The sequence below is a fragment of the Flavobacterium sp. XS2P24 genome, assembly GCF_030010285.1.
Taxonomy (GTDB): domain Bacteria; phylum Bacteroidota; class Bacteroidia; order Flavobacteriales; family Flavobacteriaceae; genus Flavobacterium; species Flavobacterium algoritolerans.
Genome location: NZ_JASCRU010000027.1, coordinates 1 through 43619, shown reverse-complemented (window position 1 = coordinate 43619; position 43619 = coordinate 1). Strand labels below are relative to the sequence as shown.

Annotated in this window: 47 protein-coding genes; 22 read left to right on the top strand and 25 right to left on the bottom strand. The window is 33.9% G+C overall.

Translation table 11 applies throughout. The features are described from left to right. Nucleotides 1-153 precede the first annotated feature (153 nt). Nucleotides 154-1554, bottom strand: a complete 1401-nt coding sequence (locus tag QLS31_RS13765) for a trypsin-like peptidase domain-containing protein (protein ID WP_282744328.1) — start codon at nt 1552-1554, stop codon at nt 154-156. 137 nt (nt 1555-1691) lie between these two features. Between QLS31_RS13765 and dapF the strand changes: the two genes are divergently transcribed. The 5 genes from dapF (at nt 1692) to QLS31_RS13740 (ending at nt 5845) form a co-directional block, all read left to right on the top strand. Further along, complete coding sequence (dapF, locus tag QLS31_RS13760) at nt 1692-2495, top strand: diaminopimelate epimerase (protein WP_282744327.1); 804 nt, start codon at nt 1692-1694, stop codon at nt 2493-2495. 18 nt (nt 2496-2513) lie between these two features. Beyond that, the gene (locus tag QLS31_RS13755; protein ID WP_282710466.1) at nt 2514-3047 is read left to right on the top strand and encodes a GNAT family protein; all 534 of its coding nucleotides are present in this window, start codon (nt 2514-2516) and stop codon (nt 3045-3047) included. Nucleotides 3048-3136: 89 nt separating this feature from the next. Further along, nucleotides 3137-4177: an endolytic transglycosylase MltG gene (gene mltG / locus QLS31_RS13750; protein ID WP_282744326.1), complete on the top strand. Its 1041-nt coding sequence runs from the start codon at nt 3137-3139 to the stop codon at nt 4175-4177. A 44-nt stretch (nt 4178-4221) separates the two neighbouring features. Then, nucleotides 4222-5100 (top strand): DUF2279 domain-containing protein, encoded by an 879-nt coding sequence (locus QLS31_RS13745; protein WP_282744330.1) that lies wholly within the window; start codon nt 4222-4224, stop codon nt 5098-5100. Between the two features lie 97 nt (nt 5101-5197). Continuing rightward, nucleotides 5198-5845, top strand: coding sequence for a peptidoglycan-binding protein LysM (locus QLS31_RS13740; protein ID WP_282744325.1), 648 nt, complete (start codon nt 5198-5200; stop codon nt 5843-5845). 71 nt (nt 5846-5916) lie between these two features. Here QLS31_RS13740 and QLS31_RS13735 read toward each other — a convergent pair whose 3' ends face one another. The 5 genes from QLS31_RS13735 to udk all read right to left on the bottom strand — a co-directional run bounded on the left by QLS31_RS13735 (nt 5917) and on the right by udk (nt 11478). After that, nucleotides 5917-6435, bottom strand: coding sequence for a hypothetical protein (locus tag QLS31_RS13735; protein WP_099714578.1), 519 nt, complete (start codon nt 6433-6435; stop codon nt 5917-5919). 340 nt (nt 6436-6775) lie between these two features. Then, nucleotides 6776-8914, bottom strand: coding sequence for a methylmalonyl-CoA mutase (scpA, locus tag QLS31_RS13730; RefSeq protein ID WP_282744324.1), 2139 nt, complete (start codon nt 8912-8914; stop codon nt 6776-6778). A gap of 67 nt (nt 8915-8981) precedes the next feature. Further along, nucleotides 8982-10346, bottom strand: a complete 1365-nt coding sequence (locus QLS31_RS13725; protein ID WP_282744323.1) for a methylmalonyl-CoA mutase subunit beta — start codon at nt 10344-10346, stop codon at nt 8982-8984. A 62-nt stretch (nt 10347-10408) separates the two neighbouring features. Beyond that, on the bottom strand, nt 10409-10729 hold the full coding sequence (locus QLS31_RS13720; RefSeq protein WP_099714581.1) for a septum formation initiator family protein: 321 nt from the start codon (nt 10727-10729) through the stop codon (nt 10409-10411). A 140-nt stretch (nt 10730-10869) separates the two neighbouring features. Next, entirely contained in the window at nt 10870-11478 is a 609-nt protein-coding gene (gene udk / locus QLS31_RS13715) for a uridine kinase (protein ID WP_099714582.1), read from the bottom strand. A 151-nt stretch (nt 11479-11629) separates the two neighbouring features. Here udk and QLS31_RS13710 point away from each other — a divergent pair, with 151 nt between their 5' ends. The 4 genes from QLS31_RS13710 (at nt 11630) to QLS31_RS13695 (ending at nt 13889) form a co-directional block, all read left to right on the top strand. Further along, nucleotides 11630-12211, top strand: coding sequence for a Crp/Fnr family transcriptional regulator (locus QLS31_RS13710; protein WP_099714583.1), 582 nt, complete (start codon nt 11630-11632; stop codon nt 12209-12211). A 90-nt stretch (nt 12212-12301) separates the two neighbouring features. Next, nucleotides 12302-13054, top strand: coding sequence for a pirin family protein (locus tag QLS31_RS13705; protein WP_121342678.1), 753 nt, complete (start codon nt 12302-12304; stop codon nt 13052-13054). A gap of 48 nt (nt 13055-13102) precedes the next feature. Beyond that, the gene (locus tag QLS31_RS13700) at nt 13103-13633 is read left to right on the top strand and encodes a YceI family protein (RefSeq protein WP_282714620.1); all 531 of its coding nucleotides are present in this window, start codon (nt 13103-13105) and stop codon (nt 13631-13633) included. 73 nt (nt 13634-13706) lie between these two features. Further along, the gene (locus QLS31_RS13695; RefSeq protein WP_282744322.1) at nt 13707-13889 is read left to right on the top strand and encodes a hypothetical protein; all 183 of its coding nucleotides are present in this window, start codon (nt 13707-13709) and stop codon (nt 13887-13889) included. A gap of 283 nt (nt 13890-14172) precedes the next feature. On the opposite strand, the gene QLS31_RS13690 is transcribed toward QLS31_RS13695, so the two are convergent. The 6 genes from QLS31_RS13690 to dnaA all read right to left on the bottom strand — a co-directional run bounded on the left by QLS31_RS13690 (nt 14173) and on the right by dnaA (nt 20167). Then, complete coding sequence (locus QLS31_RS13690) at nt 14173-15054, bottom strand: SDR family oxidoreductase (RefSeq protein ID WP_167547431.1); 882 nt, start codon at nt 15052-15054, stop codon at nt 14173-14175. A gap of 76 nt (nt 15055-15130) precedes the next feature. Then, nucleotides 15131-16258 (bottom strand): methionine aminotransferase, encoded by a 1128-nt coding sequence (locus QLS31_RS13685; protein WP_282744320.1) that lies wholly within the window; start codon nt 16256-16258, stop codon nt 15131-15133. A 174-nt stretch (nt 16259-16432) separates the two neighbouring features. Then, the gene (locus QLS31_RS13680) at nt 16433-16966 is read right to left on the bottom strand and encodes a hypothetical protein (protein WP_099714588.1); all 534 of its coding nucleotides are present in this window, start codon (nt 16964-16966) and stop codon (nt 16433-16435) included. Between the two features lie 508 nt (nt 16967-17474). Beyond that, nucleotides 17475-18197: an SAM-dependent methyltransferase gene (locus QLS31_RS13675; RefSeq protein WP_282744319.1), complete on the bottom strand. Its 723-nt coding sequence runs from the start codon at nt 18195-18197 to the stop codon at nt 17475-17477. A gap of 67 nt (nt 18198-18264) precedes the next feature. Continuing rightward, complete coding sequence (locus tag QLS31_RS13670) at nt 18265-18732, bottom strand: low molecular weight protein-tyrosine-phosphatase (protein WP_099714590.1); 468 nt, start codon at nt 18730-18732, stop codon at nt 18265-18267. Nucleotides 18733-18739: 7 nt separating this feature from the next. Next, the gene (gene dnaA / locus QLS31_RS13665; protein WP_035674283.1) at nt 18740-20167 is read right to left on the bottom strand and encodes a chromosomal replication initiator protein DnaA; all 1428 of its coding nucleotides are present in this window, start codon (nt 20165-20167) and stop codon (nt 18740-18742) included. Between the two features lie 184 nt (nt 20168-20351). Here dnaA and QLS31_RS13660 point away from each other — a divergent pair, with 184 nt between their 5' ends. Next, on the top strand, nt 20352-20756 hold the full coding sequence (locus QLS31_RS13660; protein WP_099714591.1) for a thioesterase family protein: 405 nt from the start codon (nt 20352-20354) through the stop codon (nt 20754-20756). 29 nt (nt 20757-20785) lie between these two features. Here QLS31_RS13660 and QLS31_RS13655 read toward each other — a convergent pair whose 3' ends face one another. The 3 genes from QLS31_RS13655 to ribD are packed head-to-tail and all read right to left on the bottom strand — an operon-like array spanning nt 20786 to nt 23064. Further along, on the bottom strand, nt 20786-21415 hold the full coding sequence (locus tag QLS31_RS13655; protein ID WP_282744318.1) for a YigZ family protein: 630 nt from the start codon (nt 21413-21415) through the stop codon (nt 20786-20788). 10 nt (nt 21416-21425) lie between these two features. Then, nucleotides 21426-22028, bottom strand: a complete 603-nt coding sequence (locus tag QLS31_RS13650) for an HAD family phosphatase (RefSeq protein ID WP_282744317.1) — start codon at nt 22026-22028, stop codon at nt 21426-21428. Then, nucleotides 22021-23064: a bifunctional diaminohydroxyphosphoribosylaminopyrimidine deaminase/5-amino-6-(5-phosphoribosylamino)uracil reductase RibD gene (ribD, locus tag QLS31_RS13645; protein ID WP_282744316.1), complete on the bottom strand. Its 1044-nt coding sequence runs from the start codon at nt 23062-23064 to the stop codon at nt 22021-22023. Before ribD ends, QLS31_RS13650 begins: the two co-directional genes overlap by 8 nt. Before the next feature lie 138 nt (nt 23065-23202). Here ribD and QLS31_RS13640 point away from each other — a divergent pair, with 138 nt between their 5' ends. Next, nucleotides 23203-23688, top strand: coding sequence for a GNAT family N-acetyltransferase (locus QLS31_RS13640; RefSeq protein ID WP_282744315.1), 486 nt, complete (start codon nt 23203-23205; stop codon nt 23686-23688). 21 nt (nt 23689-23709) lie between these two features. Beyond that, nucleotides 23710-24600, top strand: coding sequence for a peptide chain release factor N(5)-glutamine methyltransferase (gene prmC / locus QLS31_RS13635; protein WP_282744314.1), 891 nt, complete (start codon nt 23710-23712; stop codon nt 24598-24600). Nucleotides 24601-24821: 221 nt separating this feature from the next. Here the strand turns inward: prmC and QLS31_RS13630 are convergent, their stop codons facing one another. Next, entirely contained in the window at nt 24822-26066 is a 1245-nt protein-coding gene (locus QLS31_RS13630; RefSeq protein WP_282744329.1) for an ABC transporter permease, read from the bottom strand. 343 nt (nt 26067-26409) lie between these two features. On the opposite strand from QLS31_RS13630, the gene hisS reads away from it, so the two are divergent. The 9 genes from hisS to QLS31_RS13585 all read left to right on the top strand — a co-directional run bounded on the left by hisS (nt 26410) and on the right by QLS31_RS13585 (nt 35569). Continuing rightward, nucleotides 26410-27780: a histidine--tRNA ligase gene (hisS, locus tag QLS31_RS13625; protein ID WP_282744313.1), complete on the top strand. Its 1371-nt coding sequence runs from the start codon at nt 26410-26412 to the stop codon at nt 27778-27780. Nucleotides 27781-28089: 309 nt separating this feature from the next. Then, nucleotides 28090-28668 carry a nucleotide exchange factor GrpE gene (locus QLS31_RS13620; protein ID WP_099714599.1) on the top strand — a complete coding sequence of 193 codons (579 nt, stop codon included), beginning with the start codon at nt 28090-28092 and terminating at the stop codon, nt 28666-28668. Between the two features lie 78 nt (nt 28669-28746). Beyond that, nucleotides 28747-29862, top strand: a complete 1116-nt coding sequence (dnaJ, locus tag QLS31_RS13615) for a molecular chaperone DnaJ (RefSeq protein ID WP_099714600.1) — start codon at nt 28747-28749, stop codon at nt 29860-29862. 281 nt (nt 29863-30143) lie between these two features. Continuing rightward, nucleotides 30144-31064, top strand: coding sequence for an ATP-binding cassette domain-containing protein (locus QLS31_RS13610; RefSeq protein ID WP_282727266.1), 921 nt, complete (start codon nt 30144-30146; stop codon nt 31062-31064). 86 nt (nt 31065-31150) lie between these two features. Next, nucleotides 31151-32467 carry an ABC transporter permease gene (locus QLS31_RS13605; RefSeq protein ID WP_282744312.1) on the top strand — a complete coding sequence of 439 codons (1317 nt, stop codon included), beginning with the start codon at nt 31151-31153 and terminating at the stop codon, nt 32465-32467. Nucleotides 32468-32540: 73 nt separating this feature from the next. Beyond that, nucleotides 32541-33704, top strand: a complete 1164-nt coding sequence (locus QLS31_RS13600; RefSeq protein WP_282744311.1) for a sigma-54 dependent transcriptional regulator — start codon at nt 32541-32543, stop codon at nt 33702-33704. 96 nt (nt 33705-33800) lie between these two features. After that, nucleotides 33801-34514 (top strand): DEAD/DEAH box helicase, encoded by a 714-nt coding sequence (locus tag QLS31_RS13595; protein ID WP_282744310.1) that lies wholly within the window; start codon nt 33801-33803, stop codon nt 34512-34514. Nucleotides 34515-34530: 16 nt separating this feature from the next. Then, nucleotides 34531-34749 carry a DUF2007 domain-containing protein gene (locus QLS31_RS13590; RefSeq protein WP_091164573.1) on the top strand — a complete coding sequence of 73 codons (219 nt, stop codon included), beginning with the start codon at nt 34531-34533 and terminating at the stop codon, nt 34747-34749. A 22-nt stretch (nt 34750-34771) separates the two neighbouring features. Continuing rightward, nucleotides 34772-35569 (top strand): Cof-type HAD-IIB family hydrolase, encoded by a 798-nt coding sequence (locus QLS31_RS13585; RefSeq protein WP_282744309.1) that lies wholly within the window; start codon nt 34772-34774, stop codon nt 35567-35569. Nucleotides 35570-36047: 478 nt separating this feature from the next. Here the strand turns inward: QLS31_RS13585 and QLS31_RS13580 are convergent, their stop codons facing one another. The 7 genes from QLS31_RS13580 to QLS31_RS13550 form a co-directional block, all read right to left on the bottom strand. Then, nucleotides 36048-36557, bottom strand: coding sequence for a hypothetical protein (locus tag QLS31_RS13580; protein ID WP_282744308.1), 510 nt, complete (start codon nt 36555-36557; stop codon nt 36048-36050). A 153-nt stretch (nt 36558-36710) separates the two neighbouring features. Next, nucleotides 36711-36935, bottom strand: coding sequence for a hypothetical protein (locus QLS31_RS13575; RefSeq protein ID WP_282744307.1), 225 nt, complete (start codon nt 36933-36935; stop codon nt 36711-36713). A 65-nt stretch (nt 36936-37000) separates the two neighbouring features. Beyond that, the gene (locus tag QLS31_RS13570; protein WP_282744306.1) at nt 37001-38188 is read right to left on the bottom strand and encodes a PD-(D/E)XK nuclease family protein; all 1188 of its coding nucleotides are present in this window, start codon (nt 38186-38188) and stop codon (nt 37001-37003) included. Nucleotides 38189-38216: 28 nt separating this feature from the next. Further along, nucleotides 38217-38699 carry a 3'-5' exonuclease gene (locus tag QLS31_RS13565; RefSeq protein WP_282744304.1) on the bottom strand — a complete coding sequence of 161 codons (483 nt, stop codon included), beginning with the start codon at nt 38697-38699 and terminating at the stop codon, nt 38217-38219. A 12-nt stretch (nt 38700-38711) separates the two neighbouring features. After that, the gene (locus tag QLS31_RS13560) at nt 38712-38912 is read right to left on the bottom strand and encodes a hypothetical protein (protein WP_282744303.1); all 201 of its coding nucleotides are present in this window, start codon (nt 38910-38912) and stop codon (nt 38712-38714) included. Between the two features lie 2 nt (nt 38913-38914). Then, nucleotides 38915-39814 (bottom strand): WYL domain-containing protein, encoded by a 900-nt coding sequence (locus tag QLS31_RS13555; protein WP_282744302.1) that lies wholly within the window; start codon nt 39812-39814, stop codon nt 38915-38917. A 70-nt stretch (nt 39815-39884) separates the two neighbouring features. After that, on the bottom strand, nt 39885-40823 hold the full coding sequence (locus tag QLS31_RS13550) for a DnaB-like helicase C-terminal domain-containing protein (protein WP_282744301.1): 939 nt from the start codon (nt 40821-40823) through the stop codon (nt 39885-39887). A 199-nt stretch (nt 40824-41022) separates the two neighbouring features. On the opposite strand from QLS31_RS13550, the gene mtaB reads away from it, so the two are divergent. Continuing rightward, the gene (gene mtaB / locus QLS31_RS13545; RefSeq protein WP_282744300.1) at nt 41023-42351 is read left to right on the top strand and encodes a tRNA (N(6)-L-threonylcarbamoyladenosine(37)-C(2))-methylthiotransferase MtaB; all 1329 of its coding nucleotides are present in this window, start codon (nt 41023-41025) and stop codon (nt 42349-42351) included. A 149-nt stretch (nt 42352-42500) separates the two neighbouring features. Here mtaB and QLS31_RS13540 read toward each other — a convergent pair whose 3' ends face one another. Both QLS31_RS13540 and QLS31_RS13535 read right to left on the bottom strand, forming a co-directional pair. Continuing rightward, nucleotides 42501-43217, bottom strand: a complete 717-nt coding sequence (locus QLS31_RS13540) for a 3-ketoacyl-ACP reductase (RefSeq protein WP_282744299.1) — start codon at nt 43215-43217, stop codon at nt 42501-42503. Between the two features lie 148 nt (nt 43218-43365). Next, nucleotides 43366-43512 carry a hypothetical protein gene (locus QLS31_RS13535; RefSeq protein WP_282744331.1) on the bottom strand — a complete coding sequence of 49 codons (147 nt, stop codon included), beginning with the start codon at nt 43510-43512 and terminating at the stop codon, nt 43366-43368. Nucleotides 43513-43619 lie beyond the last annotated feature (107 nt).

The window sequence follows — 43619 nt, the reverse complement described above, 5'->3', positions numbered from 1 at the left end:
TTACAATAACGATAGAATCAAGTCTAATTTAAACAAAATGAGCCCGATACAATATCGAGCTCATTATTATCAAAATTAATTATAAATTTGTCTAAACTTTTGGGTGCAGTCTATTTTTTCAAGATGGCTTTGTTTTTTCAAAACTCGGATGTGTTATAGAATCACACGCATTATTTCTCCGTTTTTATTAATCATTTCGATTCGTACGGTTTGGTTTTCCTCTTTTTTACTTAAAAGTTTGGATACCGTTTCCACATTGGTAGCTTTTACATTGTCAATACTCAAGATAATATTTCCTATCAACTCGTCTTCGTATTGTTTTAAGTTTTGACTGTTTATGGATTTGATTCGCACACCGTAATCAATTTTGAACTTCTTCTTGTCAGCAGCTTCAATGTTTTCTAATTCGATGCCTTTAAATTCAGCATTAAAAAACTCATTTTTACTTAAAACTACAGGAACCACTCTGGTTTTTCCATCTCTGATATAGGTAACTTGAACTTTGTCATTCGGTCTTTTAGTATTGATGTATCCGGAAAGATCAGCAAAAGTAGCCACATTTTGCTCGTCTAATTTGATGATGACATCACCTTTTCCAAGTCCTGATTTTTCTGCACCGGAATTTTTGGTTACTTTATTAATGTAAAATCCTTGTGTTTGTGTTATGCCTAATTCTTTAGAACTAATGCTGTTCAATTCACCTCCTTCAACTCCAAGAATTCCACGTTGTACATTTCCAAATTCCATAAGATCCTCAATAATTTTTCGGGCAATATTCGAAGGAACCGCAAAAGAATATCCTACGTATGAGCCTGTCATGGAGGAAATCATCGTGTTGATTCCTATCAGTTCACCACGTGTGTTGACTAAGGCTCCACCGCTGTTTCCAGGATTTACCGCAGCATCAGTTTGTATGAAAGACTGGATTCCGCTGGTGTCTAAATCTCTGGCTTTCGCCGAAACAATTCCGGCAGTTACCGTGGACGTTAAATTATACGGATTACCGACAGCCAAAACCCATTCGCCCACTTTCACCGAATCAGAATTGGCAAAAACAGTGTACGGTAATTTCTCATTCGCGTCAATTTTCAATAAGGCAATATCCATTTTAGAATCGGTTCCAATGAGTTTTGCCTGATACGATTTTTTGTTATTTAAGGTAATTTCAATTTCTGATGCTCCTTTAATCACATGATTATTAGTTACGATATAACCGTCCTCAGAAATGATTACGCCAGAACCCGTTCCCACTTGCTCCTGGGATTGTCCTCCTTTATACCCATAGAAATATTCTAAAATGGGATTCGTAATTGTTCTTCGGGAAACGTTTTTTACGTGTACCACCGTATGGATTGTTTTTTCTGCAGCTTCAGTAAAATCAAGTACTTCCGATGATAATCCTACTTTCTTTCCGTAAGAATCGGATGCCATTGTGACTCCTGAATTTTTATCATTAGAAAAATATCCATTGGTGTCAAATAATAATTTGTATGAACCTAGTGTTACTACTCCGCTCAACAGGGAAACCAAAAAAAGTGTTGAAAAATTTTTCATAATTAAATTCGTTTTTTAAGATATTTACTCGTAAAAATAAAACTAAATTAGCTTCGCAAAATACAGTTTAACGCTCTTTAACAATGATTAACATTTCATTAATAATTCGTAATTTTGTATAACTCAATTCAATTAAAATGCAACTAGAATTTTATAAATACCAAGGAACAGGAAATGATTTTGTCATGATTGATAATCGTTCGGAGTTTTTTCCAAAGGAGAATACACAACTCATCGCGCACTTGTGTGACAGACGTTTTGGAATAGGAGGCGATGGTCTTATTTTATTGGAAAATGATACGATTGCTTCGAATCTCGCAACGACCACTGATTTCAAAATGGTCTATTATAACTCTGACGGAAACCAAAGTTCTATGTGTGGTAACGGCGGCAGGTGTTTAGTGGCTTTCGCCAAAAAGCTGAACGTAATCCAAAACAATACTACTTTTATTGCTACAGATGGTTTGCACCACGCGACTATTGAAGATGACGGATTGGTTTCGCTACAAATGATAGATGTTGATGAGGTAAAAGTGAGTTCAGATCATGTGTTTCTAAATACCGGTTCGCCACACCATGTGCAACTGGTAGACGATTTAGAAAATTACAATATAAAGGAAAACGGAGCAGCCATTCGATACGGAGATTTATATGGAAAAGCAGGAAGTAATATCAATTTTGTAAAACAAATTGACGACACCACTTTTTCGTTACGAACGTATGAAAGAGGCGTAGAGGATGAAACACTTTCTTGTGGAACAGGCGCTACAGCAGTTGCAATTGCAATGAATGTTTTAGGAAAAACGGATGCCTCTTCTATTGATTTGAATGTTGAAGGCGGAAAATTAGTCGTTTCTTTTGATAAAAAAGAAGGACATTTTACAGACGTTTTCTTGAAAGGACCGGCAGAATTTGTATTTAAAGGAACGATTGAGATTTAAACAAATTCTAAATCAAAAATGAAAACATTAAAAGGGGACAATATCTATATTCGTGCATTAGAACCCAATGATTTGGAGTTTGTTTATGCCATAGAAAACGACCAGAGCATTTGGGAAGTCAGTAATACGCACACACCGTACAGCCGGTTTTTAGTCAAACAATATTTAGAAAATGCCCATCAGGATATTTATGAAGCCAAGCAATTGAGATTGGCTATTTGTCAAGATCAGGATTTTCCTGCCTTGGGTTTAATCGATTTATTTGATTTTGATCCAAAGAATAACAGGGCAGGAGTAGGTATCGTTATCCAAGACAACGAAAACCGAAGACAAAATATTGGTTCAGAAGCTTTAGGGTTATTAATTGAATATGCTTTTTGTAATCTTAATTTACACCAATTATATGCAAATATAGGAACCGAAAATGAAGCTAGTAAAGCTCTTTTTACTAAATTTGGATTCGAAATAATAGGCGTCAAGAAAGACTGGACCTTTGTGAACGGCGTTTATAAAGACGAAGCTATTTTTCAATTAATCAATACTAAATTTTAAATTTTTTAGTTTTGAATCAGTATCGTTTCAAAATCAAATAAATAGGAAGAATGACACGGTTCTGATTCCAAAAAATAACAATACCACCTATGAATATTAAGAAAATTATCACCATTGCTTCTGTTGTTTTAATATCAATATTAATGATTTATGGATTAATACTGTTGAAACAAATTTTTTCTGCCAATACAAAATTTACCGATAAAGAAGTCTATGTATATGTTCCGACAGATTCTAAATACGAAGATGTTAAGAAAATAATTGCGCCGTATGTTGAGAATATGGACCGTTTTGAAATGGTAGCAAATAAAAGAGGCTATTCTGATAATGTAATTCCTGGTCGTTTTCTATTCACAAAAGGAATGAACAGTTATGAATTGGTAAAAACCTTAAGACTTAATTCGCCCGTGAAATTAGCATTCAATAATCAGGAACGCGTGGAGAATTTAGCGGGACGCGTAGGCTCTCAAATAGAAGCCGACAGTTTGTCATTATTGACTTCGTTTAAAGATTCTATTTTTCTAAAAGAAAATGGGTTTAATGAAGAGAATGTTTTGGTGCTATTTATTCCGAATACGTATGAGATTTATTGGAATACCACTGCTGAAAAGTTCCGCGATAAAATGATCAAAGAATACCGTAATTTTTGGAATAAAGAAAGAGTTGCCAAAGCACAGAAACAAGGATTAACTCCAATTGAAGCTACTATTTTGGCTTCAATTGTACACAAAGAATCTGTTAAAAAAGACGAGAGACCTAGAATTGCAGGCGTGTATTTGAATCGTTTAAGAGCGCAAATGCCATTGCAAGCAGATCCAACCGTTATTTTTGCGATGAAAAAGAAATCGAATGATTTTGACCAAGTCATTAAAAGAGTTTTTTACAATGATTTGACAATGAGTCATCCGTACAATACGTATATGAATGTGGGACTTCCTCCGGGACCTATCGCGATGCCTGATATTACAGCATTAGAAGCTGTTTTAGATCCTGAGAAAAATAATTTCATTTACTTCTGCGCCAGTGTAGAGCGTTTTGGGTACCATGAGTTTGCCGCTACGTTAGAGGAACACAATAAAAACGCCAAAAAATATTCGGATTGGATCAACAGCCAAGGCGTAAAAAGATAGTTTTGGGGCGGAATAAAAAAGTTGTCTTTTTGTTGCTGTTTTGGATGATTTTCCAAACTGGTTTTGCTCAAAATACAGCGGATAGTTTCTTCAAACCATCCGATTCTTTAGATATCAAAAGACAAAATACAGTTATTATTTCCGAAGCAGTTTTGGCTACGGGAACTTTAATAGCTTTGAATCAAGCTTGGTACGCCGAGTATCCCAAGTCTGATTTTCATTTTATAAATGACAATGCTGAGTGGCTCCAAATGGATAAAGCCGGTCATGTATTTTCGTCGTATCATTTGGGACGATTTGGTGCTGAAATGTTACAATGGAGTGGTGCCAATAAAAAAAATCAAATGCTGTATGGAGCGGGTTTAGGCTTTGCATTTTTAACTGCAGTTGAGGTTTTAGATGGGTATTCCTCTGAATGGGGCGCTTCATTAGGCGATGTTGTGGCAAATGCTTCCGGGACAGCTTTATATGTTTCACAAGAATTAATATGGAAGGAACAGCGTATTACGCCTAAGTTTTCTTTTCATACTACAAAATATGCCGGCTACAGACCTGAAGTTTTAGGAAGTTCATTTACAGAACAGATTCTAAAAGATTATAATGGACAAACCTATTGGCTCTCTATCAATTTACATTCTTTCGCTAAAGGATCAAAAATACCAAAATGGCTCAACTTGGCCTTGGGTTATGGGGCTGATGGTATGATAACCGGAAATAAAGAAGATGCACCCCCTATTTTAACTTCTAATCCAAAAAGATTCAGACAATTTTACCTGAGTTTGGATGTAGATTTGACAAAAATTAAGACCAAATCCCATTTTTTGAAGACCGTTTTCTCCGTTCTTAATACCGTTAAGATTCCTGCACCTACAATTGAATTTGTGCACTTAAACGATATAAAATACCACTTAATCTATTTTTAGAAAAGTTTAACTGCTTGATTATCAGTATAATTATTTTTGTTGTATCTTTGCGCATAGAAATTTCTTAACGGGACAGCGTTTTGAAGAAAAACAATTTATGATAAAGAAGTGGTATTTTTACACTAGTCTGACTGTAATTACAGTTTTTTTAAGCTCAGGTTTTAAACCGTTTAACTTAGAAACCAGCCCTTGGTTTCTTATCAATGAAGAAGAAGGAACACACTACTTATTTCCTTCTGAAAAGCAAGAAGATTACATTAATTCGAATATCCCTTTTACTGGAAATTTTTTCGTTGGCTTTAAGGAAGCAATCGGATACAGAGAATCTGAAAGTAAATATAAAAAAATCAATTCTTTAGGATATTTAGGGAAATACCAATTTGGTATTGAGACTTTAAAGTCTGTTGGAGTTCGTAATAGTTCTACTTTTTTAAATAGTCCTGAATTACAGGAAAAAGCATTTATCGCACTTTTGGCTAAAAATAAATGGGAACTGAAAAAGGAGATTGAAAAATACGAAGGAACAATACTCAACGGAATACACGTTACTGAATCTGGAATTTTAGCTGCGGCTCATCTTGGCGGTGCAGGATCAGTAAAAAAGTATTTTAAAAATAAGGGTAAGCGCTATTTTAGAGATGCTTACGGAACTTCCATAAGAACGTATATGAAGCTATTTGGAGGTTATGATACTTCATTTATTGTTGCTGATGGCAATGCAAATGTAAAAAACATACACATTTAATAGTTTAAACAAAATATAAAAGGCTGTCTGAAATTACTTTAGACAGCCTTTTTTTTGATTCTAAATCAAATTTATTTCGCTTTAAGAATTTCCCCATTCGGACGCACCACTAATTTCATGGTTTCCTTATCTTTTTTGATTTTAATATTATATTGTTTTTTGATAATATCTCCTTCTGCCTGTGAATAAAGGAAACTGTCATTTACAATTGACCAACCGGGATATGCTCGGTAAATAGAATAGATAACCTCCCCGGGAAGTTTTACATTTTTGAATTCTTCCACAACGCGTATTAATTTTCCGTTTTCATTGTAAGTTGCGGTCAAAGAGCCATTTTTTACTTCCATTACTACAAGGTATTCTTCAAACCCTTCAGCATCTTTACCTAAATCAAAGGCAATAAATTTTTCTTCTACAGTTCGTACTCTTTGGTCAGGATTGTTGTCAGGAATATAAACAGAAAAATCGGAGCCAACTCTTTTAATAACTACGCCAGGTAATTCTTCGATTTTAATTTTTCCCTTTGGAGTTTCTTGTGAGTATGATGCTATAGTAACGCTTAAAAAAAGTATAATAATAAGTGCTTTCATAATATTTAAGTTTTAAATTAATTAATGATTTTTCGTAATTGTAATAAACTAATATAGTCTAAGGCTTGCTGTTTTACTTCCCCTTCTTTAGTTATTTAATTATCTATATATCAGTAATTTACAATTTTAAATTTTTAACAAAAATGAATATGCTTATGTAAATTTAGCTTTTTAATTCAGTTTTTTGCGTTAATTTATACCATAACTTATGTTAATAAAATCAGTTAAATAATTTCTTTTTTAATAGGAATAGTATGTTCTTCCTTTTTAATAAAAACAAAAAAAGCACCAATCTTTTGATTAGTGCTTTAGATAGAATTGAAAATTATAGTGTTCTTTTTTATTCGAAACTGCCTATTAAGATTTCTAATATTTTAATAGCAGCTTCACTAATTTTTGTTCCTGGCCCAAACACGGCAACAGCACCAGAATCAAATAAAAATTGATAATCTTGCGCAGGAATTACTCCGCCTACAACCACCATAATGTCTTCTCGACCGTATTTTTTTAGCTCTTCAATTACTTGCGGCACAAGAGTTTTGTGTCCGGCCGCTAGAGAAGAAACCCCTAAAATATGCACATCGTTTTCTACGGCTTGTTTGGCAGCTTCGGCTGGTGTTTGAAAAAGTGGACCAATGTCTACATCAAAACCAACATCGGCATAACCGGTAGCCACAACTTTTGCACCACGATCGTGCCCGTCTTGTCCCATTTTGGCAATCATTATTCGAGGGCGACGTCCTTCTTTTTTAGCAAATTCGTCTGCTAATTGTTTTGCTTTTTCAAAACTCTTGTCGTCTTTTATTTCTTTACTATACACACCGCTAAAGGATTTAATTTGTGCTTTGTATCTTCCAAAAACCGCTTCCAAGGCATCACTGATTTCTCCTAATGTTGTTCGGTTTCTAGCGGCTTCAACGGCAATTTCCAATAAATTACCTTCTCCTGTTTGGGCACAAAGGGTTAGTTTTTTTAATGAATTTTGGACTTTTTCTGTATCTCGAGTCGCTTTGATTCGGCCTAATTGTTCCAATTGTTGCTTGCGAACCATTTGGTTATCCACATCCAGAATCTGTAACGGATCTTCCTTTTCTAATCTATATTGATTGACACCGACAATAATATCCTGTCCGCTGTCTATTCTTGCTTGTTTTCTTGCGGCCGCTTCCTCGATTCTAAGTTTCGGGATTCCAGATTCAATGGCTTTCGTCATTCCGCCCAGTTCTTCTACTTCTTCGATTAGTTTCCAAGCATTTTCGGCAATCTCATTCGTCAAACTTTCTACGTAATAACTACCGGCCCAAGGATCAACGGTTTTGGTGATTTTAGTTTCTTCTTGTAAATAGAGTTGCGTGTTTCTGGCAATTCTAGCCGAGAAATCGGTTGGTAAAGCTATGGCTTCATCCAAGGCATTTGTGTGTAAGGATTGTGTTCCTCCAAAAGCGGCTGCGGCTGCTTCAATACAGGTTCGTGCCACATTGTTAAAAGGATCTTGCTCGGTTAAACTCCAACCCGAAGTTTGACAATGGGTTCGCAAGGCTAATGATTTATCGTCTTTTGGTTCAAATTGTTTCACCAGTTTTGCCCATATCATTCTTCCTGCACGCATTTTGGCAATTTCCATAAAATGGTTCATTCCAATCGCCCAGAAAAAGGATAATCTTGGTGCAAACTCATCAATTTTCATTCCGGTCGCTAATCCAGTTCGAATGTATTCCAATCCATCGGCCAAAGTGTAAGCCAATTCAATGTCAGCAGTGGCTCCCGCTTCTTGCATGTGATATCCTGAAATGGAAATCGAGTTGAATTTGGGCATTTTTTTGCTGGTAAATTCAAAAATATCAGCAATGATTTTCATCGAAGGCGTTGGCGGATAAATATACGTGTTACGTACCATAAACTCTTTCAATATGTCATTTTGTATCGTTCCGGAAAGTAACTCGGGTTTTACACCTTGTTCTTCGGCGGCGACAATATAGAAAGCCATAATAGGTAAAACAGCGCCATTCATCGTCATGGAAACAGACATTTCATCCAACGGAATTTGATCGAATAATACTTTCATATCTTCCACGGAATCAATGGCGACTCCTGCTTTTCCTACATCGCCTACCACACGTTCATGATCGGAATCGTAGCCGCGATGAGTAGGTAAATCAAAAGCGATGGAAAGTCCTTTTTGACCCGCTGCAAGGTTTCTTCTGTAAAAAGCATTACTTTCTTCAGCAGTTGAAAATCCTGCATATTGGCGAACGGTCCAAGGTCTGCGGACGTACATTGTTGCATAAGGTCCGCGTAAATTGGGTGCAAAACCAGCTCCAAAATCAAGATGAGTAAGATTTTCAATATCTTGTTCCGAATACGTTGGTTTTAGTTCGATTCCTTCTGCGGTTAGAAAAGCATCAGCCAAAGAATTTTCATTCTCTACTTTCAACGTCGCACTTTCTAATTTTATATGTTGTAAATCTTTTCTTTTCATTTGTTTAGTCCCGAATTACACGAATGCTGATGAATTTTTAATTTTGATTAGTCGAAATTGCTGAATCTTATTCAAGACCCAATCGCTCTTGTTCTATTTTTTCTGCCAGACGTTTTTCGATTATTGGTGTAATCAATGTTTTTCTTGGTTTGACTTTTACAAAAGGGAACAGCTCTAAATCGTGTTTCATTTTATCCTGTTTGTTGGGATGTTTGTTTGTTCCCAATAAAATTTCTTTACCGTTATCAAATAATGCTTGTGCGGTATCAGCACTTTCTTGAATTTTTCTTTTGATGATTCCATCATTAAGTTGTTTCAGGAAACCTCCATTTGCCTCAATATCTTTGAATAAAGCCAATGATTTTTCAGCTAATTGATTGGTAAGATTTTCGATGTAATAACTGCCGTCAGCCGGATTATTAACTTTATCAAAATAACTTTCGTTTTTGAGAATCAACAATTGGTTTCTGGCAATTCGGTCACCAAATTCATTGTCTTTGTGGTATAATGCATCGTATGGTAAATTAGCAATAGCATCCGCTCCTCCAATAATTGCGCTCATACATTCAGTTGTGGTACGCAACATATTCACGTTATAATCGTATAAAGTTTTGTTTCGTTTTGTAGGCGAAACAATGATGTTGCAATCTAAGTTGTGGTTGTATTCTTTGGCAACCAGATTAAAAAGTAATCGTAAAGCACGCAGTTTTGCAATTTCAAAAAAATAATTTGTCCCCACGGCAACTTCAAAAACAATGGGTTTGTTTATAGCTTCAACCCTGTTGAAATATTCATTGGCATGTCCTAAACTATAGGCAATTTGCTGCACCATGTTGGCACCGGCATTTTGATACAATGCCGCATTAATGCTTATTAACGATACAGATGGTGTTGCAGTCGAAAGTAAATTCAGTGTTTCGAAATTATTTTTTTCTTTGGTTGTAAACCAGTTTCCGTCTTTGGCTAATTGCCCAATTGGATCCAGATTACAGAAAATAGCAGTGTTATTTTTCTTTGCAAATGCATCTATTTTTTTTACGAAATCGATTGAAATAAACCCCAGATTAAAATAAACGGTAACTTTTTCTAAAGGTAATTTCTCCAATAGATTGGTGACATCAATCGATTCGTTTTCTATTGTAAATCTTAGGCTGTCCGCACCACGACTCAAGGAATCTAATGCTCTTTCGATAGATTTTTCAATATCATAAACAAATATGTTTTGGCAAATTTTGAAATTTGTCGCTTTTGTAGTTACTGAGAAAGCTTTGGCAAACTCATCTTTGTGATAAAAAGGTTTCACTTGGATGTCTTCGGGAGAATTCCAAACTAAGGTTTCATTATAATCCGCTCCATTGAGTTCAAATTGGATTTTTTGTTTCCATTGCTTTGAGGAAATGGGATTGAAATCATCGAAAAGATTTGTTGTCATTTTGTTTATGGTTTTCCTAATTCCAGCTTTTTCCTATTGGAAATGAGCTGAAACTTGGTGTTTTATTTTTCAATCGTGTCACCTTCGAATTCAATGATATAAATATCTTCACTATCTTTTTTCATATAGTATTTCTCTCGGGCGTATTTTTCTATCTGTTCTGAATTTTTTAATTGCTTGATGTTCTCTTGGTCCTTTTTTATTTCTTCCTTATAATAATTTGCATTGTCTTCTAATTCGTTGATTTGTTTGTCTAAAACACGATGTCCGAAATAGGAATAGTTGTCCAAAAAAATCATCCAAGTAGCAAAAAATAACAACACCCAGACATATTTGTTACTTAAAAATTTAAACCAAGGTTTGTCTTTATACGGATTTGTCATTTTTTATTTTTTTTAGCCCCGATTACAGTGAAAATCCTTTTAGTAGGTGATGATGACGAAGGAAGATGCACCTACTAAAAGATTGAAGCGGAAAGCGGGAAATAGCTCCTAATAATTATTACACTAAAATTACAATTAAATTATAGAATTTTTTGATTTATTACCGCACGAACTACATCAATGGCTACTGTGTTGTATTTGTCGTTTGGTATAATAATGTCTGCAAATGCTTTGGTTGGTTCTATAAACTGCTCGTGCATTGGCTTCAATGTTGTTTGATATCTGTTGATTACTTCATGCATATCTCGGCCACGTTCAGCTATATCGCGTTTCATACGACGGATTAATCGTTCGTCAGAATCAGCATGAACGTATATTTTTACATCAAATAATTCTCTTAATTCTGGGTTTGCCAAAATTAAAATGCCTTCCACAATCATCACTTTTCGAGGATGTGTAAAAACGGTATCATCCGTTCTATTGTGTGTCACAAACGAATAAACGGGCTGATGAATGTTGTTTCCTTCTTTTAATTCTTTAAGGTGAGTGACCAATAATTCGAAATCAATGGCACGCGGATGATCAAAATTAATTAATGCTCTTTCATCAAATGATAGTCCGTGATTTTCTTTATAATACGAGTCTTGCGAAATAATTCCTACTTCGGTTTCTGGTAATTCATTCATGATTTGATGTACAACGGTTGTTTTTCCGCTTCCTGTACCACCTGCAATTCCTATAATGAGCATAATTTTTTTGTTATGTATTTTATCCCGACAAAAATAGGAATTTAATTGGGAGTGGATTTTGTTTTTTGAGGAAATCTTGCTAATTTAATATATTTATTGCTCGTTATTAATTGACATTTTTTTCTATCTTTAGTTTCTAAAACAGACTGCTTTGTATTCACAAATCAATAAAAATATAAGTCGCTATGTCACTTTTGAACCGAAAGAATTAGAAATTTTCAATTCTTTATTGGAATATAAAACGGTTCCTAAGAAAACAATTTTACTTCATGAAGGCGAGATGTGCAATTTTGAAGCTTTTGTTATCAAAGGTTGTGTCCGCAAATATTATATTGATGCCAATGGTTTTGAAGTCATTCTGCAATTTGCTATCGAAAATGCGTGGATAAGCGATATTTCTTTTAGTATTTATGAAGATAAACCGAGTCGTGTGTATATCGAAACATTAGAAGATTGCGAATTTTTTATGTTCAGTCCAGACAGTAAAGAAGAGCTATTCGTCAAAGCACCAAAGTTTGAACGCGCTTTCCGCATCCTGATGCAACGCAATCTTGCGGTAACCCAAGAACGCTTGTTTTACACCATTTCTAAAACAGCCACCGAGAAATATTTGGAATTTCTCGAACATTATCCTACACTTTCACAGCGCGTTGCTCAGCATTATATTGCTTCTTATTTGGGTATTTCGGCGGAGTTTCTTAGTAAAATAAGGACTAAAATCGCCAAACACTAAATTCTCGTTATTTTTCATTTCTTGTCCTAGTTCAATGCATGCGCTTTTTTTTTGACGCAACTTTGTACCACAATATTAAAGAACAGAACAATGGAAAATACAGATAAAATTATAGAAGGAGCAATTACACATTCCGTTTTGCATAAAGCAGATACTCGCGGTCATGCCAATCACGGTTGGTTAGAATCCTATCACACGTTTAGTTTTGCAAATTACCACAATCCAGAACGAATGAATTTTGGCGTGTTGCGCGTTTTGAATGATGACAGAGTCAATCAGGGAATGGGTTTTGGAAAACATCCGCATGACAATATGGAAATTATTTCTATTCCGCTCGAAGGTGATTTAGAACACCAAGACAGTATGGGAAATACTACCGTAATCAAAGAAGGTGATATTCAAGCGATGAGCGCCGGTACGGGGATTTTTCACAGCGAATACAATAAAAACAAAGATCAGTTGGTTAAGTTTTTGCAGATTTGGATTTATCCAAATCAGAAAAATGTAACGCCTCGTTATGACCAAATCACTTTAGATTTAAACGATCGTCACAATAAATTACAACAAATTTTATCGCCAAATCCAGAAGATGAAGGCGTTTGGATTCATCAGGATGCTTGGTTTCATATTGGGAAATTTGACAATGATTTTTCAACTTCGTATGAATTGAAAAAACCAGGAAATGGAATCTATGCTTTTGTTTTGAAAGGGGATTTCACCATAGGGGACATTGCTTTAAATGAACGTGACGGATTAGGAATTTGGGATACCAATAGTATTAAAATTACCGCTAATTCTGCCAATGCCGAAATCCTTTTGATGGAAGTACCGATGAAATTGTAATTAAATAAATGAATAATAGAAATAACTAATAATAAATAAAATAATACTATGTCAACAACAAAATGGGTAATTGACCCAACACACTCAGAAATTGGTTTTAAAGTGAAACACATGATGTTCACTAATGTTTCAGGTAAATTTTCAAAATTCGACGCAACGATTGAAGAAGAAGATAACGATTTTGAAAACGCAAAAATTGAATTTACAGGTGCAATTGATTCGATAACAACAGGAAATGCAGATAGAGATACTCATTTATTGAGCCCAGATTTTTTTGATGCTGCACAGTTTCCAGAAATTAAATTTAGCGCTACTTCTTTTACCAAAATCAATGAGGGCGAATATGAATTGGTTGGAGATTTAACCTTACACGGTGTCACAAAATCAGTGAAATTAGCTGCAGAATATGGCGGATTAATGAAAGATCCATGGGGAAATACCAAAATGGCACTTGCATTAGAAGGAAAAATCAACAGAAAAGATTGGGGATTAAACTGGAATTCGGCTCTTGAAACTGGCGGTGTTTTAGTAAGCGAAGAAGTTCGTTTGAATATCGAATTGCAATTTTTGCAACAATAATTTTAAAATAAATTAAGCACAAATCTCAAAGAATTATTTCTCTTGAGGTTTGTGTTTTTTAAAAATTGGAATGATGGAAACCATAAATATTTTATACATAGGAAGACATCTCGAAATCTTGGCAACTGTAATCCGATTAATAAATGCAAACGAGAATTGGAATGGAGTAGGCGTTATGAACGATGAGGAAGCTAAGGAGGTTTTTATAAGAAAAGATTTTTCACTTGTTAGGTTCCGGAATTCAAGAAGAAAGTGAAACTAATTTGTGTACTTTTTTCAATAAACAGAATCCAAATATAATTATTGTTCAGCATTATGGAGGCGGAAGTGGTTTGCTGAAAAGTGAAATTTTACTTGCCTTGGAAAACAATAAAAATTAAAAACTCTTTTTTTACCATTAAGAAATTAAGAAAAATTAAGCACCACTTCTTAATTTCTTAATGGTTAAATTTATAAAATAGGATGTTTACTAAAATATTTAGTAGTGTCAACTAAAAAAGAGAGCCAAGTGACTCTCTTTTTTGTTTTGTATAAAACTATTATTTGTTCTTCTTTGCTTTAATCATCATTTCTAACTGATCCCAAAGTTCTTCGGGAATAGCTTCCAGAATATTGAATTGACCGGCTCCTTTCAACCATTCGCCACCATCAATAACAACGACTTCACCATTTACATACGCTGAAAAATCAGAAACTAAATAAGCCGCTAAATTGGCTAATTCCTGATGATCTCCCACACGTTTTAATGGCACTTTTTTAGCCATATCAAATTTTTCGGCTAAATCTCCTGGTAATAATCGGTCCCACGCTCCTTTAGTTGGGAACGGTCCCGGAGCAATTGCATTAGAACGAATTCCGTATTTTGCCCATTCTACCGCAAGACTTCGTGTCATGGCTAAAACTCCGGCTTTTGCAGTAGCACTTGGCACCACATAAGCAGAACCTGTCCAAGCGTAAGTCGTAACAATGTTTAAGATGGTAGATGATTTTTGTTTGGTGTCAATCCAATGTTTTCCAAAAGCAAGGGTACAGTTTTTTGTTCCTTTTAAAACAATATCAATAACGGTATCAAATGCATTTGCAGATAATCTTTCGGTTGGAGAAATAAAGTTTCCAGCAGCATTATTCAGTAAAACATCCACTTTACCAAAAGCTTTCAAAACTTCTTGGAGCATATTTTCGACTTCTTCATAATGGCGTACATCACATTGAATAGGAAGGCAAGTTCCGCCTGTTTCCGTTTCCAGTTCTGCTGCAGTATTTTTCAGTTTTTCTAAATCTCTGGAAGTAATGGCTACTTGCGCACCCAATTCTAAGAAATATTTAGTCATTGCTTTTCCTAAACCGCTTCCGCCTCCGGTTACTACAATCACTTTGCCTTTTAGGGCATCGTCGCGTAACATTTTATCTGTATAACTCATATTGTTGATATTTTTTATTGTAAATATAATAAATTAAATAGTATGCATGCATAATAAAAAAACAAAATCGTTTCTTTTAAATGTCGCACAATCTTTTAGCAGCTTCTTCCAGCGTAGCATTGTCTTTGGCAAAACAAAACCGAATTAATTTCAGATCTTTTCCATCGGCATAAAAAGTAGAAATAGGAATTGCAGCTACGCCATGTTCAGTAATGAGGCGTTTACAGAAATCAACATCGCTCTCATTTGATATAGCCGCATAAGAAGCCACCTGAAAATAAGTTCCCTCGCAAGGCATGAGTTCGAAGCGACTATTTTTTAATAATTGTCTAAAGTAATCCCGTTTTTCCTGATATAATTTCCCGATTTCAGCAATAGAAACGATATCTAGATACTCGCTAATGGCAATTTGAGAAATACTATTTACGCTAAAAACTAAAAACTGATGTACTTTTTTGATTTCCTTCATTAGGTATTCCGGCGCTACTAAATAACCAACTTTCCATCCCGTAACATGGAATGATTTTCCGAAAGAGGAAACCATCACACTACGATTTAATAATTTCTCACGTGTATGAGCCGAAATATGTTTTTCTTCGAAAGTGATGTATTCATAGACTTCATCAGAAAGTAGTACGATATCTGGATATTTTTTGAGTAGGATTTCCAACGATTCAAAATCAGATTTCGCCAAGATTTTCCCCGTTGGATTATGCGGATTATTAATGATAATCATTTTAGTTTTTGCAGTACACGCTTTTTCGATAATTTCCCAATTTGGAGTATAATCATCATTCAGTGCTACCCGAACTGGATTTGCGTTGCACAATAAGACGGGTGCTTCATAGCAATCATAACTTGGATCTAAGATAATTACGTCATCATTATTTTTTACCAAAGCCGTTATAGTGGTAAAAATAGCTTGTGTTGCTCCGGCAGTAACCAGCAATTCCGTTTCGGGCTGAATAGTTCTTCCATAGGAGTGTTTAACGAGTGTCGCTATTTTTGATAATAATGGAGGATAACCAGACATTGGAGTGTATTGATGCACATTTTCTTTCGCCAGTTTGGCAACAATATCAGTTAATCTTTCGTCAACAGGAAAGTTTGGAAAACCTTGTGAAAGATTGATGGCGTTGTATTCAGCTGCCATTTTTGACATAACCGTAAAAATACTCGTGCTGATATTTGGTAGTTTACTCATAAAAAAATAACGTTGATTACTTTATAAAAGTAGTAGTTTAATCCTAATTTTAATTTTTTGGGAACTGATAATTATCAAAAATTTAAGTTATTGCGTTTTGTATTTTTTTGCCAAATCGTATACTAAAAAAAAAGCCACCAATTTGGTAGCTTTTTCTTTATGGTTGTTAGTAGTTTAATTTCCTTTGACAATTTCACCATCTGGTTTGACAATTAATTTTCGAACTTCATTGCCTTTTTTTATCTTAAGATTGTACTCTTTTTTAATAATATCACCTTCTTTTTGAGAATATAGATACTTGTCATTTATAATCTGCCAACCCGGATATGTCTTGTAAATGGAATAAATTACACTATTAGGAAGTTTTATATTTTTATAGTTTTCAATTACACTAGTCAATTTGCCATTTTCATTATATGTTGCAGTCAATGTGCCTTTACTGGTTTCCATAATCACCAAATAATTTTCAAATCCTTCATAATCTCTCCCTAAATCATAGGCTATGAATTTTTCTTCAAGTGCTCTTACACTTTTATCTGGGTTTCTATCAGGTAAGTATATGGAAAAATCCTTACCGGCACTTTTAATAACAACTCCCGGTAAATTTTCCATTTTAATATTTCCTTGCCCTGAATTAACTTCTTTATCTTGGGAATAAGATAGTGTGCTTATGCATAAAAAAAATAAAACAATTATATATGATTTCATGATATTTTGTTTTTGAATTAATGGTCTAATACATAATACATTAATGATAAAAATAATTAGTAAGGCTTAATTCATTTCTTCCCCTTTTTGTTGTTTGTAATTTATTTAGATCATTATAATTCATAACATCAGTAGTTTTATTTTTTGAATTTTGAATCAAAAAATGACTGTGGGCATTAGTAAAATTAGCTTTTTTTTATAGGTAGGCAGGTTAATTTTTTTGTAATTAATGTTAATATAAATAGCGGTTTTAAGGGGTTTTTTTAGCAGGAAAATCCATTTGTAATAGCGAGGAAACAAAGCCATATTTGCTCTTTCGATATAAAAAAGGATGTTTTAGTAAGGAATTTTTTAGGTTGTCTAATTGACATGAGAAAACCTTTCAAAATATTTAATTTTGAAATGAAATTGCAGCACTAAAAAAGAAGTGTTTTTATACTATTTGGAAAAGCGATTGGTCTTTAAATGAGATTTAAAAACCAATTTTTAAATTTCAAAATGAGGAAAGTTACATTTTGTGAATGATGAAAATAGTAGGGCGGTTGTGTAAATCTACTTTTACTTTTTTCCAATCAGAAGCTCTCAGGGTTTTGATATATTCTGTTGGTAAAGTAATGTCAGTAGCAATACAAAGGTGAGTCGCGGGATTAATAGCCTGCAAGATATCCTCCAGCATTTTATTATTTCGATACGGAGTTTCTATGAATATTTGAGATTGGTTTCTCTCCTGAGATAATTTTTCCAAATTTTTCAGAGCTGTCTTTTTTTCTCCTTTTTCGATTGGTAAATAACCATTAAACGTAAAACTTTGTCCATTCATTCCGGAAGCCATCATCGCCAAAAGAATAGAAGAAGGTCCAACTAACGGTATAACTTGAATTCCTTTTTCATGTGCTAATTTTACAATAACTGCACCGGGATCAGCAACACCAGGGCAGCCTGCTTCGCTCATTAATCCCATATTTTTCCCTTCTAATAAAGGTTTAATGAAATCTAAATGCTCTTTGGTTTCGGTATGTTTATTTAATACAAAAAGCTTTAGCTCAGATTGTTTCTTTTCAGGATGTACGCCTTTAATAGATTTTCGGGCTGTTTTTTCGTTTTCAACAATATAATAATCAATGAAATCAATACTTCTTTTTACGGTTTGAGGCAACACATCCATTGGATCGCAATCGCCCATTGTAGTAGGGATTAAGTACAGTTTTCCTAATAAAGTAGTTGTTTGCATTGCTGTATTTTTACGTTTCTAAAGTAAATTTCCTGTTGGTTTCTTCTGAAAATTTTAAATCCAAAGATTATTGATGTTTGTCTATTAGCTTTTTTGCAATTACATCGCAAACTTCATCAAGCATATTATACACTATTTCAAATCCATTGGGTAAACCAAAATAAGGATCTGGAACATCTACTTTCTCGTTTGGAAATAATTCATCCAAAATGAGTTGGACTTTCTGTTTATGTTCTTGACTTTCGGCAAGTTCAATAACATCGTCGTAATTAGAATTATCCATTACATAGATGTAATCAAATGAATCGAAATCAGATTTACTGAATTGTCTTCCTTTTTGATCTGAAATGTTTATTTTATTTTTTTTTGCTACAGCAACGGATCGATCATCCGGTTTATGGCCAACATGCCAAGAACCAGTTCCTGCTGAATCAACTTTGAATTTATTTTTTGGGAGCTTTGAGGCCAATATGCCTTCGGCCAAGGGTGATCGGCAAATATTGCCTAAACAAACCATTAAAATTTTCACGGGCATGATGCGTTTACAGCGTTAATTTTTTATTGATATCCTCAACAAATTTCTTGAATTGTTTGTCAGTAGCAACTAAATTATCAACGGTTTTACAGGCGTGTAATACGGTAGCGTGATCTCTGTCCCCAATTTGAGAACCAATATTTGCTAAAGATGCTTTTGTGAATTTTTTCGCAAAAAACATTGCCAATTGTCTGGCCTGAACAACGTGCCTCTTTCTGGTTTTTGATTGTAATGTTTCTAAATCCAATTGGAAATAATCCGAAACAATTTTTTGAATGTAATCGATAGAAATTTCTCGTTTTACATTTTTAACAAATTTTTCTACAACACTTTTAGCAAGTTCAAGTGTAACTTCTTTTTTATTGAATGAAGATTGTGCAATCAAGGAAATTATGGCTCCTTCCAGTTCTCTTACATTGGATTTGATGTTGCGGGCAACATATTCTATTATTTCTTCAGGGATTTCAACACCATCTCTGTACAATATATTTTTTAGGATAGAAATTCTGGTTTCATAATCCGGTTGGTGCAATTCAGCAGACAATCCCCATTTGAAACGAGATAACAATCGTTGTTCAATATCTTGCATGTCAACTGGCGCCTTGTCTGATGTCAAGATTACCTGTTTGCCATTTTGATGTAAATAATTGAAAATATGGAAGAAAACATCCTGCGTTCCAGATTTTCCGGAAAGGAACTGGACATCATCAATAATTAAAACGTCAATTAATTGATAGAAGTGGATGAAATCATTTCGGTTGTTTTTCTTTACCGAGTCAATATATTGTTGTGTGAAAATCTCAGCTGATATGTATAAAACTGTTTTTTCAGGGTATTTGTCTTTTATTTCCACACCAATAGCATGTGCTAAGTGTGTTTTTCCTAGTCCAACTCCTCCAAAAATCAATAGCGGATTAAACGAAGTTCCTCCAGGTTTATTGGCAACAGCCATACCTGCAGAACGCGCTAATCTATTAGAATCTCCTTCCAGAAAATTATCAAAACTGTAATTTGCATTCAGTTGAGACTCAATTTTTAAATTTCGGATTCCCGGGATTACAAAAGGATTTTTTAATTCTGGGTTTAAGTTTTTGAATGGAGCATCAACTTCTTGCGGTTTCATAGGAACTCTGTTGGCACTTGGCAATTGCTCCGTAAACGGTTGTTTGTTGCCATAAGTGTTTTCCATTCTGATTTTATAGAGTAACTTTGCGTTTTTACCCAGTTCTTTGGTAAGCGCCACTTTTAATAATTTCACGTAGTGTTCTTCTAGCCATTCGTAGAAAAATTTACTTGGAACTTGAATATATAATGCATTATCGGTAAGTTCAACTGATTTGATTGGTTCGAACCAAGTTTTGTAAGCTTGATCCTGAATGTTGTCTTTTATAAAAGACAAACAGTTTTCCCATACTGATTGAGCAGTTTTGTTCATATATTCTGTTAAATTATTTTTAATTGGTAATTTTTATCTTACAAAAAAAAAGATGTTTTTTTATTATTTATCGGGGTAACAAATATGTGAACAAATTTCTGTAAAAAAAAATATATTGGACAATAATTTTCCAAATTATTGTTGTAAGGAGCTTTTTAAATTTAAAAATTTTAATACATAATTAATGAAAGATCATCAAATACAAGTTAGGGTACGATACTCCGAAACGGATCAAATGGGCGTTGTTTATCATGGAAATTACATCCCTTATTTTGAGATAGGAAGAGTGGAATGGCTAAGAAACAAAGGGATTTCGTATAAAAGCATGGAGGAAAGTGGAATTGCGCTTCCAATAGTTTCCATGAATATAAATTATAAAAAATCAGCTCGCTATGATGAGTTGCTTACCGTTCACACGATTTTCAAAAGTCAGAGTTCTGTGAAGATAGAATTTGATTGCGCTATTTATAATGAGTCTGATGAGTTATTAACAACTGCCCAATTTATTCTTGTTTTTGTGTCCTTAAAAACAGGTCGTCCTACCGCTCCGCCGGATTATATTTTAGAACTCTTAAAAACAATAGAATAAATTATAAAAATAGCAATTTTGAGTAGAAATTAGAGTCGTTTTATATCGATTTCAAACATTGAATTAAAAATGTCGAATACCATTTCGGCATTTTTTTTTCGAGTTTTTATTTCAATTTTGCCTATCGGAAGTCCTGATTCTTCATTCATTTCCATTTCTTGATTTACAATTTCAAGCTTTTTTTCCTTAATTACCCGCATTACTGTATTCATATTCTTATAATCAAATGTGATTGTAAAATGAATATCTATCGTTTTTTCGACAATTTCACAGGTCTCAAGAACCATTTGTGCGGTTGTTTTATAAGCGGTGATTAATCCTCCAACGCCTAATTTCACGCCACCAAATATTCGGACGACAACAATAAGTACATTGGTTACTGAAAAAGACTGGATTTGTCCATAAATAGGCATTCCTGCGCTGTTGCTGGGTTCGCCATCATCATTTGCTCTATACGTTATAACATCAGCACCTATTTGATAGGCATAACAAAAATGTCCAGCATTAGGGTGTTGTTTTCGTAAGGTTTCGATGAGTGGTTTTACATCTTCCTCTGATTGAATAGGAAAGGCATAACCAAAAAATTTACTGTTTTTTTCTTTGAATAATACTGCTGAAGAGGGAAAATCAATAGTGTTGTAGGTGTCTTTAAATTCCAAAAGTACTTTTCTAAATTATTTTTTTGTCAAATAAATGAACAACATCTTCTTTTCCTACTTGTAAATTCCATACTTGAAATCCTAATGCAAGTGCGGCGTCGGTATTTTCTTTTTTATCATCAATAAATAAAGTGCGTTTTGGGGTTAACTCATGCTTTTTTACCAAATAATTGAAAATTTCAGCGTCGGGTTTTCGCATGCCTAACTCAAAAGAAAAATAAACTCTTTCAAAACATTGATAAAATTCTCTGTAAAAAGTTATTCCGGCTGTGTGCTGAAATTTATCGATATGAATTGCATCTGTATTACTTAGTAAGAACAACCGGTATTTTTGCGAAAGCATTTGCAGAAACTCAAGTCTGTACAATGGGAAATCCAATAAAATGGTATTCCAAGCGCTTCTAATCTCGTCTATTGAAGCATTAGGCATGTGTTTCTGGAAGCCTTCAATGAATTGAAGCTCAGAAATTTTTCCTTTTTCAAATGATAGATTGAGTTCATCTAAATCCTCAGCCCATTCTTTTAAGCCCAATTTAGTAAAGGCAACAATAGGAGCTTCTTTGTCTAAGTTGATAAAAATATCTCCAAAATCAAAAATTATAGTATTAATCATAGTTTCTAGATAGTATTAATTGATCATTACCAATAGATTGTTTTTTGAACTGGTTTTTAGCAAGATTTGGAGCCTTGGTTCCTTGCTTAAATTCGATACTTCCAACAAATATTCTAGCTTCGTCCCAAAGATTGGCATCAATAAATGTCTGTAAAGTTTGCCGTCCGCCTTCAATTATAATGGATTGAATTTGATGTTTATATAGCGATTGTATTACTTGTGTTGCTATGTTTTGTTCAAAATCAATATACTCAAAGATACAGTTTTCTTTCTCAATAGATTGTTTCGATTTAGAAAATAGGATTGTTTTAGCTTGATTGTCAAACACATGATTGTCTTTGGGAATACGATTATTTTGGTCTAAAACTACTCTAATCGGATTGTTTCCGTGCCAATCCCGTGCGTTTAATTTTGGATTGTCATCAATGGCGGTTTGAGTTCCCACCAAAATAGCTTGTTCCTCCGTTCTCCATTTATGTACCAATTGTCTCGAATACTGATTTGTAATCCAGACCGGTTTTTTTTCTGATTTTTCCTTTGGCGCAATAAAACCATCTTGACTTTCGGCCCATTTCAAAATAATATAAGGTCTTTTCTTTTCATGAAATGTAAAAAACCTTTTATTAAGTTCATTGCATTCTTCTTCAAGAATTCCTACGGTTACCTGTATTCCGGCTTCCATTAGTTTTTTGATTCCGTTTCCTGCCACTTTTACATTGGGGTCAACAGTTCCAATAACTACATTTGGAATTTTATTTTTGATTATCAAATCACAACAAGGCGGCGTTTTGCCAAAATGACTGCACGGTTCTAAACTCACATAAATAGTCGCTTTTTTCAATAACGATTTATCTTTTACGGAATTCACAGCGTTTACCTCGGCGTGTGGTTCTCCAGCTTTTTTATGCCAGCCTTCGCCAATGATTTTGTCTTCATAAACAATAACACTGCCTACCAAAGGATTTGGATACGTTGTTCCCAAACCATTTCTGGCTAATTCGATGCAGCGTCGGATGTATTTTTCATGTATTTTCACAACACAAAAGTAGTTATTTTTGAGTTTAGTCCCAATCCCGTCCCGAAACTTCGCGGTCGGGACGAGATTAGTTTTGAAACTTTCTAAAATAACAATAAACAATTTCTACTTTTGTATATAAATTAGTTTTTGATAAAAATGGAAAATTACAGCATTAGAAAAATAAAAAAAGAAGACAATCAAGCGGTTGCGCAATTGATAAGAGCCGTTTTTGACGAATTAAATATTCCAAAAGTAGGAACGGCTTATGAAGATCCATATTTGGATTTAATGTTTGAGGAATACAGTAAGCCAAAATCAGTTTATTTTGTTGTAGAAAAGGACGGAAAAATCATTGGTTCTGCCGGTGTAGCGCCACTTGAGAATGAAGCGGAAACCATCTGTGAACTTCAAAAAATGTATTTTCTGCCGGAAACTAGAGGCTTAGGAATAGGAAGCCAAATGATGGCCAAATGTTTGCAAAGTGCCAAAGATTTTGGTTTCGAAAAATGCTATTTGGAAACAATGCCTTTTATGCTTGATGCTCAAAAACTGTACAAAAAAGTAGGTTTCGAATACATTTGTTCTCCTATGGGAAGCACCGGTCATACCAGTTGTCCAGTTTGGATGCTCAAAAAACTATAAATTTTAAATCATGAATTTTAAATGAAAAACAGCTCTTTTAAAATTAAAGAATACAGAACCCAATTTATTCAGGAACTAACTCCAATTTATGATGCGGGTGAAGCAGAGAGTTTTTTCTATTTAATTTTAGAAGAAAAGCATCAATTGAAAAGAATAGACTTGGCGTTGCATCCTGATTTGGTTTTTTCGGAAGCAGAAATTGTAGTTTGGAATTCGATTTTGGAACAATTGAAACAAGAAATTCCGGTACAATATCTTTTAGGAAAAACGAGTTTTTATGGATTGGATTTTGAAGTCAATGAAAATGTCTTGATTCCAAGACCCGAAACGGAAGAGTTGGTCGAATGGATTTTAGAAAGTCGAAAGTCGAAAGTCGAAAGTCAAAATATCCGTATTTTGGATATTGGAACCGGAAGCGGTTGTATTGCCATTTCGTTGGCGAAGAATATTCCAAATGCAGCAGTTTTTGCCATTGATGTCTCAGAAAAGGCTTTGGCTACAGCCAAAAAAAATGCTGAACGCAATGCTGTGGAAGTTACTTTTATCAATCAAAACATTCTTGAAACGGAAGATTTAAGGCAACAATTTGATATTATTGTTTCTAATCCGCCTTATGTTCGAAATCTGGAAAAAGAGGAAATTAAGAAAAATGTATTGGACAATGAACCGCATTTGGCGCTTTTTGTAGAAGATAATGATGCGTTGATTTTTTATAAAAAAATAGCTGAATTGGCTCAGAAAAATCTATCTGAAAACGGACAATTGTATTTTGAAATTAATCAATATCTAGGCAAAGAAACGGTTGATTTACTTGAAAAAATGAATTTCAAAAATATTGAATTACGAAAAGATATTTACGGAAATGACAGGATGATTAGTTGTCATTGCGAGGAACGAAGCAATCGCATTTAACTTTGGTTATTGTGTATGCAAAAGTTATGGATTTACGGGGTTTGCGTGAGGGGTAGAAGCAAGTTACCTTGTAACGCGGATGACCCGACGGCATTAAAAAAAGGGGCAACTAACACGTATGATTAGTTAGCCCCTTTTTTTAATGTGGTCACGCCCAAATTGTTTTGAAAAACATTAAATGTGATTGCTTTATTCCTCGCAATGAAGTTGATTACTGCAAACTACTCGTATCGCAATGCTTCAATTGGGTCCAGCATAGCTGCTTTTATTGCAGGATATAATCCGGAAGCGATAGCAACCATAAAACTGGTTATGAATGCCGCCATAATTGCGCTCCACGGAATTACAAATGCAAAACTCATGGCAGTTGCAATACCAAAACCAATTAAGATTCCAAAAATTATTCCTACTAATCCGCCCAATTGACCTATAAGTAATGTTTCTATGAAAAACTGAAAGGCAATCGTTGTTTTTTTTGCTCCCAAGGCTTTTCGAACGCCTATTTCCCGTGTGCGTTCCGTTACTGAAACAATCATAATATTCATTAAAGCAATTGAAGATCCAAGAACGGTAATGATACCGATAAGCCACGAGGCAAGTCCAAGATATTTTGTGATTCCAAGGATTCTGTTGATAAGGTCATCACTGCGAACTACTCCAAAATTATTGTCTTTTACCGGACTTAATTTACGAACGCGGCGCATGGTGCTTGTCGCATTGTCTATGGCTTCGTCTAATAATTCTTTTTTAGAAACCATGACACTCATGGTGTAATTTATGCTTGGCGCGGTAAACATGGAACGGGCCACTTGAATAGGGATTAAAATCCTTAAATCCTGACTGTTCCCAAAGGTTGATCCTTTTTCTTTAAGCACTCCGATAACTTTAAATTTGGCCCCTCGAATCGAGATTAGTTTATCAATAGGGTTTACGTCTTTTAATAATCCTTTCTCAAAATCAGAACCTACAATACATACATACGCATTATTATCGATGTCAAATCTGGTGAAATTACGTCCGGAACTGGTTTCTAACCCGGAGTTAGTAATGAAAAATTCATCGACACCAACAACCGTATTTTCGGGATCTGTTTTAGACGACTCATATTTTACTTCAGCAACAGAAGTTGCGGTAAAAGAAAGTGAAGTTTCAGTAAAAGGATATTTGTATTTGTTTTTGAAAGCAACTGCCTCAGGATAAGAAATGATAGGATTTATTATTTCTCTTTCTCCACCACCACGATTTCGAGTGGTGTTTTCGTATTGATTAATGTTAAAAGTATTGGCTCCCATCGATGCAAAATCAGAGGAAATAGTGTTTTCCAAAGCAGAAACAACAGTAAGAATACTAACTAAAGCTGTGATTCCAATAGCGATAATCAACACAGTAAGAACGGTTCTCAACAATTGTGTCCTGATGGAACCGAATGCAATTCGAATATTTTCTTTGAATAATTTTAACATCATAGCAGTTTGACACGAAAATACAATTTTTGTTACAAATTTCCTTTTCAAAAATCCTAATTTATTTTTTAGGAGCTTTTTCCAGCTTTTCGCTACAATCTGTCAGTGAAAATAATTTGTTTTTAATTGCCTAAAAGGAGCTTCCTTTGGTCGCTCTTTCAGGCAAGAAAACAATATTATTTTTCACTTCCATGTTTTCGCTGCAATCTGGGCTAGGCATCGGGCAATAAAATGATGAAATTTGTAAACAGATTTATTTTAAAAATAAGATATTTGCAAAGAATTAGAATTTGGAGTTTTTCAAGAATTCCTAAATCTGAAAATCTAAAAATCCAATAATCAAAAAATGGCATCAAAACCGAGCATTCCAAAAGGAACCAGAGATTTTTCACCAACTGAGGTGGCAAAACGTCAATATATCATTCAGATTATAAAAAGTAATTTCGAGAAGTTTGGTTTTCAACCGATAGAAACTCCTTCGTTTGAAAACTCCGAAACTTTAATGGGGAAATACGGAGAGGAAGGCGATCGTTTGATTTTTAAAATATTAAATTCAGGAGATTATTTGGCGAAAGCCAATGCAACTCATTTAGAAAGTAAGGACAGTACTAAATTAACATCAAGTATTTCTGAAAAAGCCTTGCGTTATGACTTAACCGTTCCATTTGCGCGTTACGTAGTGCAACACCAAAATGATATAGAATTCCCATTTAAAAGATACCAAATTCAACCCGTTTGGAGAGCTGACCGCCCGCAAAAAGGTCGTTTCAGAGAGTTTTTTCAATGTGATGCTGATGTGGTAGGTTCTAAATCATTGTGGCAGGAAGTAGAATTGGTTCAATTGTATGACACTGTTTTTACCGCTTTAGGTTTAGAAGGGGTAACCATCAAAATCAATAACAGAAAAATATTATCTGGAATTGCTGAAGTGATTGGCGCATCAGATAAATTAATAGATTTCACTGTTGCGTTAGACAAACTCGACAAAATAGGCGAGGACGGCGTGAAAAAAGAAATGATGGAGAAAGGAATTTCGGAAGAAGCGATTCTGAAAGTACAGCCGTTATTTAATTTTACAGGAACTATTTCTGAGAAAATAAACCAACTTTCTGTTTTGCTTGCGGAATCCAGTGAAGGAATGAAAGGAGTTGAAGAGCTGCGTTTTATTTGTGATAATGTCACTGAATTAGGATTGACAACAGCAATTTTAGATTTGGATGTAACTTTGGCCAGAGGATTAAATTATTATACGGGTGCTATTTTTGAAGTGGCTCCGCCAAAATCAGTTTCTATGGGTTCCATTGGCGGTGGCGGACGATATGATGATTTGACCGGAATTTTCGGATTGAAAAATATGAGCGGCGTGGGAATTTCTTTTGGATTAGATCGAATTTATTTGGTTGTCGAAGAATTAAATTTATTTCCTGAAACCGTAACGGCAACTTCTAAAGCGTTGTTTATTAATTACGGCGAAAAAGAAGCTTTTTATGCGATGAAAGCAATAAAAGAATTAAGGAATTCAGGTGTAAAAGTAGAATTGTATCCGGATAATGCGAAAGTGGCAAAGCAGTTTCAGCATGCAGATAAAAGGGGAATTCCTTTTGCGGTAATCGTAGGGGAACAGGAAATGGCTTCCAATTCTTTTTCTCTTAAAAATTTAGTGAGCGGAGAACAGACTTCAGTGGATTTTGAAGGTTTGAAAAACGCATTAGTATAGTTCTATTTTAAAAACATAAAAAAAGCTTCGTCTACTAAACGAAGCTTTTTTTAATATAAAAATAATGGTGAATTAATAATTTGTAGGGATTCTTTAGTTTTCATTTACAGAAAATTAACTGTAAATAACTGAAACAAATTTATGTAAACTATATCGAGATAGTCTTAAAATTATATTAAAATTTTGAGTGGGTAAAATTTGTTTTAAAGAGTGTAAAGTCTAAAAAAAATATAAATTCAATAAAAAGATGACAATTTGACATTTTAAAAGAATTGGCAGTACTTTTGCAATCCATAGAAAAGAATAAAAATGAAGTTTAAGAATATTTTTAAAAATACTAGTAATATGACTACTGAAAATACAGAAATTGATCAAGAAATAGATGATGTGACATTAGAAAATAATGCAAATGGAGAGCAAATCATTATTGAGGAATTAAGTCTGGAAGAGCAATTGACTCAAGACTTAGCCAAAGAGAAAGACAAGTATTTACGATTATTTGCTGAATTTGAAAATTACAAACGTAGAACTACAAAAGAGCGTATCGAGTTGTTTAAAACGGCTAATCAAGAAGTTTTGTTAGCGATGCTTCCTGTATTGGATGATTTCGACAGAGCTATGGTTGAGATAAACAAATCAGATGACGAATTGTTGACTAAAGGTGTGGAACTTATTCATGAAAAATTAAAAAGCACATTAGTTTCTAAAGGACTAGAGCAAGTTGAGGTTAAGGCTGGAGACGCTTTTGATGCTGATTTTGCTGAAGCTATCACTCAAATTCCTGCGCCATCAGATAAGTTGAAAGGTAAAATTGTCGACGTTCTTGAAAAAGGATATAAATTAGGAGACAAGATTATCCGTTTTCCAAAAGTTGTTATAGGGCAGTAATAGATTCGCGATTAATCGCGTATTTATATCACGCGTAGAAGCGCACTGCAGTGCGACTCAACAAAAGAAAAAATAAAAATGAAAAAAGATTTTTACGAAATATTAGGCATTTCAAAAAATGCTGATGCTGCTGAAATTAAAAAAGCATACCGAAAAAACGCACTACAATTTCATCCTGACAAAAATCCTGGAGACAAATCGGCAGAAGATAAATTTAAATTGGCTGCTGAAGCTTACGAAGTATTAAGCGATCCTCAGAAAAAAGCAAAATACGATCAATATGGTCATCAAGCTTTTGATGGTTCTGGCGGTTTTGGCGGAGGTGGTCACGGCGGAATGAATATGGATGACATTTTCAGTCAGTTTGGTGATATTTTCGGTGGCGGTTTTGGTGGTTTCGGAGGCGGTGGAGGCGGCGGCGTTCGTCGTGCTAAAGGAAGCAACCTTCGTATCAAAGTAAAATTGACATTGGAAGAAATTGCCAATGGCGTTGAGAAAAAAGTAAAAGTAAAACGTAAAGTTCAAGCACCTGGAGTTACCTATAAAACATGTTCTACATGTAACGGTCAAGGGCAAGTTATGCGCGTTACGAATACCATTTTGGGTAGAATGCAATCTGCTTCTACATGTCCAACATGTAGTGGTTCAGGTCAAATTTTAGACAGAAAACCATCCGAAGCGGATTCACAAGGAATGATTCTTGAAGATGAAACGGTTTCAATAAAAATACCTGCGGGTGTTGTGGACGGAATGCAATTGAAAGTTTCTAATAAAGGAAACGATGCTCCAGGAAACAGTATCCCGGGAGATTTGATTGTTGCTATTGAAGAATTGGAGCATGAATTCTTGAAACGTGAAGGAGAGAATTTACACTACGATTTATACATCAGTTTCGCTGAAGCTGTTCTTGGAATTTCCAAAGACATCGAAGCTATAAACGGAAAAGTAAGAATCAAACTGGAGGAAGGAATTCAATCCGGTAAAATTCTTAGATTAAAAGGAAAAGGAATTCCTAGTATCAATGGGTACGGAAACGGCGATTTATTGGTACATGTAAATGTTTGGACTCCAAAAACACTGAGCAAAGAGCAAAAACAGTTTTTCGAAAAAAATCTTACCGATGAGAATTTTATTCCAAATCCTGAAAAATCAGACAAATCATTTTTTGAGAAAGTGAAAGACATGTTTTCATAATAAAAAGTAGCGATACAATTTATCGATGCTGTTTAAAAAATATATTCCCATCCTTGTTAAAATAAGGATGGGTTTTTTATGAAATCGCCACTAACAATTTGTTTGTTGCAAACAATTGAAAATCATCGAACTCCGATGAAAATAAAATATTGTGAGATAAACACCAATAAATATAAGGCGATAACATATTAGGACCTCAAAAAATTAAATGCTACATATATGCAACTATTCTAAGTATTTCGATACTAATTATTTACTTTTACACCAATTAAAAAATGAGCATGAGTAATATTCTTGAAGTGAATAAAGTTGTCAAGCAATACGGTGATTATGTTGCGCTTAACGAGGTTTCATTAATGGTTCCAAAAGGAAGTATCTACGGGCTTTTAGGTCCAAATGGAGCCGGAAAAACATCACTTATCCGAATTATAAATCAAATTACATTGCCTGACAGCGGTGAAATTATTTTGGATGGTGAAAAATTGCAACCCAAACATGTTCAATATATAGGCTATTTACCAGAAGAAAGAGGATTGTACAACACAATGAAAGTGGGAGAACAATGCTTGTATTTGGCTCAAATGAAAGGACTTTCTAAGGCTGAAGCCAAAAAACAACTGGAGTATTGGTTCGAAAGATTAGAAATTCAAGGCTGGTGGAACAAGAAAATCCAAGAACTATCTAAAGGAATGGCGCAGAAAATTCAGTTTGTGGTATGTGTTTTGCACAAGCCAAAGCTGTTGATTTTTGATGAACCTTTTTCTGGTTTTGATCCTGTAAATGCCAATATCATCAAAGATGAAATTCTTGCGTTGCGAGAACAAGGAGCTACTATAATTTTCTCCACCCACCGCATGGAAAGCGTTGAAGAATTATGTGACCATATTGCGCTTATTCACAAATCGAATAAACTCATTGAAGGAAAACTGGATGATGTTAAAAGACAATTTAAAACCAATAGTTTTGAAGTGGGTATTTTATCGGAGAATGTAGAAGGTTTGATGTATGCTATTACACAGAAATTTATCGTTGGTCCAGCTAATTTTAAATCATTGAACAACGAATTAAAACTGGAAATCCAACTCGGGAATGCCACACCAAATGAGTTATTGAATATCCTAACGCAATGCGGTCAGGTAACGCATTTTGTAGAAAAAATCCCAAGTGTTAACGATATATTCATTCAAACAGTAACACAATAGACTTTCTTAGACTTCTTAGATTTTTAGAAAATCTAAAGGTTTATAATTCTAACAGTCTAAAATGTCCAATAATCTAATAATCTAAAATGTCTATAGTATCATTAATTATAAAAAGAGAGTTTATTGCCAAAGTGCGCAATAAATCCTTTATTGTTATGACTTTTTTAAGTCCGTTACTATTTGTGGGAATAGCCGTTTTTGTAGCGTATTTAAGTTCCATGAAAGCAGATACCAAACGAATCGCTATTCATGATGAATCGGGTATGTTTGTAAAGGAATTTACTTCCCAAAACAATAAAAACAAAGCGTATAAATACCTTGATTTGTCTTTGATAGATTTAAAATTCCTCAAAGACAGTATCACAAATGAAAGCTATGAAGGATTGTTATATATTCCAAAAGCGAGTAATTCCAAGGATTTCGAAAGTAAAATCCAGTTTATTTCAAACAGTAGTCCAAGTATTTCATTCATTGAAAATGTTCAGGATGTGATAGCCAATAAACTGACCAAAAATAATTTAGAAAAAGCACATTTAGATACGCTGGCAATTAAAAATGCGCAGTCAAAAGTAAATATCAGCTTGACAAAAGCATCTGGTGAAGAAAGTGTCAAAGGACTTAACGAAATAAAAATTGGTATCGGTGGCGCATTTGGATATCTTATTATGATGTTCATAATCATCTACGGGAACATGGTGATGCGAAGTGTCATCGAAGAAAAAACCAGCCGAATAGTAGAAATTATAATTTCCTCAGTCAAACCATTTCAATTAATGATGGGGAAAATCATAGGAACTTCATTGGCAGGATTGTTGCAATTCTTTATTTGGGCAATAATCGGAATGTCATTAATGTTTGCAGCCTCCGTGTTTTTTGGTGTAAATGTGGGGCCAACAGCCAACGTTTCGCCGGAATTGATGCACTCTGCACAGCAAGAAATGACTGGAACTGCGCAAATGTATATTAAGGAATTATGGAATTTACCCATTGCAAGTATCCTTATTGGATTTGTGATTTATTTCATTGGCGGTTATTTTTTATACAGTTCATTTTACGCGGCAATTGGCGCTGCAGTTGATAATCAAACGGATTCACAGCAATTTTTGTTGCCTATCATTATGCCATTAATGTTGAGCGTTTACGTTGGTTTTTTCACGGTTATCAATGATCCGCATGGAACAATAGCAGTCGTTTTTTCAATGATTCCACTAACCTCACCAATCGTGATGCTGATGCGAATTCCGTTTGGCGTACCTTTGTGGCAAATTGCAATATCAGTAACATTATTATTTGGAACCTTCTTTTTTGTAGTTTGGTTCGCCGCAAAAATATACCGAATAGGAATACTCATGTACGGCAAAAAACCAACCTGGGGTGAAATGTACCGCTGGTTAAAATATTAATAGAAGTTAATTCGTGGATTTGGTTATTTGTTTAACCGATTAACCGAATGAACAAATAATCGAATCAAAAAATATGTCAAAAATACTAATCATAGAAGACGAAGCTGCAATTCGAAGAGTGCTTATAAAGATACTCACCGAAGAAAACGATACTTATCAAGTTGAAGAAGCCGAAGATGGTGTTGCAGGTTTTGAAAAAATAAAAAACAACGATTACGATTTGGTTTTGTGTGATATCAAAATGCCAAAAATGGACGGTGTTGAGGTGCTGGAAGCAGTCAAAAAAATCAAACCCGAAATCCCTATGGTGATGATCTCTGGTCATGGCGATATGGAAACGGCTATCAATACGATGCGTTTGGGAGCGTTTGATTACATCTCAAAACCACCGGATTTAAACCGATTATTGAATACGGTTCGAAATGCTTTGGACAAAAAACAACTCGTAGTAGAGAATAAAATTCTGAAGAAAAAAGTCAGTAAAAACTATGAAATGATTGGCGAAAGCGACGCCATCAATCACATCAAAGTGATGATTGAAAAAGTAGCACAGACCGAAGCCAGAGTTTTAATCACGGGACCAAATGGAACCGGAAAGGAATTGGTAGCCCATCAATTGCACGAAAAAAGCGAACGCGCTAATTTCCCTTTAATTGAAGTGAATTGTGCTGCTATTCCGTCTGAATTGATAGAAAGTGAATTATTCGGTCACGTAAAAGGAGCGTTTACATCGGCAGTAAAAGACCGAGCAGGAAAATTTGAAGCCGCAGATAAAGGAACTATTTTCTTGGATGAAATTGGGGATATGAGTCTTTCGGCGCAAGCCAAAGTATTGCGCGCTTTACAAGAAAGTATGATTACCAGAGTGGGAGCGGATAAAGACATAAAAGTTGATGTTCGCGTGGTTGCGGCCACTAATAAAGATTTAAAAGTAGAGATTGCCGAAGGTCGTTTCCGGGAAGATTTATACCATCGTTTGGCAGTAATTTTGATAAAAGTTCCTGCGTTGAATGAAAGACGGGATGATATTCCGATGTTGATTTCGCATTTTGCAGATAAGATTGCTTCGGAGCAAGGAAATGCAGTGAAAAAATTCTCTTCAGCAGCGATTAATTTATTGAAGGAATACGATTGGACTGGAAACATTCGTGAATTGCGAAATGTAGTGGAACGCTTGATTATCCTTGGCGGAAGCGAAATTTCCGAAAATGATGTGAAGTTATTCGCAAGTAAATAAAACTAATTTAATGATTTAAAAATTTGAAGATTTAAAGATTTGGCATCTGTTTTAATCTTTCAATTTTTTCATTTTTTCATCTTTCAATCATAAGAAATGAAACTAAAAAAAATAAACGAAGAGTTGCAACAAGCCCTAATTGAAAACGGTTTGACTGAAGCTAATGCGATGCAAAAAGAAACATTTTCGACACTGAAAAGTGGTTCGGATTGTATTATTATTGCACCAAAAGGAAGCGGAAAATCGACAACAATTGTGCTGAATGTAATTCAGAGATTGGCAGGCGCAAACGAAGAATCACCAAGGGCTTTGATTATTGTCGAAGACAAAGCCAAAGTATTGGAAATGGAATCACTTTTTGAAAAATACGGAAAGAGTTCTAATTTAGAAGTCTATGGTGTTCATGATAAAGGAGATATGGAATACGATAAAAATTATATTTCTAGCGGAGTTGATGTGTTGATTGGGACTCCAAATAAGTTAAGTGAAATGTTTACCACGGCTGGATTTAATGTAAACCGATTGAAAATGTTTATACTTGATGATGCAGATCCAATTTTGAAATTGCGTCATGAAACTAAAATTATGCGTATCTCGAATAGCATTGTGAGAACCCAACGTATTATTTTCTCGGAACAGTTTACAGAACGAATAGAAATCCTTGCTGAAAAAATGCTAGTGGAGCCTTTTGAATTCGATTTTGATGGAGAAGACGAGGAAGAGGATGAAGACGAGGACGAAATCTTTGAAACGGATGAAGCAGATGATTTTGAGGAGCAAGAAGGTGATGAAGAAAACGGTAATAAATAATTAAATAAAGAGTAAAATGGGATTAATGAAAGTGTTTTCGGGAAGTGAAATTTTAGCTTTAGCGTTACAGGAAAGAATTGAAGCAATAGGTGTTGATACTGTTTTGAAAAATAATATACAATCAGCTCGATTGGGAGGATTTGGGGAATTAGGTCAAGCGGTGGAATTGTTTATTCAGGAAACAGAGTTTTCTAAAGCGAATCCAGTTATTGAAGAATTCAGAATGAGTATTTAAACATATTCACAATAAAAATAGAATGAAATATAAAATGTTGGTTTTAGACATGGACGACACATTGTTGACTGATGATCATAAAATTTCGAATGAGAATAGAGAAATGTTGTTTAAGGCACAGGAATTGGGTGTTTATGTTATTCTGGCTTCCGGAAGACCAACGCCAGCCATGACTGCTTATGCCAAAGAATTGCAACTGGACAATTCGTTTATGATATCGTATAATGGCGCTGTTATTACAGATTTAAAGGAAGATAAAGTCATTTTTGAGCAAACGTTAACCCAAGAACAAATCCATGAATTGTATGATTACAGTTTAAAAAGTAATACACATATTATTACTTATGTTAATGGAAAAATTGTGAGTGAGACAAATTCTGAATTTATTGAAATCGAAAAAAACATCACTGGTTTAGAACATAATAAAGTTGTAAGTTTTAAAGAAGAGGTTCAGTCTTCAGCTGTAAAATGTATTTTATTAGAAGATCCAATTTATCTTAAAGAAGTAGAAAAAGATTTGAAAGTAGCCATGCCACATCTTAGTGTGAGTATGTCAAAGCCTTTCTTTCTTGAAGTAGCACAAAATGGAATTGATAAAGGAGCCAGTATAAAATTTTTGGCAGAAAAACTGAACATTCTTCAAAGCGAGATTATAGCTGTTGGAAACGCAGGGAATGATTTAACTATGATTGAATATGCAGGATTGGGGGTTTGGGTCGATAATGTAGATCCTGAATTGAGAGATAAAGGAGATTTTATTGTAGCATCCAATAATAATCATGGCGTGGCTGAGGTGGTGAGACGATTTATCTTGAACTAAGATTATTTTATTTAGGTTTGTTTTTCATGTTTTGGTTGAATAGTATAAAGAAGATTTTATTCTATGATGACATCAATTAACTGTACTTCGGAGTTATTTAATTCTTCTACAGACTGAGAAGTGATGCAATCATCAAATTCATTATTCAAGTAAAACACATTTGCTCTTATGGTGGTTTTTACAAAATGTAATTCCCATTTTTATTTCCAAATTGATATAACCTTATTCATGCTAAATCCTTCTTTTTGAAATAATTGCATCAAATCTCCTGGGAATATATAAATTGTAAATTGCTTTTTATTTTCCGTTTCAATATGGTACATCCCATCATAATTAAGTTTAAAATTTGTAATTTTTAATTGCCTCGTTTCCATAGTATCATTACTTTATTGTTTTTAACAAAGCAAATGTATTGGGTAAGTACGACAAAATAGGGCAGAGTGGATTTATTAGACAGATGTTTTATTATTATGTGTGTTTAGATTTTTTCATAGCAGTTTTGAAAAGTAATTAAAGTATCTTTTTTGTTGTTGATTAAGACTTGATCTTTATATATAACCTTTTCCAAAAGAGTTAATTCGTTTATTTGTAATAGCTGAAATTTTAAGTCATCAATATTGAATTCGTTTGTCCTAATTTCAAAGCTTGCTATTAAGCCTATTTCTGTCTGTTCTACATAAAAACCTTTCTCTAAATGAAAACTTACTTTTTGGATTGTAGCGTTGTATAAAGGGAAAAGTAATAATTTCTCATTTAAATCATCTATTTTTAATTTTTTAATTTTTTTGTTTTTATACCAAATTTCTACTTGGTTTTTGGATGAGTTAATAAGTCCTTCTGTCGTGTTTCCATCTAGGTCTTCGAAAGATTGGATTGTTTTATTCTGAAGTGAGTGATAGAAAAAAGGATCAATAATAACAGCTGTTATAGGTTTTCGCGTTTTATTAGCTGCGTCCATTATTTTTTTTAATAGTTCTTCCGGCAGCACTAACCGTTTTGTTTTCCAGTTTTCACCAAAAAGGTTTATTTTGAGTTTGTTAGTTGCCACTTAAATGCTATTTACAAATGATAAATTTTATTTTTCGAGAATGGAAAACCATCCTAAAACTGAAAAATCCCGACTAATCGGGATTTTGTGTATTTATCTTTTATGCCAAGATGCACCCTTGTTTTTTGAATAATACAGCCCTTTTGTGGTAGATGCTAAAAGTTCATTCCCATTATCAGTTAAATCCTGAAATTCAAAAATTATCGATTTTGATGATCTGCCATGCCATGACCGACCATCATTTGCAGAATACTCGATGCAATTTTTGTTTACGTTAATTCGAACTAATTCTCCTTGATGTGAAACCATTTGACTCATAATTTTTTTGTTTTAAAGTTATAGATCAAAAGTAAAATTGTATACTGCCAAAATATGACATTGTATTATTTTATTTCTATCGTTTTATCAATTGTTTTAAAAAGTATTTCTAAATCTTCACAAACTGAATTTATAAATCCGTCAGAGTTTATATTTTTCCAAAATTCAGAGGAATTTATATTGCTAAAACGTTCGTATGAATAGAGTTTATACCAATTAGAATAGGTTAAAGCTTTATTCCCAAAATTTAGATTTTTAAAAGCATTTGTGAATGATTCTCTTAAATTAGGATTTATGATGTCTTCGTGAACACCAATGATAACATTAGAAAAATTATTTCCATTAAAATATAATAATATTTTTATATTTCCCCAAAATCTCTTTTTAAACGCAATGTTAGAATGCATCTTTCCAATAGCTTGAGGATTATAATCGACAATTAAATCATCAGATAATTTATCTTTGATTTTATCAATAAAACTTATAAAAAGATTAGTTTTTAGATAGTTAAAGTTATTATAGATTTCAAAACTTGAATCTATATTTTTAGCCATAATATTAACTGTTTCTTCTCTCATTTTGTTATTGTTTGATTGGTTAGTTAAACTTTGTATTAAAATTAAATATTGGTTTAATGTTTCTCTAATAAATGGTTTGTTTACCATTTCTTTGATACACTTTTCAATCCAATTTTTGATATCGTCTTTGTAAGAACAACAAATAAAATCTCTTCCGATAACTAAATTTCCTTTTGAAGCATTTGATGGTTCATCTCCATTAAGTGTAAGATAAATTATAGGTTGGTCTTTGTAGTGATTATTGTACCTAAGAAGTTGCTTATCTTGGTCTCCTGCATAAATTTTGTTTTCAATAACAATGTTTCCATTTTCTGAACTTATTACAATATCAACCCTACCACCTTCGCCAGTCTCAAAATTTACACCTCCAATATGAACTTCCTTGTTTGCAATAGCTTCTTTGGTTTCGAAAGAATTTATATACTCGCTAAATTTAGGATTTTCAAAGCGAGATTTTATTTGTTCTAAGAACATTTTTAGAAAAGTATCTTTCTGTCCGTGTTTTCCTTTGGCATCCAAAAGATTTGTCAGTATTGAGGAATGACTTAATTCGTCAGACCTAACTCCAAGAATATCAAAAATATTATAATGCTCACCAGAATATTCTGCTAAATCATCATATTTTTTTTGAATTACTGAAACTTGTTGTAATAAATGCTCTAATGATATTTTCATGAAAAATTATTTATTTCAAATATAATGTTTATCTTTTTTCTAATTTCAAACTCCTCAAATACAGCTCCGCACAAGCCTTTGCATCACTCAACGCATCGTGATGGTTTAGCGGGATATTATGTTCTTGGCACAAGTTAGCTAAATTTGTCTTATAAATCTTATAAGTGCAAAATTTATTATAGTCGGGAGTTGGTAAGTTATAGTAGTTAAGTGTTTTAGCCAAAACAGGAAAGTCAAAGCCAAAACCATTGTGAGCAATTACATTTTGGTTTTCAATATAGGGTGCGATTAGATGCCATACTTGATCGAAAGCAGGAGCGTTCAAAGTGGTTTTTGCGGAAATCCCGTGAATGTCCGTAAAGCGACTCCAGTAATAATTATCAGGAGGCTGAACCAGTATATTGATTTCTTTGGTAATGATTCCGTTTTCTACTCTAACCAATCCAACTTGGCAAATGCTATTCCTGTAACCCGTTGCAGTTTCAAAATCTAAGGTAGTAAAAGAATTCATAAAATTTAATTGCTATTCATTACTATTTGTAATATTCATTCCTGAAATTTCTATCTTATATAGTCTACCATCAATTACTAATCGATTCATAAAACCTAACGGAATAGTCGCTGTTGTTCTATCATCTATTCCATCAGGGAATTTTTCCTTAAAAGTACGCTTTAGCTTATCAATCCGTTTTGAAAACAAGCTCACAAATTCTTCTTTTTTCATAATTATTTATAAAGACTTGACATTTCCGAAATTCTATTTTTGATGTCGTTTTGAAGTGAAATCGGAGCAATTACTTTTACATTCGAGCCGTATTTCAACAATTCCATTTTAATATCGTTGGTGGTGTGAATGAAAATTTCTATGATTACAGTATCTTCGGTTTCTTCCACAATGCGTTGCGATTGGTGCAACGGAAATGTTTTGATGTAATTCCCTTGTTTATTAGAAAACTCCAAAACCACTTTTTCGGCAGCCTCATAAGTTTCCACTCCAAAAGCGTGTTTGAATTCTTTTTCTACATAATAAACTATAGGTTTGAATTTGGTATCAGTAATTTTCAAGTTGGAAATTCGGTCTAGCCCAAAGGTTTTTACAATATCATCCTTTTTATCCACTGCGACCAAATACCATCTTTGTTGAGATTCTTTTATGGCAATGGGTTTTACTTCGCGTTGGGTGCTAAAATCTTCCCAATGTTTTTGATGGGTAAATTGTAAAAGATATAGGTTTTGTATGGCGTGAATAATACCATAAATATGTTCGGTTCCCAATGATTTTCGTTTTTCAAGAAACACACTTGGCGACAATTTATTTCCTTCTTGCAGCGCATGATGTATCGAAAAAGCATCAATCATTCGCGTTACGGACTGGTCTTCAATTTCTTCTTCATCAATGGCGTAGGTTTTGTCTTTGCGGTTGTATTGAATAACGATTCCAAAAAGAGTGGTAATATCTTTTTTATCGCGTTCAAAAGTGCGTATGGCATATTCAAAAGTCGTATCAATATCGTCCTGTTCTAGTTTATGCATCACATGATCTTGCAATTCACTAAAACTACATGGTCTGCTTCTCAAGCGATCTATAACGTACAAATACCTTTTAAAATAGATTAATTTTGACATAATGGTTTGATTTATTTTTCAAAGATAATTTATTTGTCTGCCAATATGTGACGGAGTGTAGTAGTTGTATTTAAAAAGGCAAATCACTATCTGTTTTATCATAGATAGGCAAATTATCAAATCCCCCTAAATTCCCGGTAAATTTTACTCTAGCATTGCCGATGCTTCCATAACTATTTTTGGCGACAATAATTTCAGCTTCTCCAGCTGTTGGCGAAGCATCATCATCGTCCCATTCGTCAATTCTATAATATTCAGGTCTATAGAGAAATAAAATTAAATCGGCATATTTATCTATCGGGGCATGCTTTCTTATATCTGATAATAGTGGGCGTTTATAGTAACCGTGTCCGTAAAGTTTTTCTTTTAATTGGACAAAGACAATTATAGTAATATTTAATTTTTCAGCTAATTTTTTTAGTTGAAAAGTTATCATCGCAAGCTCTTTTTTATTTAAGACTTTGTCAACTTTGTCTTTACTATTATTGCCAATTAAATGTAACATATCAATCATAATTAGATCTACTCCATAATTAGGACAAATTAATTCGTAAATTTTATGCGCAATATCAGATACAGTAAGAAATGGATAATCAATAATAAATAAAGGTGTTTCTTCTAGCTCTTCTGTTTTTTGGGAAATAAGTTCTATTTCATTTTCATTGAGTAAACCTAAACGTAATTTTTCTATATCGATAGTTGTTTGTTGGGAAATGATTCGCATCATCAATTGTTGAGCTGTTAATTCTAATGAAAAATAAGCTATTGAACATTGATTTTCTAGTGTCATTTTATTGATTAGCGATAGAGCAAATGCAGTACTTCCCATTCCAGCAACCCCACCAATTAATATTAAATTGGAAGGTTGGAAACCATTGGTAAGGGAATCTAGTTTGTGAAATCCTGAAGGAAATCCCGTTATACCTTTTTCGTTTTTGGCAATGGTGTTAAGTCTTTCTTTAAACTCATCCCCTAATTCTTTTAAAGTTTTAATTTCTATATGATCCATATTTTTTTTAGCAAAGGAAATAGAGTTGAATGCCAAAATATGGCGAAGTTTAAAATAGTAAGTAGTTTCTTTTTGATTCCATTAAAATGAAATAAACATTGACCAATACAAAATGTTGCATTACTATTAATTATAAATTTTAGTTCGTAAATTTGCGCACTCAATTTTTTGACAACGATTTCATTAATTGAGTTATCTTATGGAAAATAGAAAAAAAGTTGCTTTTTATACGCTGGGTTGTAAACTGAATTTTTCAGAAACTTCAACCATTGCCCGTAATCTTCAAGACGAAGGTTTTGATCGGGTAGATTTTGAGGAAGTCGCTGATATGTATGTGATTAATACGTGTTCAGTTACTGAAAATGCAGATAAGCAGTTCAAACAAGTTGTGCGTAAAGCAATGAAATTGAATGATAAAGCATTTGTTGCGGCGGTAGGTTGTTATGCGCAATTGAAACCGGAAGAACTGGCTAATGTGGATGGAGTGGATTTAGTTCTTGGTGCTACAGAAAAATTTAAATTGGCGGATTATATCAATGATTTGTCTAAAAATGATTTTGGAGAAGTGCATTCCTGCGAAATTGCCGAAGCTGATTTTTATGTGGGAAGTTATTCGATAGGAGACAGAACCCGAGCATTTTTGAAAGTTCAGGATGGTTGTGATTATAAGTGTACGTATTGCACGATTCCGTTGGCAAGAGGAATTTCGAGAAGTGATGAACTGGAAAATGTATTGAAAAATGCTTCTGAAATTTCGAAACAAAATATAAAAGAAATTGTTCTTACGGGTGTCAATATTGGCGATTACGGTAAAGGGGAATTTGGAAATAAAAAACACGAGCATACATTCTTAGAATTAGTTCAGGAATTAGACAAAGTAGAAGGAATCGAAAGATTGCGAATTTCGTCTATTGAACCAAATTTATTGAAAAATGAAACGATAGAATTTGTTTCAAAAAGTAGAACTTTTGTCCCGCATTTTCACATTCCGTTGCAATCCGGAAGTAATGATATTCTAAAGTTGATGAAACGTCGTTATCAACGTGAAGTATATACGGAAAGAGTCAATAAAATTCGGGAAGTGATGCCACATGCTTGTATTGGTGTGGATGTAATTGTTGGTTTTCCAGGAGAAACAGATGAACATTTTCTAGAAACCTACCATTTCTTGAATGAAATGAATATCTCCTATTTGCATGTTTTTACATATTCAGAACGTGATAATACTGAAGCTGCTGCGATGGAAGGTGTTGTTCCTGCTAATGTTCGGGCAAAACGTAGCAAGATGTTACGCGGATTATCGGTGAAAAAGCGTCGTGCTTTTTATGAAAGTCAGTTGGGAACCAATAGAACTGTTTTGTTCGAAAGTGAAAATAAAGAAGGATATATTCACGGTTTTACGGAAAATTACGTAAAAGTAAAAACACCTTGGAACCCGGAATTAGTAAATACCTTACACGAAATTAATTTGACAAAAATTGATGAAGACGGAAGCGTACGAATGGAATTTGCTTCGGCTTTAGTGTAAGTTTTTTTAACCATATAAGTCATTTAAGTTTTTAAACCATTAAGAGATTAAGTTTCATTAAGTCTTACGCTTAATTTTCTTAATCTCTTAATGGTTTTTTTATTAGATATTGGTCATTCGACTTTAAGACTTTTGACTTTCGACTACTTTTAAGGATTCGTAGACCAAATACTGCTATTTTTGATGAAAACGCGTCGGTTTAATTTGAGTTGTGCGATGATTAATTCGGCCATGTCTTCTGCTTGCATGACTTTATCAGGATTGCCATCAGTCAAATTTAATTCTTTGGCCATGTCAGTAGCAACAGTGCTTGGCGTTAATGCCGTTACACGAATATTATGTTTACGAACTTCCTGCATCAACGATTCAGTTAATCCTAAAACGGCAAATTTAGAAGCACTATAAGCGCTCGTTAATGCATTTCCGCTTAATCCGGCTGTTGAAGAAATGTTGATGATATCACCCGTTTGTCTTTCTATCATATTTGGCAAAACGGCGCGTGTCACATAATACGTTCCCATTAAGTTTACCTGAATGATGCGTTCCCAATCGGTCGGTTCTAATTCTAAGAATTTTCCAAAAGCGGCTATTCCGGCATTATTAATTAAAATATCAATGGTTCCAAATTCAGCCAATGCTTTTTCAACGGCATTATTCACCGAGTTGATATCAGCAACATCAGCGGTTATCGCCAGTGCTTTTACTCTTAACGAACGCACTTTGGCAGCTACACTGTCTATTTCTTCCTGAGTTCGTGCTACTAAAATTATATTTACGCCTTCTTTGGCTAATGCCAAAGCGATTGCTTTACCAATTCCTTTTCCTGCGCCGGTGATTAGGGCATTTTTATTTTTTAAGTCTGTCATTTTATGAATTATTTTAGGCCAATAAAAGGCTGAGTTCTCTGTAAAAGTAGTACGTTTTACATTTGAAATCTATTTTGATTTTCTATTTAATCTAAATTTAACGTTCTGTTATTTTGGCTAAAATGAACATTTTTTAATGGAATGAATTTCATTTTTTGTCCAAACTCAATTTATAAATATCCGTTTCTAAAACTTCGGTGTCTTTGTCTTCACAGAGTAGTAACTCGATTTTTTCTTTTGAATCAGTATACAAAGTCAATCCTTCGAATTTATGGGTGCTGCTAATTTTGAACATGCCCCAAAAAGTTAGACACTATTTGGGGCATTTTTATGGAAAAAAAAGTAAAGTATGATTATGCATTTAAGTTAGAATGTGTAGAATTAGTTTTAAAACAACATTTC

Bases quoted from the DNA above. Each gene is read 5' to 3' on its own strand.
- QLS31_RS13765 (WP_282744328.1), bottom strand. From the start codon at position 1,554: ATGAAAAATTTTTCAACACTTTTTTTGGTTTCCCTGTTGAGCGGAGTA.
- dapF (WP_282744327.1), top strand. From the start codon at position 1,692: ATGCAACTAGAATTTTATAAATACCAAGGAACAGGAAATGATTTTGTC.
- QLS31_RS13755 (WP_282710466.1), top strand. From the start codon at position 2,514: ATGAAAACATTAAAAGGGGACAATATCTATATTCGTGCATTAGAACCC.
- mltG (WP_282744326.1), top strand. From the start codon at position 3,137: ATGAATATTAAGAAAATTATCACCATTGCTTCTGTTGTTTTAATATCA.
- QLS31_RS13745 (WP_282744330.1), top strand. From the start codon at position 4,222: ATGATTTTCCAAACTGGTTTTGCTCAAAATACAGCGGATAGTTTCTTC.
- QLS31_RS13740 (WP_282744325.1), top strand. From the start codon at position 5,198: ATGATAAAGAAGTGGTATTTTTACACTAGTCTGACTGTAATTACAGTT.
- QLS31_RS13735 (WP_099714578.1), bottom strand. From the start codon at position 6,435: ATGAAAGCACTTATTATTATACTTTTTTTAAGCGTTACTATAGCATCA.
- scpA (WP_282744324.1), bottom strand. From the start codon at position 8,914: ATGAAAAGAAAAGATTTACAACATATAAAATTAGAAAGTGCGACGTTG.
- QLS31_RS13725 (WP_282744323.1), bottom strand. From the start codon at position 10,346: ATGACAACAAATCTTTTCGATGATTTCAATCCCATTTCCTCAAAGCAA.
- QLS31_RS13720 (WP_099714581.1), bottom strand. From the start codon at position 10,729: ATGACAAATCCGTATAAAGACAAACCTTGGTTTAAATTTTTAAGTAAC.
- udk (WP_099714582.1), bottom strand. From the start codon at position 11,478: ATGCTCATTATAGGAATTGCAGGTGGTACAGGAAGCGGAAAAACAACC.
- QLS31_RS13705 (WP_121342678.1), top strand. From the start codon at position 12,302: ATGGAAAATACAGATAAAATTATAGAAGGAGCAATTACACATTCCGTT.
- QLS31_RS13700 (WP_282714620.1), top strand. From the start codon at position 13,103: ATGTCAACAACAAAATGGGTAATTGACCCAACACACTCAGAAATTGGT.
- QLS31_RS13695 (WP_282744322.1), top strand. From the start codon at position 13,707: ATGGAAACCATAAATATTTTATACATAGGAAGACATCTCGAAATCTTG.
- QLS31_RS13690 (WP_167547431.1), bottom strand. From the start codon at position 15,054: ATGAGTTATACAGATAAAATGTTACGCGACGATGCCCTAAAAGGCAAA.
- QLS31_RS13685 (WP_282744320.1), bottom strand. From the start codon at position 16,258: ATGAGTAAACTACCAAATATCAGCACGAGTATTTTTACGGTTATGTCA.
- QLS31_RS13680 (WP_099714588.1), bottom strand. From the start codon at position 16,966: ATGAAATCATATATAATTGTTTTATTTTTTTTATGCATAAGCACACTA.
- QLS31_RS13675 (WP_282744319.1), bottom strand. From the start codon at position 18,197: ATGCAAACAACTACTTTATTAGGAAAACTGTACTTAATCCCTACTACA.
- QLS31_RS13670 (WP_099714590.1), bottom strand. From the start codon at position 18,732: ATGCCCGTGAAAATTTTAATGGTTTGTTTAGGCAATATTTGCCGATCA.
- dnaA (WP_035674283.1), bottom strand. From the start codon at position 20,167: ATGAACAAAACTGCTCAATCAGTATGGGAAAACTGTTTGTCTTTTATA.
- QLS31_RS13660 (WP_099714591.1), top strand. From the start codon at position 20,352: ATGAAAGATCATCAAATACAAGTTAGGGTACGATACTCCGAAACGGAT.
- QLS31_RS13650 (WP_282744317.1), bottom strand. From the start codon at position 22,028: ATGATTAATACTATAATTTTTGATTTTGGAGATATTTTTATCAACTTA.
- QLS31_RS13640 (WP_282744315.1), top strand. From the start codon at position 23,203: ATGGAAAATTACAGCATTAGAAAAATAAAAAAAGAAGACAATCAAGCG.
- prmC (WP_282744314.1), top strand. From the start codon at position 23,710: ATGAAAAACAGCTCTTTTAAAATTAAAGAATACAGAACCCAATTTATT.
- QLS31_RS13630 (WP_282744329.1), bottom strand. From the start codon at position 26,066: ATGATGTTAAAATTATTCAAAGAAAATATTCGAATTGCATTCGGTTCC.
- hisS (WP_282744313.1), top strand. From the start codon at position 26,410: ATGGCATCAAAACCGAGCATTCCAAAAGGAACCAGAGATTTTTCACCA.
- QLS31_RS13620 (WP_099714599.1), top strand. From the start codon at position 28,090: ATGAAGTTTAAGAATATTTTTAAAAATACTAGTAATATGACTACTGAA.
- dnaJ (WP_099714600.1), top strand. From the start codon at position 28,747: ATGAAAAAAGATTTTTACGAAATATTAGGCATTTCAAAAAATGCTGAT.
- QLS31_RS13610 (WP_282727266.1), top strand. From the start codon at position 30,144: ATGAGTAATATTCTTGAAGTGAATAAAGTTGTCAAGCAATACGGTGAT.
- QLS31_RS13605 (WP_282744312.1), top strand. From the start codon at position 31,151: ATGTCTATAGTATCATTAATTATAAAAAGAGAGTTTATTGCCAAAGTG.
- QLS31_RS13600 (WP_282744311.1), top strand. From the start codon at position 32,541: ATGTCAAAAATACTAATCATAGAAGACGAAGCTGCAATTCGAAGAGTG.
- QLS31_RS13595 (WP_282744310.1), top strand. From the start codon at position 33,801: ATGAAACTAAAAAAAATAAACGAAGAGTTGCAACAAGCCCTAATTGAA.
- QLS31_RS13590 (WP_091164573.1), top strand. From the start codon at position 34,531: ATGGGATTAATGAAAGTGTTTTCGGGAAGTGAAATTTTAGCTTTAGCG.
- QLS31_RS13585 (WP_282744309.1), top strand. From the start codon at position 34,772: ATGAAATATAAAATGTTGGTTTTAGACATGGACGACACATTGTTGACT.
- QLS31_RS13575 (WP_282744307.1), bottom strand. From the start codon at position 36,935: ATGAGTCAAATGGTTTCACATCAAGGAGAATTAGTTCGAATTAACGTA.
- QLS31_RS13570 (WP_282744306.1), bottom strand. From the start codon at position 38,188: ATGAAAATATCATTAGAGCATTTATTACAACAAGTTTCAGTAATTCAA.
- QLS31_RS13565 (WP_282744304.1), bottom strand. From the start codon at position 38,699: ATGAATTCTTTTACTACCTTAGATTTTGAAACTGCAACGGGTTACAGG.
- QLS31_RS13560 (WP_282744303.1), bottom strand. From the start codon at position 38,912: ATGAAAAAAGAAGAATTTGTGAGCTTGTTTTCAAAACGGATTGATAAG.
- QLS31_RS13555 (WP_282744302.1), bottom strand. From the start codon at position 39,814: ATGTCAAAATTAATCTATTTTAAAAGGTATTTGTACGTTATAGATCGC.
- QLS31_RS13550 (WP_282744301.1), bottom strand. From the start codon at position 40,823: ATGGATCATATAGAAATTAAAACTTTAAAAGAATTAGGGGATGAGTTT.
- mtaB (WP_282744300.1), top strand. From the start codon at position 41,023: ATGGAAAATAGAAAAAAAGTTGCTTTTTATACGCTGGGTTGTAAACTG.
- QLS31_RS13540 (WP_282744299.1), bottom strand. From the start codon at position 43,217: ATGACAGACTTAAAAAATAAAAATGCCCTAATCACCGGCGCAGGAAAA.
- QLS31_RS13535 (WP_282744331.1), bottom strand. From the start codon at position 43,512: ATGTTCAAAATTAGCAGCACCCATAAATTCGAAGGATTGACTTTGTAT.